The organism is Streptomyces xingningensis (assembly GCF_054957865.1).
Genome location: NZ_JBDJPF010000001.1, coordinates 1 through 56,270 on the forward strand (window position 1 = coordinate 1; position 56,270 = coordinate 56,270).

General features: G+C 70.4%; 52 protein-coding genes, 1 tRNA gene and 1 pseudogene (1 of these 54 running past the window's edge). 15 read left to right on the forward strand and 39 right to left on the reverse strand.

Features of this window, described 5'->3' with window-relative positions; translation table 11 throughout:
• Positions 1-248 precede the first annotated feature (248 nt).
• Both ABCR83_RS00005 and ABCR83_RS00010 read right to left on the reverse strand, forming a co-directional pair.
• The gene (locus ABCR83_RS00005; protein WP_462692031.1) at positions 249-461 is read right to left on the reverse strand and encodes a hypothetical protein; all 213 of its coding nucleotides are present in this window, start codon (positions 459-461) and stop codon (positions 249-251) included.
• Between the two features lie 296 nt (positions 462-757).
• Positions 758-970, reverse strand: a pseudogene (locus ABCR83_RS00010) (hypothetical protein); the annotation flags it as partial.
• Between the two features lie 195 nt (positions 971-1,165).
• On the opposite strand from ABCR83_RS00010, the gene ABCR83_RS00015 reads away from it, so the two are divergent.
• Entirely contained in the window at positions 1,166-2,407 is a 1,242-nt protein-coding gene (locus ABCR83_RS00015) for a serine/threonine-protein kinase (protein WP_462692032.1), read from the forward strand.
• Here ABCR83_RS00015 and ABCR83_RS00020 read toward each other — a convergent pair.
• The 9 genes from ABCR83_RS00020 to ABCR83_RS00060 form a co-directional block, all read right to left on the reverse strand.
• Complete coding sequence (locus tag ABCR83_RS00020; protein ID WP_462692033.1) at positions 2,374-3,192, reverse strand: TrmH family RNA methyltransferase; 819 nt, start codon at positions 3,190-3,192, stop codon at positions 2,374-2,376. The genes ABCR83_RS00015 and ABCR83_RS00020 overlap by 34 nt on opposite strands.
• 45 nt (positions 3,193-3,237) lie before the next feature.
• Positions 3,238-4,503: a uroporphyrinogen-III C-methyltransferase gene (cobA, locus tag ABCR83_RS00025; protein WP_462692034.1), complete on the reverse strand. Its 1,266-nt coding sequence runs from the start codon at positions 4,501-4,503 to the stop codon at positions 3,238-3,240.
• A gap of 205 nt (positions 4,504-4,708) precedes the next feature.
• Positions 4,709-8,074 (reverse strand): nicotinate-nucleotide--dimethylbenzimidazole phosphoribosyltransferase, encoded by a 3,366-nt coding sequence (gene cobT, locus ABCR83_RS00030; RefSeq protein WP_462692035.1) that lies wholly within the window; start codon positions 8,072-8,074, stop codon positions 4,709-4,711.
• 218 nt (positions 8,075-8,292) lie between these two features.
• Positions 8,293-9,528: a precorrin-6y C5,15-methyltransferase (decarboxylating) subunit CbiE gene (cbiE, locus tag ABCR83_RS00035; protein WP_462692036.1), complete on the reverse strand. Its 1,236-nt coding sequence runs from the start codon at positions 9,526-9,528 to the stop codon at positions 8,293-8,295.
• 118 nt (positions 9,529-9,646) lie between these two features.
• A complete protein-coding gene (locus ABCR83_RS00040) occupies positions 9,647-10,288 on the reverse strand; it encodes a GNAT family N-acetyltransferase (RefSeq protein WP_462692037.1) in 642 nt (213 codons plus the stop codon).
• Positions 10,289-10,578: 290 nt separating this feature from the next.
• A complete protein-coding gene (locus ABCR83_RS00045) occupies positions 10,579-11,454 on the reverse strand; it encodes a MetQ/NlpA family ABC transporter substrate-binding protein (RefSeq protein ID WP_462692038.1) in 876 nt (291 codons plus the stop codon).
• 87 nt (positions 11,455-11,541) lie between these two features.
• Entirely contained in the window at positions 11,542-12,303 is a 762-nt protein-coding gene (locus ABCR83_RS00050; protein WP_462692039.1) for a methionine ABC transporter permease, read from the reverse strand.
• Entirely contained in the window at positions 12,300-13,349 is a 1,050-nt protein-coding gene (locus tag ABCR83_RS00055; RefSeq protein WP_462692040.1) for a methionine ABC transporter ATP-binding protein, read from the reverse strand. The genes ABCR83_RS00050 and ABCR83_RS00055 overlap by 4 nt, the downstream gene beginning before the upstream one ends.
• 381 nt (positions 13,350-13,730) lie before the next feature.
• On the reverse strand, positions 13,731-14,378 hold the full coding sequence (locus ABCR83_RS00060) for an HAD family hydrolase (protein ID WP_462692041.1): 648 nt from the start codon (positions 14,376-14,378) through the stop codon (positions 13,731-13,733).
• Positions 14,379-14,483: 105 nt separating this feature from the next.
• On the opposite strand from ABCR83_RS00060, the gene ABCR83_RS00065 reads away from it, so the two are divergent.
• Positions 14,484-14,843 carry a hypothetical protein gene (locus ABCR83_RS00065; protein WP_462692042.1) on the forward strand — a complete coding sequence of 120 codons (360 nt, stop codon included), beginning with the start codon at positions 14,484-14,486 and terminating at the stop codon, positions 14,841-14,843.
• 2 nt (positions 14,844-14,845) lie between these two features.
• Complete coding sequence (locus ABCR83_RS00070; protein WP_462692043.1) at positions 14,846-15,271, forward strand: hypothetical protein; 426 nt, start codon at positions 14,846-14,848, stop codon at positions 15,269-15,271.
• On the opposite strand, the gene ABCR83_RS00075 is transcribed toward ABCR83_RS00070, so the two are convergent.
• The 3 genes from ABCR83_RS00075 to ABCR83_RS00085 form a co-directional block, all read right to left on the reverse strand.
• Complete coding sequence (locus ABCR83_RS00075; RefSeq protein ID WP_462692044.1) at positions 15,268-15,771, reverse strand: GNAT family N-acetyltransferase; 504 nt, start codon at positions 15,769-15,771, stop codon at positions 15,268-15,270. The two genes, ABCR83_RS00070 and ABCR83_RS00075, sit on opposite strands and share 4 nt — an antisense overlap.
• An 85-nt stretch (positions 15,772-15,856) precedes the next feature.
• Positions 15,857-16,396: an RNA polymerase sigma factor gene (locus tag ABCR83_RS00080; RefSeq protein ID WP_462692045.1), complete on the reverse strand. Its 540-nt coding sequence runs from the start codon at positions 16,394-16,396 to the stop codon at positions 15,857-15,859.
• 109 nt (positions 16,397-16,505) lie between these two features.
• Complete coding sequence (locus tag ABCR83_RS00085; RefSeq protein WP_462692046.1) at positions 16,506-17,672, reverse strand: glycerophosphodiester phosphodiesterase; 1,167 nt, start codon at positions 17,670-17,672, stop codon at positions 16,506-16,508.
• A gap of 229 nt (positions 17,673-17,901) precedes the next feature.
• Between ABCR83_RS00085 and ABCR83_RS00090 the strand changes: the two genes are divergently transcribed.
• Complete coding sequence (locus ABCR83_RS00090) at positions 17,902-18,579, forward strand: lysophospholipid acyltransferase family protein (protein WP_462692047.1); 678 nt, start codon at positions 17,902-17,904, stop codon at positions 18,577-18,579.
• Between the two features lie 73 nt (positions 18,580-18,652).
• Here the strand turns inward: ABCR83_RS00090 and ABCR83_RS00095 are convergent, their stop codons facing one another.
• From ABCR83_RS00095 to ABCR83_RS00120, 6 genes are all read right to left on the reverse strand, one after another.
• Complete coding sequence (locus tag ABCR83_RS00095; RefSeq protein ID WP_462692048.1) at positions 18,653-19,474, reverse strand: alpha/beta fold hydrolase; 822 nt, start codon at positions 19,472-19,474, stop codon at positions 18,653-18,655.
• 219 nt (positions 19,475-19,693) lie between these two features.
• Positions 19,694-21,241, reverse strand: coding sequence for an MFS transporter (locus tag ABCR83_RS00100; protein WP_462692304.1), 1,548 nt, complete (start codon positions 21,239-21,241; stop codon positions 19,694-19,696).
• An 11-nt stretch (positions 21,242-21,252) separates the two neighbouring features.
• Positions 21,253-21,801, reverse strand: coding sequence for a TetR/AcrR family transcriptional regulator (locus ABCR83_RS00105; RefSeq protein WP_462692049.1), 549 nt, complete (start codon positions 21,799-21,801; stop codon positions 21,253-21,255).
• Between the two features lie 63 nt (positions 21,802-21,864).
• Complete coding sequence (argH, locus tag ABCR83_RS00110) at positions 21,865-23,292, reverse strand: argininosuccinate lyase (RefSeq protein WP_462692050.1); 1,428 nt, start codon at positions 23,290-23,292, stop codon at positions 21,865-21,867.
• Positions 23,289-24,482, reverse strand: coding sequence for an argininosuccinate synthase (locus ABCR83_RS00115; protein ID WP_462692051.1), 1,194 nt, complete (start codon positions 24,480-24,482; stop codon positions 23,289-23,291). The genes argH and ABCR83_RS00115 overlap by 4 nt, the downstream gene beginning before the upstream one ends.
• A 99-nt stretch (positions 24,483-24,581) precedes the next feature.
• Complete coding sequence (locus tag ABCR83_RS00120) at positions 24,582-25,472, reverse strand: LysR family transcriptional regulator (protein ID WP_462692052.1); 891 nt, start codon at positions 25,470-25,472, stop codon at positions 24,582-24,584.
• A gap of 137 nt (positions 25,473-25,609) precedes the next feature.
• Between ABCR83_RS00120 and ABCR83_RS00125 the strand changes: the two genes are divergently transcribed.
• Both ABCR83_RS00125 and ABCR83_RS00130 read left to right on the forward strand, forming a co-directional pair.
• Positions 25,610-26,524, forward strand: a complete 915-nt coding sequence (locus ABCR83_RS00125) for a DMT family transporter (RefSeq protein WP_462692306.1) — start codon at positions 25,610-25,612, stop codon at positions 26,522-26,524.
• Positions 26,525-26,619: 95 nt separating this feature from the next.
• Positions 26,620-26,693, forward strand: a tRNA-Pro gene (locus ABCR83_RS00130).
• Between the two features lie 53 nt (positions 26,694-26,746).
• Here ABCR83_RS00130 and ABCR83_RS00135 read toward each other — a convergent pair.
• The 3 genes from ABCR83_RS00135 to wecB all read right to left on the reverse strand — a co-directional run bounded on the left by ABCR83_RS00135 (position 26,747) and on the right by wecB (position 31,384).
• Positions 26,747-27,793 carry an NHL repeat-containing protein gene (locus ABCR83_RS00135; protein WP_462692053.1) on the reverse strand — a complete coding sequence of 349 codons (1,047 nt, stop codon included), beginning with the start codon at positions 27,791-27,793 and terminating at the stop codon, positions 26,747-26,749.
• Between the two features lie 83 nt (positions 27,794-27,876).
• Entirely contained in the window at positions 27,877-30,183 is a 2,307-nt protein-coding gene (locus ABCR83_RS00140; protein WP_462692054.1) for an NHL repeat-containing protein, read from the reverse strand.
• Positions 30,184-30,205: 22 nt separating this feature from the next.
• A complete protein-coding gene (gene wecB, locus ABCR83_RS00145; RefSeq protein ID WP_462692055.1) occupies positions 30,206-31,384 on the reverse strand; it encodes a non-hydrolyzing UDP-N-acetylglucosamine 2-epimerase in 1,179 nt (392 codons plus the stop codon).
• 786 nt (positions 31,385-32,170) lie between these two features.
• On the opposite strand from wecB, the gene ABCR83_RS00150 reads away from it, so the two are divergent.
• Positions 32,171-33,532: a glycosyltransferase gene (locus tag ABCR83_RS00150; RefSeq protein WP_462692056.1), complete on the forward strand. Its 1,362-nt coding sequence runs from the start codon at positions 32,171-32,173 to the stop codon at positions 33,530-33,532.
• Between the two features lie 40 nt (positions 33,533-33,572).
• On the opposite strand, the gene ABCR83_RS00155 is transcribed toward ABCR83_RS00150, so the two are convergent.
• The 8 genes from ABCR83_RS00155 to ABCR83_RS00190 form a co-directional block, all read right to left on the reverse strand.
• A complete protein-coding gene (locus ABCR83_RS00155) occupies positions 33,573-34,115 on the reverse strand; it encodes an arginine repressor (RefSeq protein WP_462692057.1) in 543 nt (180 codons plus the stop codon).
• Positions 34,116-34,122: 7 nt separating this feature from the next.
• On the reverse strand, positions 34,123-35,352 hold the full coding sequence (locus tag ABCR83_RS00160; RefSeq protein WP_462692058.1) for an acetylornithine transaminase: 1,230 nt from the start codon (positions 35,350-35,352) through the stop codon (positions 34,123-34,125).
• Complete coding sequence (gene argB, locus ABCR83_RS00165; protein ID WP_462692059.1) at positions 35,349-36,275, reverse strand: acetylglutamate kinase; 927 nt, start codon at positions 36,273-36,275, stop codon at positions 35,349-35,351. Before argB ends, ABCR83_RS00160 begins: the two co-directional genes overlap by 4 nt.
• Before the next feature lie 161 nt (positions 36,276-36,436).
• Entirely contained in the window at positions 36,437-37,615 is a 1,179-nt protein-coding gene (argJ, locus tag ABCR83_RS00170) for a bifunctional glutamate N-acetyltransferase/amino-acid acetyltransferase ArgJ (RefSeq protein ID WP_462692060.1), read from the reverse strand.
• Positions 37,616-37,661: 46 nt separating this feature from the next.
• On the reverse strand, positions 37,662-38,690 hold the full coding sequence (gene argC / locus ABCR83_RS00175; RefSeq protein ID WP_462692061.1) for an N-acetyl-gamma-glutamyl-phosphate reductase: 1,029 nt from the start codon (positions 38,688-38,690) through the stop codon (positions 37,662-37,664).
• 138 nt (positions 38,691-38,828) lie between these two features.
• A complete protein-coding gene (locus ABCR83_RS00180) occupies positions 38,829-40,046 on the reverse strand; it encodes an MFS transporter (RefSeq protein ID WP_462692308.1) in 1,218 nt (405 codons plus the stop codon).
• 128 nt (positions 40,047-40,174) lie between these two features.
• Positions 40,175-40,753: a TetR/AcrR family transcriptional regulator gene (locus ABCR83_RS00185; RefSeq protein ID WP_462692062.1), complete on the reverse strand. Its 579-nt coding sequence runs from the start codon at positions 40,751-40,753 to the stop codon at positions 40,175-40,177.
• A 51-nt stretch (positions 40,754-40,804) separates the two neighbouring features.
• The gene (locus tag ABCR83_RS00190; RefSeq protein ID WP_462692063.1) at positions 40,805-42,358 is read right to left on the reverse strand and encodes an FAD-dependent monooxygenase; all 1,554 of its coding nucleotides are present in this window, start codon (positions 42,356-42,358) and stop codon (positions 40,805-40,807) included.
• A gap of 49 nt (positions 42,359-42,407) precedes the next feature.
• Between ABCR83_RS00190 and ABCR83_RS00195 the strand changes: the two genes are divergently transcribed.
• On the forward strand, positions 42,408-43,067 hold the full coding sequence (locus ABCR83_RS00195) for a TetR/AcrR family transcriptional regulator (RefSeq protein ID WP_462692064.1): 660 nt from the start codon (positions 42,408-42,410) through the stop codon (positions 43,065-43,067).
• Positions 43,068-43,113: 46 nt separating this feature from the next.
• Here ABCR83_RS00195 and ABCR83_RS00200 read toward each other — a convergent pair whose 3' ends face one another.
• Complete coding sequence (locus tag ABCR83_RS00200) at positions 43,114-44,550, reverse strand: aminotransferase-like domain-containing protein (protein ID WP_462692065.1); 1,437 nt, start codon at positions 44,548-44,550, stop codon at positions 43,114-43,116.
• On the opposite strand from ABCR83_RS00200, the gene ABCR83_RS00205 reads away from it, so the two are divergent.
• Together ABCR83_RS00205 and ABCR83_RS00210 are read left to right on the forward strand one after the other, a co-directional pair.
• Complete coding sequence (locus ABCR83_RS00205; protein WP_462692066.1) at positions 44,549-45,436, forward strand: DMT family transporter; 888 nt, start codon at positions 44,549-44,551, stop codon at positions 45,434-45,436. The two genes, ABCR83_RS00200 and ABCR83_RS00205, sit on opposite strands and share 2 nt — an antisense overlap.
• Before the next feature lie 118 nt (positions 45,437-45,554).
• On the forward strand, positions 45,555-45,755 hold the full coding sequence (locus ABCR83_RS00210) for a DUF1918 domain-containing protein (protein WP_462692067.1): 201 nt from the start codon (positions 45,555-45,557) through the stop codon (positions 45,753-45,755).
• A 7-nt stretch (positions 45,756-45,762) separates the two neighbouring features.
• Here ABCR83_RS00210 and ABCR83_RS00215 read toward each other — a convergent pair whose 3' ends face one another.
• Entirely contained in the window at positions 45,763-46,995 is a 1,233-nt protein-coding gene (locus ABCR83_RS00215) for a glycoside hydrolase family 10 protein (protein ID WP_462692068.1), read from the reverse strand.
• 153 nt (positions 46,996-47,148) lie between these two features.
• Between ABCR83_RS00215 and ABCR83_RS00220 the strand changes: the two genes are divergently transcribed.
• Complete coding sequence (locus tag ABCR83_RS00220; RefSeq protein WP_462692069.1) at positions 47,149-48,009, forward strand: 3-hydroxybutyryl-CoA dehydrogenase; 861 nt, start codon at positions 47,149-47,151, stop codon at positions 48,007-48,009.
• 613 nt (positions 48,010-48,622) lie between these two features.
• Here ABCR83_RS00220 and ABCR83_RS00225 read toward each other — a convergent pair.
• Positions 48,623-49,540: an RNA polymerase sigma-70 factor gene (locus ABCR83_RS00225; RefSeq protein WP_462692070.1), complete on the reverse strand. Its 918-nt coding sequence runs from the start codon at positions 49,538-49,540 to the stop codon at positions 48,623-48,625.
• A gap of 181 nt (positions 49,541-49,721) precedes the next feature.
• Here ABCR83_RS00225 and ABCR83_RS00230 point away from each other — a divergent pair, with 181 nt between their 5' ends.
• Positions 49,722-50,201, forward strand: coding sequence for a carboxymuconolactone decarboxylase family protein (locus ABCR83_RS00230; protein WP_462692071.1), 480 nt, complete (start codon positions 49,722-49,724; stop codon positions 50,199-50,201).
• A 93-nt stretch (positions 50,202-50,294) separates the two neighbouring features.
• Here the strand turns inward: ABCR83_RS00230 and ABCR83_RS00235 are convergent, their stop codons facing one another.
• The 3 genes from ABCR83_RS00235 to ABCR83_RS00245 form a co-directional block, all read right to left on the reverse strand.
• Positions 50,295-50,606: a winged helix-turn-helix domain-containing protein gene (locus tag ABCR83_RS00235; protein WP_462692072.1), complete on the reverse strand. Its 312-nt coding sequence runs from the start codon at positions 50,604-50,606 to the stop codon at positions 50,295-50,297.
• A complete protein-coding gene (locus ABCR83_RS00240) occupies positions 50,603-51,022 on the reverse strand; it encodes a hypothetical protein (protein WP_462692073.1) in 420 nt (139 codons plus the stop codon). Before ABCR83_RS00240 ends, ABCR83_RS00235 begins: the two co-directional genes overlap by 4 nt.
• Before the next feature lie 82 nt (positions 51,023-51,104).
• Positions 51,105-52,010, reverse strand: a complete 906-nt coding sequence (locus tag ABCR83_RS00245) for a LysR family transcriptional regulator (RefSeq protein WP_462692074.1) — start codon at positions 52,008-52,010, stop codon at positions 51,105-51,107.
• A 61-nt stretch (positions 52,011-52,071) separates the two neighbouring features.
• Here ABCR83_RS00245 and ABCR83_RS00250 point away from each other — a divergent pair, with 61 nt between their 5' ends.
• Positions 52,072-52,422 carry a DoxX family protein gene (locus ABCR83_RS00250; RefSeq protein ID WP_462692075.1) on the forward strand — a complete coding sequence of 117 codons (351 nt, stop codon included), beginning with the start codon at positions 52,072-52,074 and terminating at the stop codon, positions 52,420-52,422.
• A 25-nt stretch (positions 52,423-52,447) separates the two neighbouring features.
• On the opposite strand, the gene ABCR83_RS00255 is transcribed toward ABCR83_RS00250, so the two are convergent.
• Together ABCR83_RS00255 and ABCR83_RS00260 are read right to left on the reverse strand one after the other, a co-directional pair.
• The gene (locus ABCR83_RS00255; RefSeq protein ID WP_462692076.1) at positions 52,448-53,386 is read right to left on the reverse strand and encodes a hypothetical protein; all 939 of its coding nucleotides are present in this window, start codon (positions 53,384-53,386) and stop codon (positions 52,448-52,450) included.
• A 329-nt stretch (positions 53,387-53,715) separates the two neighbouring features.
• The gene (locus tag ABCR83_RS00260; RefSeq protein ID WP_462692077.1) at positions 53,716-54,933 is read right to left on the reverse strand and encodes a helix-turn-helix domain-containing protein; all 1,218 of its coding nucleotides are present in this window, start codon (positions 54,931-54,933) and stop codon (positions 53,716-53,718) included.
• A gap of 223 nt (positions 54,934-55,156) precedes the next feature.
• Here ABCR83_RS00260 and ABCR83_RS00265 point away from each other — a divergent pair, with 223 nt between their 5' ends.
• Both ABCR83_RS00265 and ABCR83_RS00270 read left to right on the forward strand, forming a co-directional pair.
• Entirely contained in the window at positions 55,157-55,513 is a 357-nt protein-coding gene (locus ABCR83_RS00265) for a hypothetical protein (protein ID WP_462692078.1), read from the forward strand.
• Between the two features lie 260 nt (positions 55,514-55,773).
• Positions 55,774-56,270, forward strand: the start of a protein-coding gene (locus ABCR83_RS00270; protein ID WP_462692079.1) for a radical SAM protein. The gene runs 634 nt beyond the window's last position; 497 of the gene's 1,131 nt are visible here — the first part of the coding sequence; it begins with the start codon at positions 55,774-55,776; its stop codon lies beyond the right edge, outside the window.

Below are 56,270 nucleotides of genomic sequence, written 5' to 3' on the forward strand. Positions count from 1 at the left end.
GAGAGCGCTTCCCTGACACGGAAGAGGTCACTGGTTCAATCCCAGTATCGCGCACATGATCGGCCGGGGGCCGGGGCGTTGAGCTCCGGCTCCCGGCCTTTTGCCGTCCGTGCCAAAGCGGGCACGCACGACCGGCCGGGCACCTCTTCAGGCGCCCGGCCGGTCGTGCCGTCCGCCGCACCCCCGTCCCCACGGGGTTAATGGCCGGTGTGTCCCCGACCCGGGCCGCTCTCCCGGGTCCGGAGCGCTCAGCGCCCCAGCATCCCGGCCACGGACGACGCTTGAATGACGACGGCGTCCCAGCCGCCGAAGGCCACGGCGAGGAAGACCGCGAAGGGCAGCACCATCGCCAGGGCGACCAGTGGGTGTCGCGTGCTCGACGGGTGGCCGAAGGCATCCGTGGCCTGGGATCCGCGCGCCCGGTGGAACGTGCGGACTGCCTGCGGTGCCTCCTGTGCCATCGTCCTTCTCCCGCCGTGCCCGGCCCTGTTGTGGGGGCCCCTGCCGTGTCCCGCTCGGTGGTGTCCGACAGCGGCGGGCGTCTGACCTCGGGGGACGAGTGATACGCCCGCCGCTTGGCATCAACACTAGGGGCCGTCGCTCGGACCGGCGTCATGCCCGCGTACCGCTTGTACGGCCTCCCGGAGGATGACGCCCGCCCGGGGCGACTACTCCCCTGGGTGGAGACAATGGCGTCACTTCCCGGGGACATCCCGGAGAGGGCAGGGGCCTTCCGGTGTTCGCCCCTTCGTGAGGCCCTGCCCACCGGGTGTTCCACCAGTGCCAGCACCCGGTGGGTCGCAAAGCACGCGGTACGCACGACGGATCCCGCTCTCGTGACTTCACTCACTTCGATCATGCCGCGGTGAACCGTCGTCTCCACCTTCCGGCCGACTTTGTCCGCCGTCACTTCAAACGTTCGAGTCGTGACTCCGACGGTCACGACGATCTCCACTCGGTCACCCTTCACTGCGTCAATCCCCCTCCCGCACCGGTCCCTTGGGTCCGGACGTCCTTGTCGGGGCGCTGGATTCCGTGCCCCGTATCCACTCTTCGAGGATCCCACCCGCCACTGACAATCCGGTCGCCGACGCATGCGCGGCCTATCGGCGCACTTGGCCGTCAGTCCGTAAGCTGTGGCACGTCAGACGGACCAGCAGCGGGGATGAAGATGACGATGATGCGGCTCCGGCGCGAGGACCCGCGTGTCGTCGGCTCGTTCCGGCTGCACCGCCGACTCGGCGCGGGCGGCATGGGCGTGGTGTACCTGGGCTCCGATCGGCGCGGGCAGCGGGTGGCGCTGAAGGTGATCCGGCCGGATCTGGCAGAGGACCAGGAGTTCCGTTCCCGCTTCGCGCGTGAGGTCTCGGCCGCGCGGCGCATCCGCGGCGGCTGTACGGCGCGGTTGGTGGCCGCCGATCTGGACGCGGACCGGCCGTGGTTTGCCACCCAATACGTGCCGGGGCCCTCGCTGCACGACAAGGTCAATGAGGAGGGTCCCCTGTCGGCGGCTCAGACCGCCTCCATCGGGGCGGCGTTGGCCGAGGGACTGCTGGCGGTGCACGACGCGGGGGTGGTGCACCGCGACCTCAAACCCTCGAATATCCTGCTCTCTCCCAAGGGCCCTCGCATCATCGACTTCGGCATCGCCTGGGCGACGGGGGCGAGCACACTGACGCACGTCGGCACGGCGGTCGGCTCCCCGGGGTTCCTCGCCCCCGAACAGGTACGCGGTGCGGCAGTGACACCCGCGACGGACGTCTTCGCGCTGGGCGCGACGCTCGCATACGCCTCGACCGCGGACTCCCCCTTCGGGCAGGGCAGTTCGGAGATCATGCTCTACCGCGTGGTGCACGAGGAGCCACAGCTCATGAGCGTGCCCGATGCGTTGACACCGCTGGTGCACGCATGTTTGGCCAAGGATCCCGAGGAGCGGCCCAGCACGCTCCAGCTGTCACTGCGCCTCAAGGAGATCGCGGCACGTGAGGCGCACGGACTGGCGGACGGCCGTCGGGCCCCGGTCCGCCGGGGGCCTGAGCGGCCGTCAGGTGAGCGGGCCGAGGAGTACGCCGAGCAGCGCACCGAACCGCGTCCCTCCGGCCCTTCCGCATCACGCCCGTCTGCACTCGCCGACGCTCAGGGGCAGAGACGGCCCACCGGACGGGGCGGTACGCGCCCGGGGGCACGTACCGGCTCCCGTGCGGGCGTGGCGCCTGGTGCCCGCCGCCCGGGACCCGACCGGCGGTTGCTGCGCCAGCGACTGATCGTGTTCGTCGTGGTGACCCTGCTGGTCGCGCTGGGCATCGCGGCCGCACAAGGATGCGAGGGTCCCAGGAAACAGGCGGGGTCGGCACCTTCCTGCCCCGCCACCGCTCAATCCTGCGGACGGCCTGGCGCCACCGCATAGAACGCCACGGCAGCCGCCGCGCCCACGTTGAGCGAGTCGATCCCGTGGGCCATGGGGATGCGAACCCATTCGTCGGCCGCTCGCAGGGCACGGGCCGACAGGCCCTCGCCCTCCGCGCCGAGCATGAGTGCGACGCGGTCCAGCCGGTGCGGAGCGGCTGCGTCCATGGGCACGGCCTTCTCGTCCGGGGTGAGGGCGAGTACTCGAAAGCCCGCCGCGCGTACGGTCTCCAGGTCGCGAGGCCAGGTTTCCAGACGTGCGTACGGCACGGAGAAGACGGCTCCCATGGAGACCTTCACGGAGCGCCGGTAGAGAGGGTCCGCGCAATCCGGGGAGAGCAGGACAGCATCCATGCCGAGTGCGGCGGCGCTGCGGAAGACCGCCCCGATGTTGGTGTGGTCGTTCACGGCCTCCATGACGGCGACGCGTCGTGCCATGCCCAGCAGTTCGGCGGGCTCCGGCAGCGGCTTGCGCTGCATGGAGGCCAGTGCACCGCGGTGCACGTGATAGCCCGTCACTCGCTCGGCGAGGTGCGGGCTCACGACATAGGCCGGGGCGGGGGCCTCCTCGACAACGCCACGCATCGCATCGACCCACTTGGCCGACAGCAGCATCGACCGCATCTCGTACCCGGCGTGCCGTGCTCGACGGATGACCTTCTCGCCCTCGGCGATGAAGAGCCCCTCGGCGGGCTCGCGGCGGCGCCGGAGCTCGACATCGGTGAGACCGGTGTAGTCGCGCAGGCGCGGGTCCTCGGGGTCGTCGATGGTGATGAGTTCGGCCACGGAGTCACTGCCTTGCCTTGAGGAGAAGGGTGCCAACTGAAGCTGCTAGCAGCCGGTTTCCGGTCCGACCGCGACCACGGCGCCGATCACGATGACGGCCGGTGGCCGTATGCCCTCGGTCCTGACCCGCTCTCCCACGGTCGCCAGGGTGGCGTCCACCCGACGCTGAGCCGCGGTGGTGCCCTCCTGGATCACCGCGACCGGAGTGCTGGCGGGACGCCCATGACGGACGAGGGCTTCGGCGATGGAGCCGATGTTCTCCACCGACATCAGCAGGACGAGCGTGCCCCGAAGCCCCGCGAGCGCCGCCCAGTCGACGAGCGAACGCGGATCGTCGGGGGCGACATGGCCGCTGACGACCGTGAACTCATGGGCCACACCACGGTGGGTGACGGGGATGCCGGCCGCACCGGGGACGCTGATGGAGCTCGAGATTCCGGGTACGACGGTGCAGGGAATGCCGTGCTCGGCCAGCGCCTGCGCCTCTTCCATGCCCCGGCCGAAGACATAGGGATCGCCGCCCTTGAGCCGGACGACGGCTTTTCCGGCCCTGGCGTGCTCGATAAGGGCGTTGTTGATGGCCTCCTGGGCCATGGACCGGCCATATGGGATCTTCGCGGCGTCGATCACCTCCACATGCGGCGGGAGTTCATCGAGCAGGTCACGCGGGCCGAGCCGGTCGGCGATGACCACATCGGCCTCGGCGAGGAGACGGCGGCCACGTACGGTGATCAGATCCGGGTCGCCGGGGCCGCCGCCGACGAGAGCGACTCGCCCTGCGGAAGCCTCCCGGGCCCGATGGTGTGGTGCCGGGAGCGAACCGTCGCGCAGCCCCTCGACGATGGCGTCCCGCACGGCGGCCGAGCGGCGCGGGTCCTGGCCGGTCAGGACGGCTACGGTCACGCCCTCGCTGCGGCCGGTGGCCGGGGTCCAGGCGGAGGCGGCCGCGGCGTCGTCACTGCGCACGGCCCACACCCGGCGGGCTTCGGCCTCGGCGGAGGCCGCCTCGTTGGCGGCGGGATCGTCGGTGGAGATCAGGGCGTACCAGGCGCCTTCCAGATCTCCGTCGCGGTAGCGGCGGCGCTCCCAGCGCAGTTCGCCGGAGGCCGCCATCGCCTCGACGGACGGGGTTGCGGACGGCGAGATCAACAGCACCTCGGCACCCGCCGCGAGCAGTGCGGGCAGGCGGCGCTGCGCAACCTGTCCCGCACCGAGGACGACGATGCGGCGCCCGGCGAGCCGCAGCCCGACGGGATAAGCCGGGCTCTGGGCGTGCGCAGCGTTGTCGGCGTGCTCGGCGTACTCGGCCATGGCGGTGCGGCTCTCCTCGTGCGATTGCGCTGCGCTTGCCGCTGCGGCGGTGGAGCGGCTGGTCGGGCGTGGGGCGCGGCCCCGGGGACACCCTATGGGGCGGTGCCGGCGGGATGGGAAGGGGACGGGGCGGGACGAACCCGCCAGGGCCCGTCCCGCCCCGTCCCCGGCCATCGGTTCAACGGTCGCAGACGTGCTGACGCCGTCAGCTCTTCTCGGTGACGCCCGCCGTGTCGAACGTCGCGACCTCGTGCATGGCGCGGGCCGCGCTCTGCACGACCGGCAGGGCCAGCAGGGCACCCGTGCCCTCTCCCAGCCGGAGGTCGAGGTCGACCAGTGGCCGGAGCCCCAGCTTGGTAAGTGCGGCGACATGGCCGGGCTCGGCGCTGCGGTGGCCCGCGATGCACGCGGCGAGCGCCTCGGGAGCGATGGCGCGGGCGACGAGCGCGGCGGCTCCGGCGCTCACGCCGTCGAGGATGACGGGCGTGCGCAGCGAGGCGCCACCCAGGATCAGCCCGACAAGCGCGGCGTGCTCCAGCCCGCCGACGGCGGCGAGCACGCCGATCGGGTCCTCAGGGTCCGGCCGGTGCAGTTCCAGGGCGCGGCGGACGACGTCGATCTTGCACGCGTGCATCTCGTCGTTGATACCGGTGCCACGGCCGGTGACCTCGGCGGGGTCGGCACCCGTGTAGACGGAGATGAGGGCGGCCGACACCGTGGTGTTGGCGATGCCCATCTCGCCCGTCAGGAGCGCCTTGTTGCCCGCCGTGACCAGGTCACGTGCCGTCTCGATGCCGACCTCGATGGCGCGCAGCGCCTCCTCGCGGGACATGGCGGGTCCGGCGGTGAAATCGCCGGTGCCGGGCCGGACCTTGCGTGGCAGCAGGCCGGGGGTGGCGGGAAGGTCGGCCGCGACGCCCACGTCCACGATGCAGACCTCGGCGCCGACCTGGTTGGCGAAGGCGTTGCACACCGCGCCGCCGCCCAGGAAGTTGGCCACCATCTGCGAGGTGACCTCCTGGGGCCAGGCCGTGACGCCCTGGGCGTGCACCCCGTGGTCGCCCGCGAAGATCGCGACCGCGGCGGGCTCCGGGATCGGCGGCGGGCACTTGCGGGACAGGCCGCACAGCTGGGCGGAGATGATCTCCAGCATGCCGAGCGCGCCCGACGGCTTGGTCATCCGCTTCTGCCGTTCCCAGGCCTCGCCGAGCGCCTTGGCGTCCAGCGGACGGATGCCTCGCAGGGTTTCGGCGAGCAGGTCGTGCGGGTCCTCGCCGGGCAGCGCGCGCCGCCCGTACGTCTCCTCGTGCACCACCCAGGACAGCGGCCGGCGCTTGGACCAGCCCGCCTGCATCAGCTCGGGTTCGTCGGGGAACTCGTCGACGTATCCGATGCACAGGTAGGCGACGATCTCGAGGTGCTCGGGCAGGTCGAGTTCGCGCACGAGCTCTCGCTCGTCGAAGAAGCTGACCCAGCCGACGCCGAGTCCTTCGGCCCGGGCGGCGAGCCAGAGGTTCTCGACGGCGAGCGCGGAGGAGTACGGCGCCATCTGCGGCTGGCTGTGCCGGCCGAGGGTGTGGCGGCCGCCCCGGGTGGGGTCGGCGGTGACCACGATGTTGACGGGCGTGTCGAGGATCGCCTCGATCTTCAGTTCCTTGAACTGTTTGGCCCGTGCCTTCGGCAGCGAGTCCGCATACGCCTGGCGCTGCCGCGCGGCCAGCCGGTGCACCGTCTGCCGGGTCTCGGCGGAGCGGATGACGACGAAGTCCCAGGGCTGTGAGTGCCCGACGCTGGGTGCGGTGTGCGCGGCCTCGAGGACGCGCAGCAGCACATCGTGCGGGATGGGGTCGGTGCGGAAGCCATTGCGGATATCGCGGCGCTCCCGCATCACCCGGTGCACGGCGGCCCGTTCGGCCTCGTCGTATCCGACGGCGGGCGGGCCGAGGGGCTCGAGGGATGCGGTGGGTGCGGTCGCCGGCACCGGGGCTTCGGACCGTGGTTCGTCCTGCCGGACGAACTCGAGGGCGGGGGCGGGCTCCTGCGGGGGTGCGGGGGTGGTGGTGTCCATGGCCGGAGCCGTGCCATCCGTGCCGGAGGCGGAGTCCGGTCGTACGGCGTCGGCGACTGCGGGCGGCACCGCCGGGGCCGGTGGCTCGACGGTTTCGGTGGGTGTGGTCCGGGTTTCCTGCTCGGCCGGGGCCGAGTGGGGGGCGGCGACCACTGGTGCGGCAGGCGGCGGCGCCTCGGGGAGCGAGGTCTCGGCCTGCTCCGGCACTGCCCGAGCGGCCGGTACGGACTCGACGAGCGGAACCACGTCGGGACCCTGCGGCTGGGACGCGACGGGCGCCGCCGGGGCGTCCGCGACCGCGGGGGCGGGGGCCGCCGGCTGGGTCAGGGGTCCGGGTTCGGTCCGCGCCGGTTCCGGGACGGCGGGCGCGGCGGGCTGTTCCTGCTGTGCGCTCCCGGGCACGGACACCGTGATCGGTTCGGGCGCGGGGGTCGCGGCCGCCCGCTCCTGCGGGGCGGGCTCGGGTGCGCTTGTGACAGCCGGGGCGGGGGGTGCCGCCGGGGTGAGGGCAGGGGCGACGGCCGGGGTCGTACCGCCGAGGGTTTCGGCCGGTTCCGCCGGTGCTTCGGCGTCGGCCGGGGACACGGTGCCGACGGCCGGCAGCCGGGCCGGGCCGGGTGCGGGGGCGCTCTCGGCGGTCGCCACGGCGACGGCCTGCGGCCGGGCCGCGGGCGCATCGGACACGATCTCGGCCGTGGCGTCCGCGGGCAAGCGCATCTGCGGCACCGACGACAGGGTTTCGTGTGGTGCGGGGCTCTGGGCCTCGGGCTCGGCCGTGCCCGGTGCCTGCGGGGCATCGCCGCTCGGCTCCTGGGCGACTATCGCGTGGTCCGCCGCGGGCTCGCCGGTCGCCGGAGCGCCGCCGGCGTTCTGTGCCGGGACGAACGCGACCGCGGGCCCTACGGCCGGTGTCTCGTCCACGGGGGCGTGTTCCCGGACAGGAGCCTCGGGCAGCGGCGCGGGCGCCTCGGCGAGCGGGGCCTGCTGCGGTTGGGCATCCCATATGTCCGGCTGCGGAGCCTCGGTGGTAACGGGCTCGGCCTCGGTGCGCGGCACGTCGAGGCTCTCGGGGGCCGGAGCCGCCACGGCCGGCTGTGGAACCGGGGAACCGACGGGCTGTGGCGAAGTCGCCGGGCCGCGGTCGGCGAGGGAACGCACCACCCCGTTCGAGTTGTCCGGCACGGGTGGCCCCATGTGCAGCGGGCGTCGGGGCGCCGAGGGCGGCGTCCGCAGCTCATCCGGACCGGCCGGTCCGGTGTCCCGGCCGCCCGGCTCGTGCGTGCCGCCCTGGGCCGGGGGCTGTTCCATCCATGCGCCCTGGGCGCCCGGCATCAGCAGCAGATCGTCCTCGTCCGCGGTGTCCCCGGGGTCGAGAAAGCTGTAGGTGGAAGGACGGGGGCCGGTGTCGGCAGGGGCCGCGACATCCGCGGGGAGCGGGTGCCCGGGCGTTGCGCCTGCGTTCTCCGGCTGTCCCTCACCCGGGAACCGGCCGGTGTCGGTCATGCGTACCCCTCACCCATCGGTAGTGCTCCTTCCAACCGCTCACGCCCATATGCAAGAACGAGCGTCGATGCCTCGCGGCACGTTGCGTGCCACCCGTGCCACCCTGCCGTGCGCTCCGTCAAAACGGAGGTGTGTTCGGGACATTGGTGACTGTGGTGTCGGACACCGGGCGGCTGCACAACGATCCGCCAGCCTACCCTCCGCCCGGCGGAGGGAGATCACGGGTGGGTGCGACGGCCACTCAGCAGGAAGGCTACGGCGCGCTCGCGCTCCGTCCACGTGCTTGTGTCCAACTCCACGGCCTGGAGCAGCGCGCACTCCACGGCGTACCCGCCCTCGGCCAGTGCCCTGCCGATGGCCTCCGCTTCGTCACGGTTGGCGGCGTGCGCGACGATCCGCTCGGGACGGCGGTCGGCACAGGCGGCGACGACCGGAGCCCCGCCGCCCCCGACGCGTACCACATCGGGTTCGGGCAGGTCCTCGAGGACCTGGGGCGCGGTGCCGTGGACGACCTGGAGTTGTACGCCGTAGTGGCGGGCGACGGCGACGGCGTGTCCGCAGGCGTCCGCGTCCCGGTCGACGGCGATGACGGCCGCGCCGAACCGGGCGGCCTCGACGGCGACGGCGGCGCTGCCCGAGCCGATGTCCCACACCAGGTCACCCACCCGGGGCCCCAGGCGGGCGAGTTGAGCGGCGCGCAACTCGGTGGTCTCGCCTGCGCCGAGCGCCGTGCCGTAGGCGTCGGCGGGCAGGGCCCAGCCGCGTACCGGGGGATGTCCGGGGTCATGGCCGGCGATCCAGCCACCCGTCGTCCGGTGCCCTGCTGCCGCTCCGTCGTCGACGCCGCCGCCGGAACCGCCGATGACGATGACGACGTTGGGGTCGCGCCAGGCGTGGTCGGCCACCTTGTCGGAGGTGAGCACCGTGACCCGTTCGCGGGCGGTGCCCAGCTCCTCGCAGATGACAAAGGTGCGGTGGACGGGGCCGAGGAGGAGGGCGAGTTCGGCGGGCCCGGCGCCGGGCGAGGTGAGGACGGCGACCTTGGGGTGCGCGCGGCAGACGTTGACGGCCCGCCGCAGTTCACGGCCGTGGGCGACCACGATCCGGGCGTCGTCCCAGGGCATCCCGACCCTGGCGAAGGCGGCCGCGACGGAGGAGACGGCGGGCACCACCTCGACCTCCAGGCCGTGTTCGGGTGCGCGCAGGGTGCGCACGACACCGAAGAAGCCCGGGTCGCCGTCGGCGAGGACGACGGCGGTGCCGCGGTGCCGGGCGATGCGGCGGGCGGCGAGGCCGACACTGCCGAGCCTGATGCGCTCGGCGGAGGGTGGTATCTCGGGCAGCGCGAGGTGGTGTGCGGCCCCGGCCACGAGGGTGGCGGCGCCCACCGCGGAGCGGGCCGCGTCCGTCAGCGGCGAGCCGTCCCACCCGATCACCGTGACCCGGTCGGCCATCGTCGTCTGTCTCCTGGGCTTGTCTTCGGGTCCGGGGGCCCGCGGTGTGCGCGGGCATGGTGAGGGTACCCCGGCAGGTCCGTACCACTGCCCGGGGTGAGGGGTGGGAGCCGCGGCGCTAGCGCCAGCCGGGGAAGGCGGGGGCGTAGTCGGTGCCGCCGGTGTGCTGCTCGCGGGCCTCTTCGAGGTCTTCGGGGAGCAGGCTCCAGACGATGAGGTCGGTGCGGATGTCGGTCCAGCCGCCGTCCTCGGTGCGGCTGCGTGCTATCCAGGCGTTGCGAAGGACACCCTCGCTGATGCAGCCGGTCTTCTGGGCGACCTGCTGGGAGGCGGTGTTGTCGGCGGCGGTCCGCAATTCGAGGCGCTCGAACTTCTGGTCGCGGAACAGCCATTCGGCGACGGCGAGGACGGATTCGCAGGCGTAGCCCTCGCCGCGGGCCCAGGGCGCGGTGAGATAGCCGACCTCGGTGGAGAGGGTGCGCCAGTCGGTGTGGTGGAGGTGCACGGTGCCGACGAGGCGGTGGGTGAGGAACTCGGTGACCGCAAAGACGATTCCGCGCCCGGAGGTGCGCTCCGCGGGCGCGAGGCGCAGGGCCCACTCCCGGGCATCGGCGGTGGTGTAGGGGTACGGGGCGGCGGTCCAGGCGACGATGAGCTCGTCGTTCATCATCTCGGCGAGCGCGGGTACGTCCGCGGCGTCGAACGGGCGCAGCACCAGCCGGTCCGTACTGATGGAGATGTCCGGAAAGGTGGAAGTCATGCGCTGCTCCAACGCCGGGGCGGGTGGGCTCGAGTCTGTCTCGGTGGTCCGGTCGGGTGTGGCCCGGGCGCACCAGCATGCAGTATCGGTACGCGAGTGTGCCAAGCGCGGCAGCCCCGCGCACGCGGTGCGTGTGCGGGGCCTGCGGCCGCCGAGACGGCTGAGATTACCGGCGTTTCCCTCGCGATGTCGGTCCGGGCGCCCCGATGGCCTGTCGTTTCGGCCGGGGTCCGGGGGCCGCGCGGCGTCGGCCGCCCGTGTCCGCGGCCCCGGAGACCGCAGCGCGTGTGTCAGCTCTTGACGGCGCCGAAGGCGGGAATGACGGCGCCGTTGCTGAACTTCTGCTCGATGAACTTCTTGACCTCGTCGGAGTTGAGGAGCCCGGCGAGCTTCACGATGCGCGGGTCCTTCTCGTTGCCCTTCTTGACGGCCAGGAAGTTGGCGTAGGGGTTGCCCTCGGCCTTCTCCAGGGCGAGGGAGTCCTTGGCCGGGTTGAGCTTGGCGCCGATGGCGAAGTTGCCGTTGATGACCGCGGCGTCGACGTCGGCCAGGCGGGCCGGGATCTGGGCCGCCTCGATCTCGGTGAACTTGAGGCCCTTCTTGTCCTTGATGTCGGCGAGGGTGGCGCTGCTGCCCACGCCGTCCTTGAGCTCGATGACCTTGTGGTCGGCGAGCAGTTTGAGGGCGCGGCCCTCGTTGGTGGCGTCGTTGGGGACGGCGACGGTGGAGCCGCTGGTGAGTTCGCTGAGCTTCTTGACCTTCTTGGAGTAGAGGCCGAGCGGCTCGATCTCGACGTTGACGACCGGCACGATGTCCGTCTTGTTCTTCTTGTTGAAGTCGTCGAGGTAGGGCTTGTGCTGGAAGAAGTTGCCGTCGACGTCGCCGCTCTGGGTGGCGGTGTTGGGCACGTTGTAGTCGTTGAGCTCCTTCACCTCCAGCTTCAGGCCGGCCTTCTCCGCCAGGTGGTCCCGGACGTAGTTGAGGATGTCGCCATGCGGGGTGGGACTGGCGGCGATGACCAGCGCGGCCTTGGGGTCGGCGTCCTTGCCCTTCTTCTCCGATCTGCCGGAGGACGAGGAGTCGGACGGGGCGCTGCAGGCGCTGAGGCCGAGGGTGAGTGCGGCGGCTGCCGCGACGGCGGCGGTGAGCTTGACGGTGGTACGCACGAAGAGTGCCTCTTTCCTGTTCACGAGGTGTTGCCGCCCGGCAAAGGGTCCGGGCTCGTGGGGGTGGGGCCGATGGGCCCCTGGGGGTCAGGAAGCTTCGGTGACCTCGACGGGGTCGGATTTGGCCGGCAGTTGCTTGCGGACGGGTTTGTTCCACAGCACCCGGAGGCCGCCGGGTGCCGCCTGGCGGCCGTTCCGCCGGGCGAGGCGGCGCACGACCAGGTCGCCGACGAGCTGGACGACCGTCACGATGACGACCAGCAGCACGATGGTGATGTTCATCAGGCCGTGTTCCTGGCGCTGGTAGCCGTAGTTGATGGCGACCTGGCCCAGCCCGCCGCCGCCCACCGCACCGGCCATCGCGGAGTAGCCGATGAGGGCGATCACGGTGGTGGTCAGGCCCGCGACGAGGGAGGCCAGGGCCTGCGGGAGCAGCACTTTGAAGATCACGGTCCAGGTGCCGCCGCCCATCGACTGCACCGCTTCGATCAGGCCGTGGTCGACCTCGCGCAGCGAGGTCTCCACCAGCCGGGCGAAGAACGGCACGGCGCCGACGGTGAGGGCCACCATGGCCGCGCTCGGGCCGATGGAGGTGTGGATCACCAGGCGGGTGAAGGGGATCAGCCAGACGATCAGGATGATGAAGGGCACGGAGCGGCCGATGTTGACGACCGCGCCGATGATCTTGTTGACGACGATGTTCTGGAGCAGTCCGCCGCGATCGGTGAGGTAGAGCAGGATGCCCAGCGGCAGTCCGGCGAGCACGGTGTAGACCGCGGACCACCACACCATGAAGAGGGTGTCCAGACAGGCGTCACGCAGCAGGGGCTGCATTTCGGACCAGGTCACTTGGCACCTTCCTGGAGGATCGCGGCGGCCGGGGCCGGGCTGTGGACGGGGGCCACCTCGACCTGCAGCCCCTGCTCGCGCAGGAACCCGATCGGGACGACGTTCTCCTCGAAGCGGCCGGGCAGTTCGATGCGCATCCGGCCGACCTGCCGGCCGGCGACGGTGTCCATCGCGGCGCCCAGGATCGAGATGTCGATGTTGTAGGTGCGGGACAGCTGCGAGATCACGGGCTGGGTGGCCGCTTCTCCGTGGAAGGTGACGTCCACCACCGTGCGGTCGGGGCCGGACGGCTCGCCGCCCACCGGGAAGAGCTCGGCCGCCAGCTCGGAACCGGGGATGGCGAGCAGTTCGGCGACGGTGCCGGACTCCACGACGCGGCCGCCCTTCATCAGGGCCGCGGAGTCGCAGATGGTCTTGACGACGTCCATCTCGTGGGTGATGAGGAGGACGGTCAGGCCGAGCTGCTGGTTGAGGTCGCGCAGCAGTTGGAGGATCGAGCGGGTGGTCTCCGGGTCGAGCGCGGAGGTCGACTCGTCGGAGAGCAGCACCTTGGGGTCGCCGGCGAGGGCGCGGGCGATGCCGACGCGCTGCTTCTGGCCGCCGGAGAGCTGGGCGGGGTAGGCCTTGGCCTTGTCGGCCAGGCCGACGAGGTCGAGGAGTTCAAGGGCCTTGCGGCCGCGTTCCTTGCCGGAGAGGCGGAGGATCTCGAGCGGCAGCTCGACATTGGCCTGTACGGTGCGCGAGGAGAGCAGGTTGAAGTGCTGGAAGACCATGCCGATGTGGCTGCGTGCCCGGCGCAGCGCGGCGTTGGCGCGCTGGCCCCGCCCGGCGAGGGCGGTGAGGTCCTGGCCGGCCACGGTCACCGTGCCGGCGGTGGGGCGCTCGAGGAGGTTGACGCAGCGGATGAGGGTCGATTTGCCGGCGCCGCTCTGGCCGATGACGCCGTACACCTCGCCTTCGCGCACATGCAGGTCGACGCCGTCGAGGGCGGTGACCTCGCGGCCGCGTGAGCGGTAGACCTTTGTCAGGCCCGTAGTGGTGATCACAAGGTGTCCGTCACTGTCGAGTGCGCGGCAGTGGGGTGCCGTCGCACGGGCATTCATTGCGGAACGCGGCATGGAGAATCCCGGCGGGGCGCGCGGGCGCGGCTTCGGGGCTTCTCGTGACGCGGGGCGGAGCGGTCCGGTCCGTCGGGACTCGGGCTCTACGGGTCTCGCTTCGGGGCGCGAGGCTCAGAACAGGGGCCCTCAGCGGTCACACATTCGACACATGCAACGAGCACCGGGCGTCATCATCGCCTCGGTCGCAAGGGTGCGGCTGCTCGTCGTGGTCATGCGGGCCAGTAAAACAGACACCTGCGCGAATAAGCCAAACCTGTCCGAATAGCGGACGGTTTTGATCATTACGTGGACCGGGTCCGGATCTGCTCAGCCATGCGCGGTGATCTCCAGGGACTCGCCGACGGGCTGTACGGACACGGCCGAGAGGTCCGGCACGAGCACATCGGCGGCCAGTTCGGCGGGGGCGTGCGTAGTGGTCAGCCCCACGGTGCGCATCCCCGCGGCACGGCCCGCGAGCAGGCCGACCGGAGCGTCCTCGAAGACCACGCACCGGCCGGGGGCGATGCCCAGGGCGCGGGCCGCGAGCAGGTAGGGCTCGGGGTCGGGCTTGCCCCGGGTGATGTCGTCGGCGGCGATCACCGTTTTGGGGCGGATCCCCACTGCGGCCAGACGTGCTTCGGCGAGCCGCCGGGTGGCGGAGGTGACCACGGCCCAGCGGTGGGCGGGCAGTCCCGCCAGCAGGATGGCGGTGCCGGGCAGCAGGGTCACACCGCCCTCGACGTCCTCGACCTCCAGCTGTTCGATCCGGGCCACGGCCCCGGGAAGCCGGTCGGCCGGCAGCAGGTCGGCGAGGATCTCCACGGCCGGGCGGCCGTGCAGCGCGGCCTTCGCGAATTCCTCCACCGGTATGCCGTACTCCTGGACCAACCGGCTCCAGCAGCGGCGGACCGACTCCATGGTGGAGACCAGCGTCCCGTCGTTGTCGAACAGCAGCGCATCAGCAGTGATCTTCATACCGCCCCAGCGTAGGGGCGCGTGCGGTGCGACGGGGACGGCCCCTTAGAGTCGTCCCATGCCTGTCACGCCCCAACCGCACGCCTGTGCCGCCCGGGGGCCCCGGTGATCGACGCCCTGACGCTCGCGGTCGGCGTGGCCGCCCTGGTGCTTGCCACCTGGTGCGGATTCGCCTTCGCCCGTGACCAGTCCACCAAGGACTGGCACTTCATCGGCATGGCCGTGGTCTCCGTGCTCGCGCTCGTCCAGCTCGTCGTCGGCGTGCTGAGGCTGACCGGCGGCGACAAGCCCGCACAGGGCACGACGATCTTCGTGGCCTACCTGCTCGGCGCCGCGGCCGCCATCCCGGCCGCGGGCTTCATGTCCCTTGCCGAGCGCACCCGTTGGGGCTCGGCCACGGTGTCGGCGGGCGCCGTTATCCTCGCCGTGCTCGAAGTACGGCTGTACGACATCTGGGGAGGCTGACGATGGCGCAGTCCACGAACACCGACCGCACGGCGAAGTCCGGTTTCGACCTCGGGCAGGGCCCCGGCCGTCTGCTGGTCTGGCTGTACGGGGTGTTCACCGTCGCGGCGGCGTCCCGCTCGATCGTCCAGATGATCCTGCACTTCGGCCGGGCACCGCTCGCCTATGTCCTGTCGGCGGCCGCCGCGGTGGTGTACGCCTTCATCACGTACTCCCTGGTCCGCGGCGGCGCGACGGCCCGCAGGGCGGCACTGGTGTGCTGTGCCGCGGAGCTGGTCGGTGTCCTCACCGTGGGCACCTGGACGCTTGCCGAGCCGTCCGCCTTCCCCGACGCGACGGTCTGGTCCGACTACGGCATGGGGTACCTCTTCATCCCCGTGATCCTGCCGGTGACCGCGATGCTCTGGCTGCGGAAGGCCGAGCGCTAGCGGCTCGCCGCGAAGGCGGGCACCGCGGCCGCGGTCTTCTCCAGGGTCACCAGGGTGAGCGCGCGGGTGATCTGCTCGGTGCCGCCGGTCGGGACGTACCCCCGCTCGCGGCACAGGCGCAGGCTTCCCTCGCTGCGCCGGCCGACGGAGAGCCGGTAGCGCTCGGCGGACTCCGCCAGCTGCTCCTCGATCGCGGTCAGCAACCGCCCGCCCAGGCCGTGCCGTTGCAGGCGCGGGTGGACGATGAGCCCCGTGATGGTGGCCGTGCCGTCGGTGTCGACCGCGCCACGCACCGAGCCGACCACCTCGGCGCCGAGCCGGGCCACCAGCACCCGGCCGCCGTCGAGTTCGGCACGGAGCGCGGCGAGGCTCTGGGTCAGCGGCTCGATGGAGTAATCGCCGTAGAGCTCGGCCTCACCCTGATAGCAGAGGTACTGGAGTTTGAGGATCTGTTCGGCATCGTCCTCGCCTGCCGCCGCGATGGTCACACTCATGCCCATGTGCGCATGCCTCCCCTGTTCGGCCCGTTCGGTCCACCCTGGCAGGAGCCGCCGCGGTGTACGTCGTCTCCATGGCGCCAGTCGCCTAACGCTCCTTTCCCCCAAGGCCAGGAGCCGCAATCGCCGCCGTGAGCATTCTGCGCAGGCATCCCAGGCAACGGGAACGGACCGGCCCCAAAGATCCTTGTGAGATACCCAACTCTCCTGCGATTTCTCGGTAGGTCGGGTCACCGGCGGAGAGCAGTGCGCTCAGCAGCCCGGGACATCTGCCGGGCAGCCTGCGAACGGCCGCGCGCAGCTCCCGGCCCGACTCCGCCGCCAGCACCGCCGGTTCCACTCCCGAGTCCTGGCCGTCGGACGGGTCGGCGGCGGTCGGGTCGTATGGCACCTCGCGCCGGGCGTGGCGGCGCGCGGCGCGTGCCTCGGCCCGTACCGCGGCGCGCAGCCGCAGCGCGGGCTCCGCCGTGCGGTGCCGCGAGCCATGGCAGGCACTGCCCTCGCTCAGCAGTCGCACCCAGACGGCCTGTTCGAGGTCGGCGGCGTCGACACCCGCCGCCGGGGCCTCGGCCGCGCACTCCGCGGCCAGCAGCGGGCGCAGTGAGGTGAGGAGATCGTTCGGTGTCATGCCCGGCGGGACGTGGCCGCGCGTCCCGCCGGTTGCCGACCCGGCCGGCAGTCACCCTTCCGTGTCGGCCGCGGGGAGACGATCACCCCTGGTGTCCCTTCAGGCCCCGCTACCCCTTGAGGAAGGCCGCTCGCGCCAGCACCGCCGTGTCGCAATTGTCGGAGAAGATGCCGTCGATGCCGGTGGCGTAGTAGGCCTTGAACGCGCCGAAGGCGTCGCCATAGGCGTTGGGGTCGGTGCCGCGCCGGAAGTCCGCGGGCAGGAAGCTGTTCTCGTTGCGCATGGTGTACGGGTGCAGGACCAGGCCGGCGGCGTGGGCGTCACGGACGAGCGTGGTGGGCTTGGTGAGCTTGCCACTGGCATCGCGCGGGATGATCAACTGGAGCGTGGGGCCGATGCCTTGGGCAAAGGTCGCGGTCCAGGTGAGCCCCTCGGGGGTGATGAGATCGGCGACCGTGCGCGGGTCCTTGGCCTCGACGAAGTCCCAGGGTTTGGTGCCCAGGGCATCCATCAGGAAGATCTTCGGAGCGCGCATACCCAGCCGGCCCAGTCGTTGGAGGCTGCCGGGCTCGAACGACTCCAGGAACTGTGCGGAGTCGGCGCGGTGACGGCCGTGGCGGCGCAGCAGTCGGGCGAGGGGCTCCTCGAGGCCGAGGCCGAGCTTGCGGAAGTAGGTGGGGTGCTTGGTCTCCGAGTGCAGCCAAACGCGGCGGCCGCGCTTGCGGCCCTGTTCGTCGGCCCAGGTGAGGACCTCTTCGAAGGTGGGCACGGTCCAGTGGCCGTCGTAGAGGGTGTTGTGCTGGCGGACGGCGGGCAGCCGTTCCTTGGCGCGCAGGGTCTTGAGCTCGGCGAGGGTGAAGTCCTCGGTGAACCAGCCGGTGACGGCGGTGCCGTCGATGGTCTTCGTGGTCCTGCGGCGGGTGAACTCCGGGTGTGCGGCGACATCGGTGGTCTGGCCGATGTCGTTCTCGTGGCGGCAGACGAGGTGGCCGTCCCTGGTGGGGACGAGGTCCTGCTCGATGACGTCCGCGCCGTTGTCCAGGGCGAACTGGTAGGAGCCGAGCGTGTGCTCGGGCCGGTAGCCGCTGGCGCCACGGTGTCCGATGACGGTCGGCACCGGCAGGTCCCGGTACGGGCCCCGGCCGTGCTCCCGGCCGGTGCCCTGCTGCCGCGCGGCGGCCGCCGTTCCGGCGCCGCCGAGGACGACCGTCCCCGCGCCGAGGGCCGCGGCGGCCCCCAACACCGTACGTCTGCCCGGCCGCTGCTCCTGCTGCATGTACGCTCCTTCGCTCCGCGCGCCGGTGTCCGTCCGGCACCTGTCGGACGCGCAGATCGTAGGCTCGTGCGACTTTCGTGCAGAAGGACACCGTCGAAACGGAGCGAAAACTCACGTCAACACTGCGTATCGGCTCGATGAACCCGGTGTGCGCACCGGCTCTACCCGCGAGTATCGTCCTCATCTGCGCAGGCATGCGCCGCCGACCATCCCGACCGGAGGACCCGTTTTGTCCCGCATCTTGCTCAAGGCGTTCCTCGGATTGCTCATGCGCGTCCTGTACCGCCCGAAGGTGGAAGGTGCCGAGCACATCGCCGAGGCAGGCCCGGTGATCCTCGCCGGAAACCATGTCACGTTCATCGACTCGCTGTTCCTCGCGCTGATCCTCAAGCGCCAGGTGTTCTTCATCGGCAAGGACGAGTACGTCACGGGCAAGGGGGTCAAGGGGCGGCTGATGGCCTGGTTCTTCGGTGCGTCCGGGATGATCCCGGTGGACCGCGACGGCGGCCACGGCGGTGTCGCGGCGCTGATGACCGGCCGCCGGGTGCTGGAGGAGGGCAAGGTCTTCGCCATCTACCCGGAGGGCACCCGCTCCCCCGACGGCCGCCTGTACCGCGGCCGTACGGGCATCGCACGGCTGGCGCTGATGACGGACGCGCCGGTGGTGCCGTTCGCGATGATCGGCACCGACAAGGTCCAGCCGAGCGGCAAGGGCCGGCCGCACATCAGCCCGGTGACGGTGCGCTTCGGTGAGCCGCTGGACTTCTCCCGTTACGACGGCATGGACCGCGACCGCTATGTGCTGCGGGCCGTCACCGACGAGGTGATGAGCGAGGTCATGCGCCTGTCGGGCCAGGAGTATGTGGACGTCTACGCCACCAAGGCCCGCCGGGCCGAGGCCGCCTGACGCGGCTCGACACGGCGAAGCGCCCCCGGGCCGATGGGCCGGGGGCGCTTCTGTTCTCGGGTTCAGCCGGGTGTCAGCCGAGGCAGCTCGGCTTGAACGCCGGGTCGGCGGGACCCTTGCGGCCCAGGGCGTTGAGCACCCACTGGGCGACGACCGGGTCCTTGGTCGCCTGGTCGTGCATGAAGGGGTCGAGCGGGCACTTGTCCTGGAGCACCACATTGGTGAGGTGCTCGGCGGGGCCGGTCAGCAGGGCGCTGGTGTACGGGATCACGACCTCGTCGTGCTTGGTGGTGATGACCGTGTAGTCCGGGCCGGCCGGGGTCTCGGTGCCGTCGTTGAGCTTCTTCAGCAGGTCGGAGCCCCAGCGCTGGTCGAGGCAGGACGGGCAGACGGTGTAACCGGCGGGTATGGCCAGCGGGTTCTTGGTGCCGTGGTTGGACGGCACGATACCGACGAGGTCGTCGACCTTGTCCGCGCCGCCGTCGAACTTGACGTAGTAGCGCGCCAGCATGCCGCCCTGGCTGTGGCCGATGAGGTCGACCTTGGACGCTCCGGTCGCGCTGAGCACCTTGTCGACGAAGGCGCTGACCTCCTTGGACGAGTCCGGAATCGGGGCGGTCTCCATCTTCCCGTAGTTGAAGGCGAAGACGCAGTAGCCCGCGTCCTTGAGCTTGGGGGAGAGCGCGGCCCAGTTCTCCCCCATCAGCTTGAACGTGCCGTTGACCAGCACGACCGGCTCGGGGTGGGCCGAACTCGGCTTGCAGGTCCAGTCATTGGCACCCTTGGGCGGGGTGTCCAGGACGGAGGCGGAGGCCGGCGCGGACATCCCCGTGAAGGCGATGGCGGCAGTGGCAGCGGCGGCCAGTAGAACTCTGACTTTGGTGCGCAGACGCATGGGGGGCTCCTTGATCACAGGGGCACTTCGTCCGAACCGCATCGTCCGAACCGGGTTCGACAATGTCGACCAGTGGTCGTGATGTTCTCCGGAACATAAGATTCGTGTCAAGAGAAAATTTTTGTGGCATATGCCGCATGGGCCGGGACGCGCCGTCCCGGCCCATGTGACTTTGTGCAGGCCCCGTTCTGCCGCGCCCCGTTCCGCCGGGCGCCGGGGTCAGCCTTCGCCGCTCGTCCCGCCTGCTTCCAGCCGCTGTCCCCGCAGCAGGAACCAGGCCGCCACCGCCGTCGCCAGCAGGACCACGGCCGCCACGCCCGCGGCGATCCGCAGACCCTCCACAAAGGCGTCCTGCGCGGCGGACAGCAGCGCAGTCCCCCGGTCCGCCGGAAGGGCGACGGCCGCCTTGACCGCCCCGCCCAGGGACTCATGGGCGCCGTTCGCCACCTCGCCCGCGACCCCGGCCGGGGTGACGAAGCCCCGGTACACACCGGTCACGATCGAGCCGAGGAGCGCGATGCCGAGCGCCGCCCCGAGCTCGTACGCCGTCTCGGAGACCGCCGAGGCGGCGCCCGCCTGCTCCTTGGGCACGCTGGAGAGGATCACATCGGCGGTGACGGTGAACGACAGGCCCGCCCCGACCCCGACCACCAGCAGTACCGCGCCGAGGACCGGATAGGCGGTGTCCGTCCCGAGCCAGACCAGCGTCCCGAGGGCCACGCCGATCGCCCCGAGCCCACCGGCCACCACCGACCGCACCGACCAGCGCCGCGCCGCCTGTCCGGCGAGCAGACCCGCCGTCACCGCGCCGACGGCGGAGGGAAGTTCGGCCAGTCCGGCCTCCAGTGGGTCGCGGTTCTGCACCAGTTGCAGGAACTGCGACAGGAAGAACACCAGCCCGGACAGGCCCAGCACGGTCAGCAGGTCCGCCAGGACCGCGCCCGAGAAGCCCCGGTTGCGGAACAGCCGCACATTCAACAGCGGTGCGGGCAGCGTCAGCTGACGCCGTACGAACCACACCAGCGCCGACACCCCCACGGCGGCCGCCACCGCGACCGGCACCCCGAAGCCGTGCGTCGCCCCCTCCTTGACGGCGTAGACGACCGCCACGATGCCCACCATCGACAGGACCACACTGAGCAGGTCCCAGGGCCCGGGCGAGGGATCGCGCGACTCGGGCAGCAACCTGACACCGACGAGGACCAGCACGGCCATCACCGGCAGATTGATCAGGAAGACCGAGCCCCACCAGAAGTTCTCCAGCAGAAAGCCGCCGACCACCGGGCCCACCGCCGCACCCGCCGAAGCCATCGCGCCCCAGATTCCGATGGCGAGGCTGCGCTCCCGGGGATCGTGGAAAAGGTTGCGGATCAGCGCCAGGGTGGACGGCATCAGCGTCGCACCGGCCACGCCCAGCAGCGCCCGGGCCGCGATCATCAGCCCCGGGCTGCTCGCATAGGCGTTGAGCACCGAGACGGCACCGAACGCCAGCGCCCCGATCAGCAGCAGCTTCTTGCGGCCGATGCGGTCGCCGAGACTGCCCATGGAGACCAGGAGCCCGGCGATGGCGAAGGAGTAGGCATCGCCGATCCACAGCAGCTGGGTGCCGGAGGGGCGCAGGTCCTCGCTGAGGAAGGGCGTCGCCAGACCCAGCACGGTCGCATCGACCGCGACCAGCAGGACGGCCAGCACCAGGACCGCCAGCGCCAGCCAGCGTCCGCGGCGCGGCGCCCGTACTTCTTCCGGCACACCGGGCCGCGGGGTGATGGTGTCGCCGCTCACCGCTCCATCCTCCGCTGCGCACCGCCGAGCAGCAGCTCGGAGACCATGCGGGTGTGATCCTTGGCCGCCACCCGTCCGTCGTGCACGGCCCAGGCGCCGGTGCCGATCAGCCCGTACAACGCCTCGGTGAGCCAGGCGGGCGACAGGTCGAGGCGGAACACGCCCTCCTCCTGGCCCCGGCGGAAGAGCGCATGGACCCGGGCGTCGAGCCGGTGCCAGCCTTTGTGCATCCCGCCTTCGTAGAGCTGGTTCTCGGTGAAGAGGAAGGCCAGGATCCCGGCGACCGGCTCGGAGTTGGCGATCAGCCGTCGCACGGCCGCCGCCGCGTCCCCCTCCTCCGGCCGGGCGTCGTCCAGAGCACGCTCGAACTGCTGGATGCCCAGGTCCTCCAGGGCACGCACCAGCGCGTCGCGACCGGTGAAGTGCCGGTGGAGCGTGGCACGGCTGATGCCGGCGGCCTTGGCGATCTCGTCCATGGAAGCGGTCGCCTTGCGGGTGAGCAGGGTCGCCGCTGCTCTCAATACCTGTTCACGGTCCAGACTCATGAGACAACGGTAACCCGAATGAGACATTGGCGTCTCATTCGGGTACCTCTGTGGCAGGGGAGGTCAGCCGCGCTTGGCGCCCGCCCACTCCCGCTGGACGGCGAGGTCCGCCTTCACCTCGGCGAGCTGCACGGCGATCGCCGAGGGCGCCGTGCCGCCCCGCCCGCTGCGGGAGGCGAGCGCACCGGGCACATCGAGGACCGTACGGACCTCGGGGGTGAGGTGCGGCGAGATCGCCGCGAACTGCTCATCGGTCAGCTCGTCCAGCTCGATGCCGTACTTCTCGCACTCCTTGACGCACTCCCCCGCGATCTCGTGCGCCACCCGGAACGGCACGCCCCGGCGGACCAGCCACTCGGCGACATCGGTGGCCAGCGAGAATCCGGCGGGGGCCAGCTCCGCCATCCGGTCGCGGTTGACGGTGAGGGTCGCCATCATCCCGGTGAAGGCGGGGAGCAGGACCTCCAGCTGGTCGCAGGAGTCGAAGACCGGCTCCTTGTCCTCCTGGAGGTCGCGGTTGTAGGCGAGCGGCAGCGCCTTGAGCGTCGCCAGCAGCCCGGTCAGATTGCCGATCAGCCGCCCCGACTTGCCACGGGCCAGCTCGGCGATGTCGGGGTTCTTCTTCTGCGGCATGATCGACGAGCCGGTGGAGAAGGCATCGTGGAGGGTCACAAAGGAGAACTCCTTGGTGTTCCAGATGATGACCTCCTCGGCGATCCGCGACAGGTCGATGCCGGTCATCGCCGTGATGAAGGCGAACTCGGCGACGAAGTCCCGGGAGGCCGTGCCGTCGATGGAGTTCCCCGCCGAGCCGCGCTCGAAGCCGAGGTCGGCGGCGACCGCCTCCGGATCGAGACCGAGCGAGGACCCGGCCAGCGCCCCCGAGCCGTACGGGGACACCGCCGTGCGCTCGTCCCACTGCCGCAGCCGCTCCGCATCCCGGGAAAGGGCCTGCACATGGGCGAGCACATGGTGCGCGAAGAGCACCGGCTGGGCGTGCTGAAGGTGCGTACGGCCGGGCATGGCGACATCGGCGTGCGCCTCCGCCAGCCCCACCAGCGCCTCCTGCAACTCGGCGAGCAGGCCACCGATGATCCGCGCATGGTCGCGCAGATACATCCGGAACAGCGTGGCGACCTGGTCGTTGCGGGACCGGCCGGCCCGCAGCTTGCCGCCGAGCTCGGGGCCGAGCCGCTCCAGCAGCCCGCGTTCCAGGGCGGTGTGCACATCCTCGTCCGCGATGGTGCCGGTGAAGGTGCCCGCCGCGACATCGGCCTCGAGCAGGCCGAGGCCGTCGATCATCCGCTGGAGCTCGTCACCCGTCAGCAGCCCGGCCTTGTGCAGTACGCGTGCATGGGCGCGGGAGCCGGCGATGTCGTAGGGGGCGAGCCGCCAGTCGAAGTGAACGGAGGCGGAGAGCCGGGCGAGGGCCTCGGCCGGTCCGTCGGCGAACCGGCCGCCCCAGAGGCGTACGTCCTGCCGGCCGGTCACGTCAGGTCCCGCTGTGCCGCGATCTTGGAGGAGAGACCGAAGATCTCGATGAAGCCCTTGGACATCGACTGGTCGAAGGTGTCGCCGGTGTCATAGGTGGCGAGGTTGAAGTCATAGAGCGACTGCGCGGACTTCCGCCCGGTGACCACGGCCCGGCCACCGTGCAGCGTCATCCGGATGTCACCGCTGACCTGCCGGTTGGCCTCGGCGACAAAGCCGTCCAGCGCCCGCTTGAGGGGCGAGAACCACAGGCCGTCGTAGACCAGTTCGCTCCACCGCTGCTCGACCTGCCGCTTGTAACGGGCCAGTTCACGCTCGACGGTGACGTTCTCCAGCTCCTGGTGGGCGGTGATCAGCGCGATCGCGCCCGGCGCCTCGTAGACCTCCCGGGACTTGATGCCGACCAGCCGGTCCTCGACCATGTCGATCCGCCCGACGCCCTGGGCGCCGGCCCGCTCATTGAGCTGCTGGATCGCCTGGAGCACGGTGACGGGCTTGCCGTCGAGCGCCACCGGGACGCCCTGCTCGAAGGTGATGACCACCTCGTCGGCCTCCCGCGGGGTGGCCGGGTTGGCGGTGTAGTCGTAGACATCCTCGGTCGGGGCGTTCCAGATGTCCTCCAGGAAGCCCGTCTCCACGGCCCGGCCGAAGACATTCTGGTCGATGGAGTACGGGGACTTCTTGGTGGTGGCGATCGGCAGGCCCTTGGCCTCGCAGAAGGCGATGGCCTTGTCCCGGGTCATCGCATAGTCCCGCACCGGTGCGATGCACTTGAGCTGCGGGGCGAGTGAGGAGATCCCCGCCTCGAACCGCACCTGGTCGTTGCCCTTGCCGGTGCAGCCGTGGGCGACGGTGGTCGCCCCGTGCTTGCTGGCGGCGGCCACCAGGTGCTTGACGATCGTCGGCCGGGAGAGCGCCGAGACCAGCGGATAGCGGTCCATGTACAGGGCGTTGGCCTTGATCGCCGGGAGGCAGTACTCCTCGGCGAACTCGTCCTTGGCGTCCGCGACCTCCGCCTCGACGGCACCGCAGGCGAGCGCGCGCTTGCGGATGACGTCCAGGTCCTCGCCGCCCTGGCCGACATCCACGGCGACGGCGATGACCTCGGCGCCCGTCTCCTCGGCGATCCAGCCGATGGCGACGGAGGTGTCCAGGCCGCCCGAATAGGCGAGTACGACGCGCTCGGTCACGGGATTCTCCTTACGGTGCATACACTGATGGGTATAACTATGCAGCACTCCGTATGGTTCGTCAAATGCCTGGCTCCGGACGGGCCAGTCGGGTGTCCGCTACCGCCCCGCCTCCTCGCGCAGCAGCTCGAGCAGCCCGCGCAGCGCGGGCTGGTCCAGCGACGCCTCGCGCACCGCCGCATGGACCGCTCGGACCGGCTCGGGATTGCGCACCTCGCGCACGACGACTCCGGGATGCCGGACCCCCAGCCCCAGCCCCGGCATCAGGGCGATCCCGAGACCACCGGCGACCAGCCCCTGCGCCGTGGCGTAATCCCCGCTCTCCACCACGAAGTTCGGGCTGAAGCCCGCCGCGGCACAGGCGTCGAGCACCGGCTCGAGACAGGGGCCCGGTGTCTCGCTGGCGACCCACGGCTCATCGGCGAGCCCGGCCAGGTCGAGCACCGGCTCGGCGGCGAGCCGGTGGCCCGCCGGCAGCACGGCACGGAACGGGTCGTCGAGCAGGCGCACCAGCCGGACGCCGGCCCGGAGCCGGTCCCGCACCCCGACCACGAGGGCCAGATCGGCCCGGCCCTGCTCCACCTCCGGCAGCGGATCCTCGGGGTCGATCAGCTTGAGATCGATCTGCACCCGGGGGTGCTCCTGGCGGAGCCGGGCCAGTGCGGGGGCCATCAGGGGCGCGCCCGCCGTGGCGAAGTAGCGGATCGCGAGCCGCCCCGTGCGCCCGGCCCGCAGGTCGGCCAGCGCCGTCTCCGCCTCGGCGACATGCCGGCCGATGACGGCCGCGTGCTCGGTGAGCAGCCGCCCCGCCGCCGTCGGACGTACTCCCCTGCCCACCCGCTCGAGCAGCGCCACCCCGGCTTCCTTCTCCAGCACCGCCACCTGCTGGCTGACGGCCGACGGCGTGTACCCGAGATTCGCTGCCGCCGCCGTCACCGACCCGCTGGTGACCACCGCTCGCAGGACCTGCATGCGTCTCACATCAAGCATGTAGGAGAGCTTAATGAATGAGACAGAACTTTTCGCTTGTCCTGTCAGGTTGTTCAGGACACCGTGGTGCTCGGACAGGCCGGGCAAGGAGAAGAAGAGTGAGCGGCGACAGAAGCGGCATGGTGGCGCTGGCGCGCATGGGCGTCCTTGCCCTGCTGTGGGGATCGACCTTCCTGTGGATCAAGCTGGCCCTGAACGGCTTCTCGCCCGTCCAGGTCACCCTCATCCGCTGCGCCCTGGGGTCGGCCGTGCTGATCGTGCTGTGCCGCTCGGCGCGCCGGGGCCTCCCGCGTGACCGCGCGACCTGGGGCCATCTGGTGGTGGCCGCCTTCTTCTGCAACGCGCTGCCGTTCGCCCTGTTCAGCATCGGCGAGCAGACCGTCGACTCCGGGCTGGCCGGTGTGCTGAACGCGACGACTCCGCTGTGGTCCTTGCTGATCGGGGTCGCCATCGGCACCGAACGCGGGCTTCGCCCGGTGCGGCTGGCCGGTCTGCTGCTCGGGTTCGGGGGAACAGTGCTGATCTTCGCCCCCTGGCGGCAGACCGGCCCGGTGGGCTGGGGCGCCCTCGCCATCCTCGCGGCGGCGGCGAGTTATGCCATCGCCTTCGCCTATATGGGGCGCAAGCTGGTCGGAACCGGCGCTCCCACCATCTCCCTGTCCACGGCCCAGCTCATCACCGCGACGGGGCTCACCGCACTGACCCTGCCGGCGGGCGGCCTGGATGCGGTGCGGGTCGGCCCGGCGTCCCTGACCGCCGTGGCCATTCTGGGGATCTTCGCCACCGGGATCACCTTCCATCTCACCTTCCGGATCATCGCGGACGAGGGCGCCACCAATGCCGCCACGGTCGGCTATCTGCTGCCGGTGGTCTCGGTGGTGCTGGGGGCGATCGTGCTCGGCGAGGAACTCGGTCTCCGGATCATTGCGGGGATGGTGGTGGTGCTGGTGGGCGTGGGCATGACGCGGCGAAAGCAGCGGACGCCGTTGGCGGCGGGTACCGGGGAAACGGCGAGCCCTGTGGCGGAGGAGGCGTACCGTCCCGCGCGCTGAGCCGCCCGGCCCCGCCCCCGATTTTGGATCACGCGCCGGGACAGGCTATTTTCTTCTTGCGCGCCCCGCCGGGAACATCCGGAGGGAACGGGCATCGGGACGTGGCGCAGCTTGGTAGCGCACTTGACTGGGGGTCAAGGGGTCGTGGGTTCGAATCCCGCCGTCCCGACTCGTGTTTTTCGCAGGTCGGAGGCCGTTTCCTCGCCTTGAGGGGGCGGCCTTTCACGCATACCGCAGTGTCCCGCCGCTCACCTTCCGCACCCGGTGGTTGCCGTAGTCGCCGATGCACAGCTCGCCGACGTGATCAACGGCGATGCCAAGAGGCTGATCGAGCCTGGCCAGCGGGGCGGGGCCGCCGTCACCGCCGTATCCCTTGGTCCCACCGCCGGCCACGGTGGTGATGATCCCGTCCGGACCGATCCTCCGCACCCGCTCATTGCCGTAGTCGCTGATGTAGAGGTTGCCGTCGTTGCCGGCCACTGCACACTGCGGCAGGTTGAGGGCGGCTGTGGTGGCGGGCCCGCCGTCACCGCCGAACCCGGCGGTGCCGTTTCCGGCCGCGGTGGTGATGATCCCGTCCGGATCCACCTTCCGCACCCGGTGGTTGTACCGGTCCGCGATATAGAGGTTGCCGGTGCCGTCGACTGTCACGGCGTGGGGGAAGTTCAGCGAAGCGGCCGTGGCGGGGCCGCCGTCACCGCCGAAACCGTCGGCGCCGTTTCCGGCCACCGTGGTGATGATGCCGTCCGGACCCACCTTCCGTACGCGGTGGTTGTAGTCATCGGCGATATGGAGGTTGCCGGCCCTGTCGGCCACCAGGGCGTGGGGAAAGTTCAGCGAGGCAGCGGTGGCGGGGCCGCCGTCACCATCGAAACCGGCGGTGCCGTTTCCGGCCACGGTGGCGATGATCCCGTCCGGACCCACCTTCCGCACCCGCTGATTGGAGCGGTCGGCGATGTAGAGGTTGCCCTGGCCGTCCAGTGCCACACCGGCGGGGTCCTTGAGTCCGGCCGCGGTGGCGGGGCCGCCGTCACCGCCGTATCCCTTGGTCCCGTTTCCGGCCACCGTGGTGATGATGCCGCCCGGACCCACCTTCCGTATGCGGTGGTTCTGGTAGTCGGCGATGTAAAGACAACCGGCGGCATCGAGCGCCACGCCGTAGGGACACCGCAGACTGGCCGCCGTGGCGGGGCCGCCGTCGCCGCCGAACCCGGCGGTCCCGTTGCCCGCCACGGTGGTGATGATGGTGACTTCCTTCGTCGTTGTCACGTCCCTGCAGCACCTCTTCGCTGGGTGGTGGATGCGCGGGGGCCGGACCGCCGTTGAGGCGATCCGGCCCCTTGGCACATGGGTCAGAGGACGCGGGCGGTCAGTGGTACGGGGGTGAGGCGGCCGATGGCGGCGCGGCCGTTGGTGGGCTGTGTGCCCGGCTGTGCGTCGGGCAGGGCCCTGATCGCGAGGGTGTGGATCAGGGCGATCTTGTCGGTGGTCCCGGTGTTGAGGTGCGGGTTGGAGCGGATGACGAGCGTCCTGCCGCCGTCCTCGAGCCGGGTGTCGAGGTTGCCGGTGACATACGGCTTGGTGTTGTAGTAGCCGTACGAGGCGCCGCCGGTGAACTCGAAGCCGGTCGGGGCGGTGATGCGCTGCTCGATGGTGCCGGGGTTGACCGGCTGGTTGTTGAGCGAGCGGATCTCCAGGTTGAAGGTGGTGCTCTTGCCCGGGGCGGCCGCGGGTACCGATGCCTGGACCACGCGCAGTGCGGTCTCGTCCTGGGCGGTGCCGGTGACCTTGCCGGAGAGCTGGACCGGCGTGTGACGGCCGATGCTGGCCGAGCCGTTGTCGTACTGGCCGGGTACGGCGTCGAGGCGGGCCTGGACCGGGATGGTGTAGATCACCGAACCGGAGTCGCTGGTCGTGGTGTTGACGTGCGGGTTGGCGACGATGGTCAGGATTCGGCCGTTGTCCTCGATCCGGTGGTCGAGGTTGCCGGTGACCACGCCGTCGATGGCCTCGTAGTACGCGTAGGTGGGCTGCCCGGCGAAGACGAAGCCCGAAGGCGCGGTGAAGCGCTGAACGATGGTGCCGGGGTTGACCGGTTGTCCGGTGGGCGAGGTGTAGCGCATGTTGAAGACGGTCCGCTGGCCGGGAGCGACTTCAGGGACCGTGTCCTGATAGATCGTCAGCTCTGTCTCGTCCGCCGCGGGTGCGGGTACGACGACCGTGACGGGGAGGGTGAAGGTGTTGTCCTTGAGATTGAGGTCGCCGCTGTACTGGATCTCCAGCGTGGACTCATAGGTGCCGGGCGGTGTGGTGTCGGGCGCGGTGACTCGGAACACCCCGTCCAGAGACCCCTGGTAGGGGACGAGTTCCTGCCCGGCGAAGGTGCGGGTGAGCCGTCGTCCGGTGGTGCCGGGGCCGCCGGCCAGGCCGTCGGCCAGGGTCAGGACCACGGTCACATACTGGCCGTCGGCCGTATTCGGGCCCCGGTTCTTGACCCGTGCCCCAAGGTCGAACTCCTGGCCACGCTGCACCCGGTAGGGGCTAACGACCTCTCCGTACAGGTCGGCGGCCGGCGGACGCGGCGGAGTCATCTGCGCGACGCGCGTGACACCGCGGACGCGGTGGTTGTTGTAGTCCGCGATGTACAGGTTGCCGGCCCGGTCCAGGGCCACCCCGGCGGGGTTGTAGAGCCGAGCGCCGGCTGCGGGCCCGCCATCGTCCACATATCCGGCGGTGCCGTTGCCCGCGACGGTGGTGATGATGCCGTCCGAGGTGACCTTGCGGATCCGGTGGTTGTTGAAATCCCCGATGTACAGACTGCCCGCCTCGTCCAACGCCACGCCCCAGGGGAAGTTGAGCCGGGTGGCGAGGGCGGGTCCGCCGTCGGAGACGTACCCGGCGGTGCCATTGCCCGCGACCGTGGTGATGATGCCGTTGGGAGAGACCTTGCGGACGCGGTGGTTGTTGCTGTCCGAGATGTACAGATTTCCTTCGGCGTCCACGGCCACGCCGAGGGGGCCGTTGAGCCGGGTGGCGATCGCCGGTCCGCCGTCGGAGACGTACCCGGCGGTGCCATTGCCCGCGACCGTGGTGATGTTGCCATTCGGTGTGACCTTGCGGACACGGTGGTTTGCGTAGTCGGCGATGTACAGATTTCCGTTGAGGTCCACGGCCAGGCCGTATGGCTGGTTGAGCGGGGTGGCGATGGCGGGTCCGCCGTCGGAGACATATCCGGCATTGCCGTTGCCCGCGACCGTGGTGATGATGCCGTTCAGAGACACTTTGCGCACCCGGTTGTTGCCCCGGTCGCCGATGTACAGGTTGCCGTTCTTGTCGACGGCAACGCCATCAGGACCGTTGAGCGGGGTGGCGATGGCGGGTCCGCCGTCGGAGACATATCCGGCGGTGCCGTTGCCCGCGACGGTGGTGATGTTGCCGTTCGGGGACACCTTGCGCACCCGGTTGTTCGACCGGCAGCCGATGTACAGGTTGCCGTCCTTGTCCACGGCCACCCCAATGGGGTAGTAGAGCCTGGTCAGCGCTCCCGGCCCGCCGTCGGAGATATATCCGGCCGCGCCGTTGCCCGCCACCGTGGCGATGGCGCCTTCGGCCAGACCCGCGGGCTGCGGGCCGGTTCCGGTGCTGGATGTGGTTGCCATCTTCCGCACTCCTGTCGGTTGTTCAGAGGATTGGGCCGGTCAGAGAGATGTCGGACGGCCTGGGCGCCAGGCCGAGAAGCCAGCCGCAGGCGGCTGCGCACCGCTGGGCCGCCCGGCCATCGCCATAGGGATTGCGCAACGGGAACGGCTCATTCACGCGGCCCGACAGCGCGCCCTCGCACGCCAATTCCTTTTCCGCCGCCGCCACGATCTCCGATTCCTGGGTGCCGACGAGCCGGGCCAGACCGGAATCGATCCCTTCGGTCCGTTCGGTGTTGTCACGGGTCACCAGGACCGGTACGCCGAAGGCGGCGGCCTCTTCCTGAATTCCACCCGAGTCCGTAATGGCCAGAACGGAGCGGGCGAGCAGCCGGGCGAAGGTGTCGTACGGAATGGGGCCCGGCAGGTGCACATTGGGGCGACCGTGCAGGGACTCCTCGATTCCGGTACGGACCAATGGATTCATGTGTGCCGCCACCACAAAGGTGACGTCCGGGTATTGATGGCTGAGAGTCGCCACCGCCCGGCCGATGCGGCGGATCGGAGCACCCCAGCTTTCCCGTCGGTGCGCGGTCACCAGAACCAGCGGAGCGGAATCTCCTTCGAGCTCTCGCAGGGCCGGATCGCCGGCGGCGGGCGGGCGGCGGCTCGCGGTGACGACCGCATCGATCACGGTGTTGCCGGTCACCAGGATGCGTTCGGCCGCCACCCCCTCGGCGACCAGATTCCGTTGTGCGGCGTGGGTGGGCGCCAGATGGAGATCGCTCACCTCGGCGATCATGCGGCGGTGCGCCTCCTCGGGGAACGGGCTGCGCAGGTCCCCGGAGCGCAGCCCCGCCTCCACGTGCACCACGGGTATCGAGGAGAAGAACCCGGCCATGGCCCCGGCCAGGGCCGAGGAGGTGTCCCCCTGGACCACGACCGCGTGGGTCGCGGGCGCGTGCAGCGCCCTGCCCAGCCGGCTCAGCAGGCCGGCCGTCAGCTCGGTGACCGACTCCGCGCCGGGCGGTGCGGCCAGCTCGACCCGGGCACCGAGTCCGAAGCGGGAGAGGGTGTCCCGGACCACCTTCCCGTGCTGGCCGGTGGTGACGAGAACCGGTTCCGCCCAGCTCAGTTGGTTCAACTCCACGACGACCGGGGCGAGTTTGACGGCTTCCGGGCGGGTGCCCACGACGATGGCGATGCGCTGTCGGCTGTTCAACGCCCCATGGTCCCCGTCCGTTGCACGGAAACGGCCTCATAAAAGGAAATTTGGCGCACGGAATCCCCCCATCACATAGCGGTGCAGAAGATCGCACAGAAGATCGCACAAAGCGCGGAAGTTGAAAGGGGAACCTGCCCTCAAATCTTGGGGGGCGGCCCGCCGATGAAGCTAACTCCCTTTTCGCGCACCGCGCAATGGCTCCGGCCAGGCCGGAATGGCCGGAACCGGGCAGCGTTTGCCTTTTCCCGGACGGAAATCCCCTGGTGTGCCGGAAGAACGGGGAAGCCGTATACACCCGGGGTCGGCCCGAAACCACCTCCCGCCGCCGCCATCGCGCCCGGCGGGGTCTGGCCGACGGCCGATTCCTGAGCGAGAGTGGTCGGGTTCTCACCCTCGCCCCTCCCTCTCGCCCCTCCTTCTCGTCTCTCCCCCTCATCTCCCCCTTCGCGTCCGGAACTCGCCGCCCCTTGCTGCCCGGAGGTGCCGCCGCACTATGTACACGGGATTCACCTGGCCGCTGGTGGGCGGCATGGCGGCGGCCCGTGTCGGAGGTGGCGCGGCACCCGGACGTGCCGCGCTGATGGCGTTGTTCGGTGCTGTGGCGTTGCCGGTGGGTTTCGCCCTGGGGCGGGAGTTGCAGCATCGGCTGGCCGGAAAGGAGCGGACCCCACCGGCCCCGCCTCCCGCTCCGGTGCCGCCGGGCCGCCGGTGTCCGGACCCCGCCCTTCCCATGGGTCCGCCGGGTCCGCGCTCAGGGAGACATCAGAGGTGGGAGGTCCGCCCGTGAGGCGCAAGCTGCTGAAGGCCGTTGACACGATCGGCTATGCCGTCATCGGCATGTCCGCGGGCTACCTCGCCCTCGCCATGGGCGCCGGTCTGCTCGAACTGCGCCGCCAGCGGGCCGCGTTACATATCCAGGGCGATACCGGGTACGGCAGCCCGCACCTCGGCCGCCGTGACCACCGCCAGCTGTACGCCCTCGTCCCCTGCCTCAACGAGGAGTCCGTGATAGGCGCGACGGTCACCGGGCTGCTCGGGCCGCGTACCTCGGTCGTGGTCATCGACGACGGCTCGGACGACGCCACCGGGCGGGAGGCCGAGCGGGCGGGCGAGGAGGCGCGGGCGGCGGGACGGCCGGGCGAGGTGGTCGTGCTGCGCCGGGAGCCGCCGCATGCCCGGCAGGGCAAGGGCGAGGCCCTCAACCATGGAATCCGGCTGATCCGGGAGAGTGTCGCGGCGCGTGGCCAGGACCCCGCCGAAGCGATCGTGTGTGTGATGGACGCGGACGGCCGGCTCTCGGACCGGGCGCTGAGCCATGTCCTGCGGCTCTTCGACGACCCCCGTGTCGGCGGTGTGCAACTCGGCGTTCGCATCCGTAACCGTCGCGGAAACTTCCTGACCTGGTTCCAGGACTATCAGTTCTGGGCGATGGCCGCGGTCACCCAGTTCGGCCGCAATCTCACCTCGACCGTCAGCCTGGGCGGCAATGGGCAGTTCACCCGGCTCTGTGCCCTGGACGGCCTGGGCGAACGCCCCTGGTCGCGGTCGCTGACCGAGGATCTCGACCTCGCCATCAGTCTCGCCGTGCGCGGCTGGCGGCTGCGCACCACCGCCCACGCCTCCGTGGACCAGCAGGGTGTCAGCGATCTGCGGCGGCTCATCCGGCAGCGGACCCGCTGGTACCAGGGCCATATGACGGCGATCCGGCGGATGGGCGAGATATGGCGGGCGCCCCGGATGCGGCACCTCGCCGCCCTGGAGATGTTCGCCTACCTGCTGGTGCCCTGGGTGCTGGATCTGCCCTGGTCGATCCTCTTCCAGTACTGCCTGGTCTGGTTCGTCCGCAGCCCCAACGTCCTGGTGCTGCACGGCCGGCGCGCCGGCGCCGTCAACACCACCTGGCTGAAGTGGCCGGTCAACCTGGCGGCCTGGTACCTGCTCGCCTTCGCGCCCGCGCTCGCCACGTCCTGGGCGTATCTGCGCCGGGACAGAGCGGTCGGTGTGGCGCGGGCCCTGATGCTCGGGCACTCCTTCGTCGTCATGAACTACCTGTCGTTCCTCTGCGCCTGGAGCGCCCTGTTCCGCATGGTGCGCGGGCAGACGGGCTGGACCAAGACCACCCGGGAGGCGGAGGCCGCCCGCTGAGCACCGGCTCGCCGGGAGCGGCCACCGTGCGCCGCCGCGCTCAGCGCTCCTTTTGCGCCAGCCGCAGCAGATGGTCCGCGAGCGCCTGGCCGCCCAGCGGATCCCGGCTGATGAGCAGCACCGTGTCATCGCCCGCGATGGTGCCGATGATCTCGTGCACCCCCGCCTGGTCGATCGCCGAGGCGAAGAACTGGGCGGCGCCCGGCGGGGTGCGCAGCACCACCAGGTTGGCCGAGGCCTCCGCCGAGATCAGGAGTTCGGCGGCGAGCCGGCCCATGCGGGCCTCGGTTGCCGACTCGCCGAGCGGAGCCCTCGGGGTGCGGTCGCCGCCCTCGGAGGGCACCGCGTAGATCAGCTCGCCGCCGGTGTTGCGGATCTTCACGGCGCCCAGTTCGTCGAGGTCGCGGGAGAGTGTGGCCTGGGTGACCGAGAGGCCGTCGTCGGCGAGCAGCCGGGCGAGCTGGCTCTGGGACCGGACGGGGTGCCGGCCGAGGATGTCCACGATCCGTCGGTGGCGTGCGGTGCGGGTCTGCGGCACGGCCTGCCCGCCGTGCAGCGGTTCGGTCTCCTGCGCCTCGGTCATCGTCTCGTCAATCTCCGGATCGTCGTACCCCATTGGCCTGGTCGGCCGGCTGCGCCCCTGGCCCGGCGGCCGCGGCGTCAAGAACGCCGGGGAGTGCCCGGAGGAACGTCTCCACCTCATCTTCCGTGATGATCAGCGGAGGGGCCAGCCGCACCACATCGGGAGCGACCGCGTTCACCAGGAGGCCGGCTTCCTGTGCTGCCTGCTGCACCTTTGGCGCGAGGGGCTCGGCAAGGACAATACCCAGCAGCAGGCCGGCGCCACGGATGTGGTCCACGAGGGGGTGCCCGAGCGCAGCGATCCCGTCACGCAGTCGCGCGCCCGTGTGCGTGACCCGGCCCAGGGCGTCGTCGGCGGCGAGGGTGTCCAGTACGGCGAGCGCGGCCGCGCAGGCGACCGGGTTGCCGCCGAAGGTGGACCCGTGCTGACCTGGTGTCAATAGGTCGGCGGCGGCCCCGAAGGCCAGGGTCGCGCCGATCGGCAGCCCGCCGCCGAGCCCCTTGGCGAGGGTGACGACATCGGGTTCGACCCCTTGGGCCTGGTGCTCGAACCAGTGCCCGGTGCGGCCGATACCTGTCTGGATCTCGTCCAGGACGAGAAGCGTTCCGGTGGCCTTGGTGATCTCCCGGGCGGCGGCCAGATAGCCCGCCGGTGGCACCACCACTCCGTTCTCGCCCTGCACCGGCTCCAGGACGACCAGTGCGGTGTCGGTGGTGACCGCCGCGCGGAGCGCTTCGGCGTCCCCGTACGGGACATGGGTGACCTCGCCGGGCAGGGGCCGGAAGGGGTCCTGTTTGGCGGGCTGTCCGGTGAGGGCCAGGGCGCCCATGGTGCGGCCGTGGAAGCCGCCGGTGGCGGCGACCAGGTGCCCGCGCCCGGTACGCCGTCCGATCTTGAAAGCTGCTTCGATGGCCTCCGCGCCGGAGTTGCCGAAGTAGACCCGTCCGGGGCGGCCGGCCAGCCGCAGCAGCCGTTCGGCGAGCGCGACGGTGGGTTCCGCGGTGAACAGGTTGGAGACATGGCCGAGCGTGCCGATCTGTTCCGACACCGCCCGTACCACCGCGGGGTGGGCGTGGCCGAGGGCGTTCACCGCGATGCCGCCGACGAAGTCGAGGTAGGCCGTGCCGTCCGCGTCCCAGACCGTGCTGCCCGCGCCGCGCACCAGCGGGATGCGGGGGGTGCCGTAGTTGTCCATCAGCGCGCTCTGCCAGCGCCGGGTCAGTTCCGCGTTGGTCATGACTCCCCCTGATCGTCCGGCAGGACCATGGTGCCGATTCCCTCGTCGGTGAAGATCTCCAGCAGGATCGAGTGCTGTACCCGGCCGTCGATCACGCGGGCGGTGGCGACCCCGTTGCGCACGGCATGCAGGCACCCTTCCATCTTGGGGACCATGCCGCTGGCCAGTTCGGGCAGCAGTGCCTCGAGTTGGCTCGCGGTGAGCCGGCTGATGACGTCGTCGCTGTTGGGCCAGTCCGCGTAGAGGCCCTCGACATCGGTGAGGACCATCAGGGTCTCCGCGCGGAGGGCCGCCGCGAGCGCGGCCGCCGCGGTGTCGGCGTTGACGTTGTAGATGTGTCCGTCGTCCGCACTGCGGGCGATGGAGGAGACGACCGGGATGCGGCCGTTGTCGAGGAGCGCCCGGAGGGCGCCGGTGTCGGTCGCGGTGATCTCGCCGACCCGGCCGATGTCGACCCGTTCGCCGTCGAGGTCGGCATAGTGCTTGACGGCGGTCATGGTGTGCGCGTCCTCGCCCGTCATGCCGACGGCGAGCGGGCCGTGCTGGTTGAGCAGGCCGACCAGTTCGCGCTGCACCTGTCCGGCCAGGACCATCCGGACGGCGTCCATCACCTCCGGGGAGGTGACCCGCAGCCCGGCCTTGAATTCCGATTCCAGTCCCAGCCGGTCCAGGTGCGCGCTGATCTGCGGTCCGCCGCCGTGCACCACCACGGGGCGCAGCCCGGCGTGGTGCAGGAAGACGACGTCCTGGGCGAAGGCGGCCTTGAGTTCCTCGTCGACCATGGCGTTGCCGCCGAACTTGATGACGACGGTCTTGCCGTGGTGGCGGGTCAGCCAGGGCAGTGCCTCGACGAGGGTACGGGCCTTGGGCAGGGCGGTGTGTTTGCGGGTGGGAGTGCACCCCTGTGAGTGATTGACCTTCATGACCGACTTTCGGAAGACTTTCGGATCAGCCGCCGGGCGGGTGGTGTTGGCCTGTGGAGGCGGTGTAAGACCTGTCTCGGACACGTCCGAGCGGGCTGTCGCCGGTGAAGCAGGAACCCTCGTCGGCGACGGCGGGGACCTGTGACAACCAAGCGGGCACGTCAAGACGAGTAGGCGCTGTTTTCGTGGACATAGTCGGCCGTCAGGTCGTTCGCCCAGATCACCGCAGACTCAATGCCTGCCGCGAGGTCAGCCGTAATCCTGACCTCGCGGTAGCGCATGTCCACCAACTCCCGGTCCTCGCCGACCGAGCCGTTCTTGCAGACCCAGACGTCGTTGATGGCCACATTGATCTTGTCCGGGTCGAAGGCGGCGGAGGTGGTGCCGATGGCGGCGAGCACCCGGCCCCAGTTGGGGTCCTCGCCGTGGATGGCGCATTTGAGCAGGTTGTTGCGGGCGATGGACCGGCCCACCTCGACGGCGTCGTCCTCGGTGGCTGCGCTCAGGACCTCGATGCGGATGTCCTTGCTGGCGCCCTCGGCGTCGCCGATGAGCTGGTGGGCGAGGTCCTCGCAGACGGTCCGTACGGCCTCGGCGAAGTCGGCCGGGGCGGGTGTGCTGCCGCTGGCGCCGGAGGCGAGGAGCAGCACGGTGTCATTGGTGGACATGCAGCCGTCGGAGTCGACCCGGTCGAAGGTGGTGCGGGTGGCGGCGCGCAGTGCGTCGTCGAGTCCCGCGGCGTCGACGTCGGCGTCGGTGGTGAGGACGACCAGCATGGTGGCGAGGCCGGGGGCGAGCATGCCGGCGCCCTTGGCCATGCCGCCGACGGTCCAGCCTCCCCCGGACTCCGTCCGGGGGGACCCCCCGCCCTGTGCGATGGCGGTTTTGTGCACGGTGTCGGTGGTCTTGATGGCGATGGCGGCCTTCTCGCCGCCGTGTGCGGAGAGTTGGGCGGTGGCCTGCCCGATGCCGGGCAGCAGCTTGTCCATCGGCAGCCGGACTCCGATGAGGCCGGTCGAGGCGACGGCGATCTCAGCGGCGTTGGCCCCGAGTGCCTCGGCGGCCTTCTCGGCCGTGGCGTGGGTGTCCTGGAAGCCGAGCGGTCCGGTGCAGGCGTTGGCGCCACCGGAGTTGAGGACAACGGCGGAGACCCTGCCTCCCTTGAGGACCTGCTCGGACCACAGGACGGGGGCCGCCTTGACGCGGTTGGAGGTGAAGACTCCGGCGGCCGCCAGCCGGGGGCCCTGGTTGACGACGAGCGCGAGGTCGGGGTTGCCGTTCTCCTTGATCCCGGCGGCGACTCCGGCTGCGGTGAATCCCTTTGCTGCGGTGACGCTCACGCTGTCCGCTCCTTGGTGACGGTGGGTACGGCCGGGTGCCGGGAGTTCACGGCGCGATCCCGGTGGCGGGGAGTCCGAGTTCTTCAGGGAGCCCGAGGGCGAGGTTCATGCTCTGCACGGCGCCTCCGGCGGTGCCCTTGGTGAGGTTGTCGAGGGCGCTGATGGCGATGATGCGGTGGGCCGTCTCGTCCAGGGCGATCTGGATCAGCGCGGTGTTGGAGCCGTACACGGATCCGGTGGCCGGCCACTGCCCTTCCGGCAGCAGCCGGGCGAACGGCTCCTCGCGGAGGGCTTGTTCATAGGCGGCCCGTACGGCCTCGGCGGTGACGCCCGGCCGGGCCTTGGCTCCGCAGGTGGCGAGGATGCCGCGCGGCATGGGTGCCAGGGTGGGGGTGAAGGAGACGGTGACCGGTTCCCCGGCGGCCGCGGAGAGGTTCTGTGCCATCTCCGGAGTGTGCCGGTGGCCGCCCCCGACCCCGTAGGGGCTCATCGATCCCATGACTTCGCTGCCGAGCAGGTGCGGCTTGGCCGCCTTGCCCGCGCCCGAGGTCCCCGACGCGGCGACGATCACCGCCTCCGGTTCGGCGAGCCCGGCCGCGTATGCCGGGAAGAGCGCGAGCGAGACGGCCGTCGGGTAGCAGCCGGGCACGGCGATCCGCCTGCTGCCGCGCAACACCCCCCGTCCGCCGGGCAGTTCGGGCAGTCCATAGGGCCAGGTCCCGGCGTGCGGCGAGCCGTAGAACCGCTGCCACTGAGCGGCATCGCGCAGCCGGAAGTCGGCACCGCAGTCGATGACCAGCACCTCCTCGCCCAGCTGCGCGGCGACCGCGGCGGACTGCCCGTGCGGCAGGGCGAGGAAGACGACGTCATGCCCGGCCAGCGCCTCGGCCGTGGTCGGCTCCAGCACCCGCCCGGCCAGCGCGGGCAGGTGCGGCTGCAGCGCCCCGAGCCGCTGCCCGGCGCTGGAGTTGCCGGTCAGGGCACCGATGTGGATCTCGGGGTGGCCCAGCAGCAGGCGGAGCACTTCCCCGCCCGCGTATCCACTCGCTCCGGCGACTGCCGCACGTATTGCCATCGGCCCTCCTCGATGATGGCATGACTATACGAATAATTGCAGCTTTATGCAATCCCCGGGCCTCGGACCAGCATGGACGTCTTCACCCGGAGGCCGACGGCATTGTGCCGGGCGGCACCAACGGGGCGCCGGGCGCCTTCATTTGGCGCAGGCGCTGAGCTCAGGGGTGCGCTCCCGCTCCACCGGCGCGGACGGGTGTTCCGGCAGCGCCTCCGGTGCGGTGCGACGGGCGATGAGGTCGGGGACGAGCGTAAGGATTCCGGCCACGGCCATGATGGCGCCCAGCCACAACGGGGCCCGCAGGCCGAAGTCGTCGATCATCGCTCCGCCGACCGAGGAGCCGATGATGATGCCGAGGGTGATGAACGAGGTGTGGACGCTGTTGACCAGCGGCCGGGCATTGCCGGTGCGCTGGACCCGGGTGATCATCGCGGGGTTCATGGTGACGCCCACCAGTCCGATGCCCAGCATGCACACCACGGCCGGAACGCTGAGGTGGGCCAGCAGTGCAAAACCGGCCAGGAAGACCGTGTTCAGGGCCAGGCCGCAGAGCAGCACGGAGATCGTGTGCCGGTCGGCCAGCCGTCCGACGACCGTATTGCCGATCACCGTGGCGGCGCCATAGGCGATGAGCAGCAGCGGGACGCTTCCGGTGCTGAAGCCGGTGACCTCGGTGAGGATGGGGTTGAAATAACTGAAGGCGGAGAAGGTCGCGCCGATGATGAGAGTGCTGGTGGACAGGACCAGCCACAGCTTGGGGTTCCGGAAGGCGCCCAGTTCCTGCCGGAAGCTTCCGCCGTCGTCGGCGCGCTCCAGCCGCGGCACACCGACGATCACAGCCAGGGCGGCGAGCACGGCCAGGACGGTGATCGCCCAGAACGCCGCGCGCCAGCCGAGGTGTTCGCCGATCAGCGTGGACAACGGGAGCCCCAGCAGCGTGCCGAGCATCAGGCCGTTCATGATCACGCCTATCGCGCGTCCTCGGATCTCGGGGCTCGCGAGGTGGGCGCCAAGGGAGATGGAGATGCCGAGGAAGGCCTGTGAGGCGATGCCGGTGATGATCCGGGCCACCAGCATGACCCCATAGCCGGGCGCGGTGGCGGCCAGGACGTTCCCCGCCAGGAAGACCGCGAACAGCACCAGCAGCGCCGTCTTCGGGGGCACCCGCAGCAGGGCCGCGGTCAGGAACGGCCCCCCGATGGCCATCGCCGCGGCGAAGGCGGTGATGAGATAGCCGATCTGCGAGAGGCTGGTGCCCAGCCCGTCGGCCATCTGCGGCATCAGTCCGGCTACCACGAACTCGCTGGTCACCATGGCGAAGATCCCCAGGGACAGGACATATACGGCGCGCGGCACCGTTGCTCGCTTCATGTCAGCACTCACCTTTCACAACCGATCGTTCAAGAAAATGGGCAGAAAAATCCCCCGGCTCAGCCGGAGGCGACGCAATGATGCCGGGGGCGACGCAATGATCCGGCGCGGATTCAGCGCAGCAGGGTCAGTGCCTGCTCCATGGCGTCGTCCAGGCACCGGCGCCCGTCGGCCAACTTGCCGATGACGCGCATCCCTTGGATGAAGGTGACCAGGAAGCGGGCCAGGACGCGCGGATCCGTGTCCCGGCTCAGCTCTCCCTGGTGCCGGGCCCGCATCAGTGCGCCGGTGATGGCCGATTCCAGCTCGCCGATGCCCGCCTCGACCCGCCGCTCCGTCTTGGTGTCACCGGGCAGCCGCTCCACGGCGGCATTGGTCACCAGGCAGCCCTTGCGGTCCGGGTCCTGCGACTCCGCCGCAAAGAGATCCAGGAGTTCACGCACCGCGGGCAGCGCGGGGCCGGGCCGGCTGAGCAGCCCCAGCACGGTGTTCCCGCGCAGCTCGCAGTACCGGTCGAGGGCGCGCAGATACAGCTCGTGCTTGCTGCCGTAGGTCGCGTAGATGCTGCCCCGGTTGATGCCGAGGTGCTCGACCAAGTCCTGCATCGAGGTGGCCTCGTACCCATGGCGCCAGAACAGCTCGAGGGCTGCCTGCAGTGCCGCTTCCGGGTCGAACTCCTTGCTTCTGCCCATGCCCGGCACCGTACCCTAAAACTAACTGAACGTTCAAGAAAAGCTGTGGTGCTACGCGGGCGCCCCGAACCACCTCAGCAACGCCTCGTCCAGCCCCGCCACATCGCCGGCGGCATCCGCCGCCCAGGCCGTCACCCCGTCCGGCCGGACCAGCAGCGCCGACAGTTCCGGGCGGGCCGGGCAGGCCACCGTGCGGATGTCCACCCGCCCGTCGTAACCCTTGGCACCCGCCCGCACCTCGCTCGCGTCCCGGAGGTCGAAGAGCACCGCACGCCCGGCGTGCAGCCGGTCGCCCAGCCGGGTGCCGTCGGCGAGTTCGAGGTCCGGGGCGCTGCGGCCGGTCAGGGGGTGGCCGCCGGGCAGGTCGTACTGCTGCCAGACGCCGGATATCTTCTTGACGAAGAAGGTCGTGCCCGTGACGGTCTCCATCAGTTCGGAGACGACTCCCCGCAGGGCGCGCGCCTGTGGCTCCGGGCGCATCAGCGCCACCTGGGCCCGGGTCCACTCCAGCACCCAGGCGCCGATGGGGTGCCGCTCGGTGGTGTAGGTGTCCAGCAGCCCCTCGGGCGCCCACCCCCGGATGGTGGCGGCCAGCTTCCAGCCCAGGTTCATCGCATCGCCGATGCCGAGGTTCAGCCCCTGGCCGCCGAACGGCGAGTGCACATGGGCCGCGTCACCGGCCAGCAGCACCCGGCCCTGCCGATAGGTGGTGGCCTGGCGGGCGTTGTCGGTGAAGCGGGTGGCGGTGTGCACCTTGGTGAGGGTGACGTCCTGCACACCGGAGACCTTGCGCAGGCTCTTCTGCAACTCCTCGAGGGTGATGGGGGCTTCACGGTCGGCGGGCGGCCCGTCGAACTCCACGATCAGGATGCGGCCGGGCATCGGGCCATGGGCGTACTGGCCGTTGTCCGTGCAGACCCATCCGGCCCCCAGCCGCTGCGAACCCTCCATCTCGACCATCGCCTGATATGCGGTGATCTCCGCGTCGGTGCCGGGGAAGGCGAAGCCCGCGAGCTTGCGGACCGTGCTGCGCCCGCCGTCACATCCGACCAGCCAGCCCGCCCGGACCGGCCCGGTGCCGGTGTGCACCGTCACCCCGTCGTCGTCCGCGTCGAAGCCGGTGAGTTCCACTCCCCGGCGCAGCTCGACGCCGAGCCGCGCCGCACGCTCGACGAGCAGGTGCTCGAGGTCCTGCTGCGGGATGAGCCCGACCTCATCCGCGGGGCCCAGGTCGGCGAAGCCGGGGTCGGACTCGTCCAGGAGGTCGCCGCGCAGCATGATGCCCGCGAAGTGGCCGGCGAACTTCGGTGCCGGCTTGACTCCTTGCGCCCCCGCAGCCTGGCGCCGACGCTGGAAGGTGCTGAAGTTTCCCATGGCCCGTGCGTTCACCTCCTCGAGGGCGGGCAGCATCCCCCGGCGGTAAAGGGCCATGGCGCTGGGCGAGTTGATGGCCCCCGCCTTGATGGTCGTATCCACCTCGGTGAGGCGCTCGAGGACGAGCACCTCCGTCCCGGCCAGTCGGAGTTCACAGGCGAGCAGCAGCCCGACGGGCCCGCCGCCCGCCACCACCACGTCATAGTCGTTGCGTTCATCACGAAGACTCATGATTTCACTGTAGCGACTAAAATTTTATGGTGGGTATAACCTTAGTCACATGAGTGAGGAACAGAGCGAGGAACAAGAGGCACGCGAACTGCCGCTGCGCCAGCGGAAGAAGCTGCGGACCCGCCAGCGCATCTCCGATGTGGCGTCGATGCTGTTCATCAGACACGGCTTTGAGCAAGTGACGGTCGCCGAGATCGCCAAGGCCGCCGAGGTCTCCACGATGACGGTCTTCAACCACTTCCCGCGCAAGGAGGACCTCTTCCTGGACCGCATCCCCGAGGCCATCGTCCTGTTCACGGGCGCCGTACGGGACCGCCCGGCCGGTGAGACCCCGCTTGCCGCCCTGCACCGGGTGGTCCTCGAACTCTTCGACCAGGGGCACCCCTTGGTGGGAGTGACGGACGGCTTTACGCACTTCTGGAGCGTCGTGCGGGACTCACCCGCACTGCGGGCCCGGGCCCGCGAGGGTCTGGAGGAGCTGGAGTTCGCGCTCGCCCGGGCCATCACCGAGACCACCGGCACCGATGCCCAGGACCCGCAGCCCCGGCTGACCGCCGCGCTCGCCGTCGCGGCCTACCGCGCCATCTGCACCGCCTCCATCGCCAGGATCCTCGCCGGGGAACGGGCCGGGCAGGTCTCCGACGACCACCGGGCGCTGGTGAACCGCACCTTCGAGGGGCTGCGCCGGGCCCTGCCGGAAGGGTCCTGAACCGGACGGCGGTGGCACGCATCGCGGGCGGGACGGGAGTCTGCGGTCAGGACTCCCAGGCCGCCCGCAGCCGCCCGACCCCCTCGCCGAGTTCGGCCACGCCCGCGGCCGCCGCGAAGCTCAGCCGCAGCTGCCCGGCCGGCGGCTCGGCCGCGTAGGACGGGCGGCCGGGCGCGACGGCGACACCGGCGCGGAGCGCGGCGGCGCACAGGGCGCCCTCGTCGCTGCCGTCCGGCAGGCGCAGCCACACATGGAAGCCGCCGGACGGCGCGGCCTCCACGGTGAACAGCGGCAGTTCGGTGCGCAGCGCGGTGAGCAGCGCCTCCCGCCGGGTGCGCAGCTCGGCGGCGACCGTGCGCCGGTGGCGGGCCCAGGCGGGCGAGCCGACGAGTTCCAGCGCGGCCTCCTGTATCGGACGGGGCACAAAGAAGCTGTCCACGACCTGGATGGCGCGCAGCCGGTCGAGGACCGGGCCCCGGGCGGCGAGCGCGCCCACCCGCAGGCTGGGCGAGGTGAACTTGGTCAGCGAGCAGACATGGACGACGATGCCGTCCGGGTCGTCGGCGGCCAGCGTGGGCGGCAGCGGCGGAGCGTCCTCGTGGGCGAGGCGGCGTGCGAAGTCGTCCTCGACGACGAACGCTCCGGCGTCCCGGGCGATGCGCAGGACCTCGCGCCGCCGCTCGCCATCCAGGACCGCCCCGGTGGGGTTCTGGTGGATCGGCTGGCAGACGAAGACCCGGGCGCGGCTGGCCCGGAAGGCCTCGGCGAGCAGGTCGGTCCGTACGCCGCGGGCGTCCACCGGTACGGGCACCGGCCGCAGCCCGGAGGCCCGGGCGGCGGCGAGCATGCCGGGGTAGGTGGGAGATTCGACGAGTACCGGCGCGCCGGGTGTGGCGAGGGCGCGCAGTGCGGTGCTGAGCGCGCTCTGGCCGCCTGCGGTGATGAGGACGTCGGAGGGGGCGACCGTGGCGGCCGGGCCGCCGATCTCGCGGGCGAACCAGGCCCGTAGTTCGCCGACGCCCTCGATCGGCGGCCGTCCCCAGGCGCCGGGGCGGCGGCCGGCGCGGCCGAGGGCGGCGGCGAGGGCGCGCTCGGGCTGGAGGGTGGGGTGCAGGTAGCCGCCGCTGAGTTCGATGACGCCGGCCGGTGGTTCGGCGAGGGTGCCGAGCACACCCTGGGCGTCCACCGACCGGGGCACGACCTCTTCGCCTGCCTCCGCGCTGAGCGCGATCTGCTGCCAGGAGGTGTCGCCCGGCCGGGTCCGTGCGCCGTGCGGCTGGGCGCGGAAGGCTCCGGCACCGGGCCGGGTGACGACCAGGCCCTGTGCGGCGAGCGTGGCCAGGGCCCGGGAGACGGTGACGGGGCTGACACGGAAGCGGTCCACGAGAGCCCGGCTGGATGGCAGCTTCTCGCCCGGAGAGTAGCGGTTGAGCTCCCCCTTCAACACACTTGCCAGTTCAGCAACGCTGTTACGCTCATGCATGACAGCACAAGATAGCGCTACTCGTACTCCTTCGATAGCAGTGGGCAGGGGCACGCTGCTCGCCGGACTCGGTGTGCTGATGTTCTCGCTGACGTTCCCGGCGACCGCCTGGGCCCTGGACGGGCTCGGCCCCTGGTCGGTGGTCGCCCTCCGGACCGCGCTGGCGGCACTGATCGCGGGCGGCTGTCTGCTCGCCCGGCGGGTGGTGCTGCCCGCGCGTCGGCACTGGGGTGGGCTGCTGGCGGTGTCCATCGGCTGCGTCTTCGGCTTTCCGCTGCTCACCACGCTCGCTCTGCAGACCTCGTCGACCTCGCACGCGGCCGTGGTCGTCGGGCTGCTGCCGGTGACCACCGCCGCGTACTCGTCCTGGCGCACCGGGGCCCGGCACTCCCGGACGTTCTGGGCGGCGGCGCTGACCGGGGCCGCCGTGGTGATCGCGTTCGCCGTGCAGCAGAGCGGCGGCAGGCCGACGACCGGTGACCTGTATCTGTTCCTCGCCCTGCTGGTGTGCGCGGCCGGTTACGGCGAGGGCGGCAGGCTGGCGCGCGAGCTGCCGGGATGGCAGGTCATCGGCTGGGCTCTCGTCCTGTCCCTGCCGCCGGCGGCGGCCGGGGCGGCCGTGGCCCTGTGGGCCGAGCCGGTCCAGCTCGGCGGCAAGGCGGTCACCGGGCTTGCGTGGCTGGCGATTTCGACGTTTGTGAGCCTTTGGGTGTGGTACCGGGGCATGGGTGTGATCGGGGTGGCCCGGGCCAGCCAGCTTCAACTCGCCCAGCCGCTGCTCACCCTGGTCTGGTCGGTGGCCCTGCTCGGCGAGCACCTGACGCCCGCCGCGCCGGTGGCCGCCGTCGCCGTACTGGTGTGCATCGCGGTGACCCAGCGGTCCTGAGCGAGTGCGCCCGTTTGGCCGTAGCCCGGGCCGGATCGGTTCCCGAACCCTAGACTTGAGGCATCCACACAGCACATGTCCAGCCTCGAACGCAACGCGAACGAAAGGGGCTCCGTCGATGCATGCGAGCAAGGGCGACCGGTTGATCGTGCACGGCAGGGTGGTCGGGAAGCAGGACCATGTCGTGGAGATCGTGGAGGTGCTGGGCCCCAACGGCACGCCGCCGTACCGCGTCCGCGCCGAGAACGGGCACGAGACCATCATGTCGCCGGGACCCGACTCGGTCGTCGACCACCGCAAGGGCGCCGACCAGGTGTAGCACCGGCTCAGTGCGGCGGGCGCGCGCGGTGCGGGTAGTGATCCCTGACCACGCGCGCCATCGCCCCGATCGGGTCGCTCACCACCTGCTTGGCGGAGAAGTAGGCGTTGCCGCGCACCTCGTGGTAGCGATGGCAGAGGGTGAGGTGCCGGGAGAGCTCGGCCGGATCCTGCCAGGGCGCGGGCTGAGCGGGGTCGCCCTGGCGGTAGAGGGCCTCGCCGATGTAGAGGCGCACGCGCGTACCGCTCACGGTCCGCGCCCACCAGGGCAGCAGCTTGGCGTAGTCGGCCGCGGGGTTGCCCAGGTGCCAGTAGATCTGCGGGACGACATAGTCGATCCACCCCTTGCGGACCCAGCCGCGGGTGTCGGCATGGAGGTCGTCATAGGTCTGCACACCGGCCCGGGTGTCCGAGCCGCGCGGGTCCGTCGTCCGGTTGCGCCAGACCGCGAACGGGCTGATGCCGAACTGCACATGGGGCTTGCGCCTCTTGATGCGCTCCGCCATCTCCCGTACCAGACGGTCGATGTTGTCGCGCCGCCAGGACGCCCGGTCGGGGAAGCCCTTGCCATGGCGTCGGTAGGCGGCGGCGTCGTCAAACTCCTGCCCGGCCACCGGGTAGGGGTAGAAGTAGTCGTCAAAGTGCACGCCGTCCAGGTCATAGCGCCAGACCGCGTCCAGCATCGCGTCCCGTACGAACCGCCGTACCTCGGGGAGACCGGGGTTGTAGTAGAGCTGCCCGCCGTACGCCCGAGCCCAGTTGGGGTGCACCCGGGCCGGGTGGTACGGGACGAGCCGGTTGAGGTCGGTGTGTCTGGCGACCCGGTAGGGGTTGAACCAGCCGTGCAGTTCCAGGCCGCGCCGGTGGGCCTCGCGCACCGCGAAGCCCAGCGGGTCCCAGCCCGGGTCCTTGCCCTGGGTGCCGGTCAGATACTCCGACCAGGGTTCATGGCGGGACGGCCAGAACGCGTCGGCGGTGGGGCGGATCTGGAGGAGGATGACATTCAGCCGCCGCGCCAGGGCGGCGTCATACAGGGCCAGCAGTTCGGACTTCTGCCGGTCCGGGGCGAGACCGGGCTTGGACGGCCAGTCGACATTGGCCACGGTCGCCGTCCACATGCCCCGGAATTCCGTCTTCCGGCCCCCGGTGGCGTCCGCCTGAGCCGCCGTTCCCTCCAGCGTCATCGCCGTCATCGCCCCCGCGGCGGCCACCGCGAACCCTCTACGTGTCATACGTCCCATATGCCGCTCACTCCTTGTTGGATGCATCACACCGGATGCGCTCAGCATGCCCTCCCCGGCCCCGTCGGCACCGGATGTCGCGGAGTACCGTTTCCACCGAGGCGGGCAGCCCCCGGCGCCCGCCGGTCGACGAAGATCAGCGAAAGGCACGTTGTGAGCGACATCGAACGCGTCGGAGTGGTCGGCTGTGGCCAGATGGGCGCGGGCATCGCGGAGGTATGTGCCAGGGCCGGCCTGGACGTCCGGGTCGCCGAGACCACCGGCGAGGCCCTGGAGCTGGGCCGCACCCGGCTCACCAACTCCCTGGGCAAGGCCGCCGAACGCGGCAAGATCACCGAGGAGGAGCGGGACGCGACCCTGGCGCGGATCGGCTTCACCACGGACCTGGGCGAGTTCGCCGACCGCGACCTGGTCATCGAGGCCGTCGTCGAGAACGAGCAGGTGAAGACGGAGATCTTCCGGGTGCTCGATCAGGTCGTCACCCGCCCCGACGCCATCCTCGCGTCCAACACCTCCTCCATCCCCCTGGTCAAGCTGGCCGTGGCCACCTCACGCCCCGACCAGGTCATCGGCATCCACTTCTTCAACCCGGCGCCGGTACAGCAGCTCGTCGAGCTGATCCCGGCCCTCACCACGAGCGAAGAGACCATCAAGCGCTCCGACGCGCTCGTCGCCGACGTCCTGGGCAAGCACGGCATCCGCGCCCAGGACCGCTCCGGCTTTGTCGTCAACGCCCTGCTGATCCCCTATCTGCTGTCCGCCATCCGCATGTTCGAGTCCGGCATCGCCAGCCGCGAGGACATCGACAACGGCATGGAACTCGGCTGCGCCCACCCCATGGGCCCGCTCAAGCTCTCCGACCTCATCGGCCTGGACACCGTGGCCTCGGTGGCGGACAGCATGTACGCCGAGTACAAGGAACCGCTGTACGCCGCCCCGCCGTTGCTGCAGCGCATGGTCGACGCGGGGCGCCTCGGACGCAAGTCGGGCGCCGGGTTCTACTCGTACGCCTGAGCCCGGCCGCGCACTCTTCACGCCCTCGCCCCCGGATGCACGCCGGGGGCGAGGGCGTATCGTTTTGGCAGGCAACGCAGACAAGCGCAGGCAGCTGGGAGTAACCGACCGCATTCGCAGCGGAGTTGGGTGCGGTAGAGTCTGTCACGGCGCGCCGAGCGCGCCCCCCTTCAAGAAGAGCCGACGCTGTCGGGCTCTCGGCGAGGGAGTCCGAACCTGGGCTTCTTCCGGAGCGGTCACCGGCTATGGCCGCGACGTATGAAGGGGGGCGCCGTGGGGCGTCACCGAAAGATCCGCCTGTCGATCTGGAAGCGTTTCACGCAGAAGGTGAAGGGGTGGTTCAAGGGTTGACCGGCGGCTCCTAGAACCATTAGGAGCCGACGGTCTTAAGCCCTTCGGTAGGGCCCTCGTCGCGGAATTGCCTCCGTGACGGGGGTCTTCTTGCGTCGTCATCTTCACGCCTGGCTGGCGTGTCAGCCCGATCACGACGCTGTTCACACGGTAGCCGTTCGCGTGGCCAATTTCGAGCCCGCACCGTCAACCGCGCTGCCGGGCGTTCACGTCCGTCCGGGCGCCGAGGCAGCAGATCGCCGATCTCGTCCGGGGCTCGGACTCAGCGGCGCAGGGCGGTCTCCCGCTCCAGATGCGACAGCTTCTCGGGGTTGCGCACGGCGTAGAGCCCGGTGATGAGGCCGTCGTCGATGTGCACCGCCAGGACGGTGTCGATCTCGCCGCTGCGCCGGAGAATCAGCGCCGGATAGCCATTGACCTGTGTCGGCTGCAGCGATGCCGCGGCGTCGATCCTGCCCAGCACGTCGGCCACCGGGCCGGCCCCCACGATGGGTACCAGCGCGGCCTGCACGACTCCGCCACCGTCGGTCAGGAGGACGATGTCCGGCGCGAGGATGTCCAGTAGGCGTTGCAGGTCGCCCGTTTCGATCGCCCGCTGGAACGCCTCGACCGCGTGGCGGGTTTCGGCGGCGGAAACGACCCCGCGCGGTCGGCGCGCGGCGACATGCGCCCGTGCCCGGTGGGCGATCTGGCGGACCGCGGCCGGGCTCTTGTCGACGGCTTCGGCGATCTCGTCGTACTCCAGACCGAACACCTCGCGCAGCACGAACACCGCCCGTTCGGTCGGGGTGAGAGTCTCCAGCACCAGCAGCATCGCCATCGAGACGCTGTCGGCCAGCTCCACATCCTCGGCCACGTCGGGCGTGGTCAGCAGCGGCTCGGGCAACCAGGGGCCGACGTAGGACTCCTTGCGCCGGCCGAGCGTGCGCAGCTGGCTCAGCGCCTGGCGGGTGGTGATCCGTACCAGGTACGCACGCTGATCCCGCACGGTGTCGAGATCGACGCCCACCCACCGCAGCCAGGTCTCCTGGAGGACGTCCTCGGCATCGGCGGCCGAGCCGAGCATCTCGTAGGCAACGGTGAAGAGCAGGTTGCGGTGGGCGACGAACGCCTCGGTGACGCGGTCCATGCGGCGGACACGAGCAACCGGCTCGGGTGTGTTCCCTGTTCGCTCGTCCATGTCCTGTTCCTGCCCGTTCGCTCTCGATTGCGCCACACACAAGACGCCGGTCCCGACCGCTTTGTGACACCCGCGACCGGTGGCGCAGGTCACATCAGCGCGGCGTCACAGGGATCGGGTCGTCGGCATCTTGTGTTCGTTCAGTACAGCAGCACGCAACACCCTGAGTGAGGACCACGTCATGGAACCCCGTTTCAACCTGTTCACCAGCCCGACCGCCGCGAAGGTCGCCAAGCGGTTCTACAACGCCTCGTTGCCCCTGGAGCAGTCGACGCTGCCGAAGACCCTGCGGGAACTGGTGGAGCTGCGGGTCGGCCAGATCAACGGCTGCGGTTTCTGTGTCGACGTCCACACCAAGGAGGCCGCGGCCGCCGGTGAGACCGCGCTGCGGCTCAACCTGGTAGCCGCCTGGCGCCACAGCACCGTGTTCACCGAGGCCGAGCGGGCCGCGCTGGCGCTCGCCGAGGAGGGCACCCGGCTCGACCACCACGGCGTGTCCGACGAGACCTGGGCCGAGGTGCGCAAGCACTACGACGACGACCAGGTCGGCGCGTTGGTCTGCCTGGTCGCCCTGATCAACGCGGCCACCCGGATGAACGTGATCGTGCACAACCCGGGGGGTTCGTACGAGCCCGGCATGTTCGCCGGCATGTCGAGCTGATCGGCAGGCGAGCAGGCGAACTGCGGCCCGGCCCAGGATCGTTCGATCCGGGCCGGGCCCGCGCATTCCACACACAACCACCCCCAGGCCCGCTCAGCGCAGCGGACCCGCGATCGCCCTGAGCGCGGCCAAGTGCCGCCGATAGACCGCCAGTCCATCCTCGGTCAGCCGCAGCCACGTCCGGTATCGCCGCCCGGCCTGCGCCTTCTCGACGGCGACCCAGCCCGCTTCCTCCAGCGCCGACACCTGTTTCGACAGAACGGAGTCGCTGACCTCCACCAGGTCGCGCACAAAGGCGAACTCCGCCTTGTCCACGGCGGCGAGAGCCGCCACGATCGACAGCCGCACCGGCGAGGTGAGAAGCGGCGCCAGCTCATGGCGCGGATGGGCTCCGGCGCGCGTCATGCCGAGCGCCTCCGCTGCACCCGCCAGGCACCCACGGCCAGTGGCAGGGCACATCCCAGTGCGGCGATGGCCGCGAACGGAACGCTGCCCTCGAAGACCCTGGACAGCGCGACCGTCAGGGCATAGAGGGCGCTCCAAGTCCCGATCACTCTCAGGTGTCTGCCGCCGAAGCCCCGCGGGACCACGGGCTGCCGCAGCACCTGCATGGACAGCCCCGTGACCAGCACGGCGTTCGCCAAGCAGATGCCGATCGCCGAAGCCGGGCCGGGCCAGAGGACGACCACCGGCACCACTATCAGCTGCCAGGCGGCGAACACCCATAGATAACCGGCATACCAGCCGCTCCGCGCCCGTACGGCCCCTTCGATCCGCGCGACACCGTCCAACGACGCGATGGCATCGGCATGTTCCGCCATGACAAACCCCCCCTTGTCGCTCCCGCCAGACTCACTTCCTTGCCAGGATGGCATGCAGTTTCCAGTTTGGAAAGTAACGTCCTCAACTGCGTTGTCCAGACGGCCTGCTGTCCAGGCAGCAGCGGACGAAGTCCTGGACGACCGGGTTGGTGTCGTCGACGGGTGCCCAGGCGACACCGGCCCTGCTGGGGCTGACGCCGCTGACCGGCCGGTAGACGACGCCGGGGCGCGCATAGAAGCGGGCGGAGGATTCGGGGGTCAGGGCGATGCCGTATCCATTGGCGATCGCACTGAGCCACTCATCGGGTTGGTCGGTGACGGCTCCGATCCGGACCGGGTGGCCGTCCCGCTCGTCCGCGGCCAGCCAGTACTCCCGCCACCCGCCCGATTCGGGCGGGGCAGCGACGAACGGCTCATCCCACAGATCCCGGAAGGGGATCAGGTCACGGATGGCGAACGGGTGCGCCGCGGGCAGCGCGACCCAGCGGGCCTCGGTGAACAGCTCCTCCACCCGCAGGGCGTCCTGGCCGGGGAAGGGCAGCCGCAGCAGGGCGACATCGACGTCTCCGGCGGCGAGCCCGGCGGTCGGGTCCGACCAGGCGGCCTGCCGCATCTCGGCCCGCCATCCCGGCCGACGGCGGGCGAAGGCCGCGATCAGGTGCTGGGTGGCCTCATTGGCGCCGCTGGCCACAAAGCCGACGCGCAGCACCCGGGCCGCCCGGCCGGCCGCGCTCTTGGTGTCCCGCAGCACCCGATCCCAGTCGGCCAGCAGGCCGGGCACCCGCTCCGCCAGCGTCCGGCCCGGTTCGGTGAGCACCATACCGGCCCGGGATCGCGTGAACAGCTGCACGCCAAGCCGGTTCTCCAGCTGCCTGATCTGTTTGGTCAGCGCGGGCTGGGAAACGAACAGCCGCTCCGCGGCGCGGGTGAGGCTCCCCTCCTCCGCCACGGCGACGAAGTAGCGCAACAGCCGGGTGTCGAGATCCATGCCAACAGGTTATGGATGCGGGTATTGGACGCCGGACCGGGGCCCGATGAGGCTTGACCGCATGTTCACCGCTTACGCAGTCGTCACCGTCATCACGATCGCGATCAATGCCGGGATGGCCATCGCCGACTACGCGAGGGCCAAGTTCGTCCTCGCCAATATGACCGAAGTGCGCCTTCGCCAGTCCTGGCTCCCGTCGCTTGCCACGCTGAAGATCGCCGGAGCGGGCGGGCTCCTCCTCGGGCTGCTGGGCGTTCGGTACATCGGCATCGCCGCCGCGATCGGGCTTGTGCTGTTCTACGCCGGCGCCATCATCGCCCACTTCCGCGCCCGCGTGCTCTACAACCTCGCCTTTCCCGGTGCCTACTTCGCACTGGCCATCGCGTCCCTCGTTCTCGACACCGCACGGTGACCGGCGGCCGCAGAGCGCCTTCATCTCAGATTTGGAGATGGTCTCCGACTCCCCGCAGCGCGGCCCGTACCGCGGACGCTCCGCGCCTGGCGGCGTCGACCGCACCGACGGGGGTGTCGTACGCCGCCTCGGCTTCCGCCGAGCGGCAGTCACGACAGCGGGTTTCGTCCGCGACCGGACGGATCATCCGGCCACAGCCGCCCGCGCACGAGCGCAGTGGTTGCGGGAGGGGCGGCGGCGTGGCGGCGATCTGCTGCTGGACCGTGGGGACTTCGGGCATCTTCCGGGTGAGCCGGTCGCGGATGAGCCCGGCCGCCGAGTGGACGGGCTGCGGCAGCCCGAGCGTCAGCGCATCACGCAGGTCGCGTACCGAGGCGCCGCGCAGCAGCCATTCACCCGCGAGCGGCGCGAGGTCCTGCACCTCGCGCCCGGTCAGCCGCAGTTGCCGCTCGGCGTGGGTGACGGCGGCCAGGGCCAGAGCCCCTCGCTCGGCCAACGGATGGGGCGCGGGCGCCGGTTGGGAGGGCCGGGAGGGCGGGAGGTCAATTTTCTCCTCAGTGTTGTCTTGGTGACGGCCGACCGACCGGCCCCTCGGTTCACCGACCGCCGGTTTCACGGCAGTCGGCGGAGTGGGCTTGAATCCGTCGCGGATCGCCGCAGCCTCCGCGGGTTCCAGGGGTACGTTCGAGATCAGCTGGGTGGTCGTCCACTGGCCGCGCGGCCCCTGGCGGCGCCACTCGTGCGCGAATCCCTCGGCCGTCAACTCCCGCTTGGCGCGCTGGAATGCGGCATGCTTCATCCCGGCCCGCTCCGCGGCCGCCGAGAGGGAGAGGTCCGTGCCGTCCGGCAGGGACAGCAGCCAGAGCAGCAGGCGCACGGCATCCGAGCCGAGGCGGGGGTGCCGGATGATCTCATTCGGTACTTGCGTGAAACGGCTGGTGGGTGGGATAACGTGACGCAGCATCGCGGGAGCTCTTCTCTCCTGGTGGTGTCAGACCCCCTTCGCTGGGTTGCAGGCCGGCGCTGGGGGTCGCTTCGTTTCGGTACGAATCGACGAATTTCGTCGAACGTACCGTGTGATATATCGAAGTCACCGTAAAAGAAGGCTAGTTCACTCGATCGTGAGTCTCGCAGACCTGTGCCATAGCGATGGAACCCGCCAGAAGAGCTGACGCTCAGCCGTCAAGTCCGGGCCGCCTGTGGTAGTCGGCCCGGATTTACTCCAGCTATTCGGAGTCTGCGTGGCTACTGTTGTGATGCAGCAATCAACTGCTCTACATCTATTTCTAGCGGCTACAGCTCCGGGGTTAACCCCGACCGCTTGGCCAGGGCCATCAGTCCGGGCTTGCTGCGCTGGTGCATGATGACAAGCACTCGCAGAACCTCACGGGCCATGGGGTGTATCTCGGTCATCTGCGGTGCGATGTCGAATGACCTCCGCAGCGCATTCTCGGCGCCTTCAAGGTCGTTGATCGCCAGGCGGGCACGGGCAGTGTCGATGCACAGTCGGCTCACTCGCGAGGGCCGGAGACCCTTCGGCGGGGTCTCGATGAGGGGCTGCGCCATTTCGGACGCCAAACCCGGTTCATCTAGCTCGATGTTGGCCCCTACCTCGTACAACGCGAGATTCCCGCGGCCGAAGGTCAAGTTGTGGGCGATCAGGTCACCGTCTCCGGCCGGCACGCGGGCGGCCAGCTCCCGTGCCTTGGCAGTGTGTGCCGTCGTGGCGGCCTCGTCCCTGGCTCGTGACGCCAGGACGACCCCTCGCAGATGCAGCGATCCCAAGGCCAGGACCGAGCCGGGCCCGCCGTCACCGAGGCGGGCACTTCGTTCGTACTTGGTGATAGCGCGGTCGATGATGGTCAGGCCGTCAAGATAGTGGCCGGCGCTCTGGTACGTGCCCGCCTCTGTCCATGCGGCGATGGCCTCCGACTCGGGGTTCCATGTCTGCTGCGCAGCCCAGGTCTGCCGGGCAACGACCATATCGGCAAGATCGGGCTGCATCAGCCTATGCGCGATGGTGTACGCGCAGCCGTAGACATCGGCCAAGCGGGACCACGCGCCCGCCTCACCGGGACTGCTCAGAGCGGTAGAAGTTGCCTGCCCGAGCAGCGCGGGGAGCATCCGTAGCAGTTCGAGGTACTCACTGCCAGCGCGCAACAGCATGGCCTTCTTGATGTCCGTTTCGAGCTGGGTCGGATCAGGCGCATCCTCCCGGGGAATGGTATATCGGCGCAGCGCTCCGCGGAGGTCGTCGAGGAGATCACTCTGCTCGGACGGCTCCAGGAAGGGTTGGCCGTTGATCCTCGCCGTGGTCACATGCAGTGCTTTAGCAATTGCGGCAACTGTAGATGGCGTAGCGGCGCGGGTACCCGCTTCAACCTTCCTCAACAGCGATACCGAGATGACGGCATCGCGGGCAAGCTTCGTCTGACTGATCCCCCTGGCCTTGCGTAGGACCTGGATGTTCTCGCCAGCGGCAGGGGTGCGTTCCTTCGATGCGCTCTCCATGCAACCACTCTTCCACTCCGATTGAGCCACCCTGTGACTGGAGTCTGCCCGAACCGGCGCTGTGTCACCTTTGTGTCAACTGATCTTGAGCACAAGGAGTTTCCTTCATGTACGCCACCGTCAGGCAGGGAGGGCAGCCGTGCACGACAGAACAGGTACGCAAGGGCAGGCCGACAAGCGGGGATTACCCCAGTCTGCTGGCCAGGGACCTGGAGTCACAGGTGTGGACGAGTTGCGGATCGACTTGGAAAGGATTGATAGCCACGTCAACCGCGCGCTCTCCCTGACTCTCTGCGTGCCACCCCCCGAAGCCAGCCTGCAGGCAATCGATGAGCTCCGCGCGGACCTCCAGGCCATCTTGGGTGAGGTCGAGACCAGCGACGAGCAGGCGCCCAGCTGTCTACAGATGTTCCGTGAGGCGTACAAGCTCTTGGAGCTCACTGGCCGACCTGACCCGTTGGCGACGCCGTATCACCTCTGGGAGCGGAGAAAGGGGCTTGCTGCTGTGACGCGCAAGTTCGCCACCTTGTACCGGCTACGGCTTCAACGGTCCGACGTCAGCGTGACTTCAAAACCATGAGTGCATTGGGGCCCGTCAGCCGTTGCCGTCATCCGCCGGAGCAGTGCGTGACCGCGGAGGGGATCACCATGTGTTGTTGCGGTGCACGGTTCTTCCTGTCGTACCGCGCCCTTGGGAGTGCGGCTCTGGAGGTCGCGGAGCGTCCCCCGCCCGGTGGCCCCACGGTCAGCTGCACAGGCGCCATGTCTCTGCCCGGCCAAGCCCTGGACCCCGTGACCGGGTTGATCACGGAACCCTTGAACACCCGAGAGAGGTGAAGGATGCACGATCTCATCGTGAGCCCGTTCCTCGATGGCTACCTGGCTGTGCGGCCCGGGAGCCAGTCCGGCGTGCGACTGCCCGAGGGGAACTACCAGGAGCTGCGTTCCGCGGCTGGCTCGGAGGCCACGGTCCCGGGCTGGTTCGCCGAGACGGTTCGGGTGAACTGGGGCCTCGACCTCAGCAACCGGCAGGCCAAGGACGCTCTCCTTGTGCGCGTGCCGTCTGATTACGGCTACAGCCGCGCGAGCTGGGAGATCAACTTAGGCTGCAACTTCGCCTGCAAGCACTGCTACCTCGGCCTCAAGGAGTTCTCCGGCCTGGCGTGGAACGAGAAAGTCCGGCTTCTGGAGATCATGCGGGACGCGGGCGTGCTGTGGCTCCAGATCACGGGTGGCGAGCCGACGATCGACAAGCACTTCAAGGACGCGTACCGGTACGCGTACTCGCTGGGGATGATGCTGACGATCTCCACCAACGCCTCGCGCCTCTGGGAGAA

Excerpts from the sequence above, each read along its gene's own strand:
- ABCR83_RS00005 (WP_462692031.1), bottom strand. The coding sequence starts at position 461 with ATGGCACAGGAGGCACCGCAGGCAGTCCGCACGTTCCACCGGGCGCGC.
- ABCR83_RS00015 (WP_462692032.1), top strand. The coding sequence starts at position 1,166 with ATGAAGATGACGATGATGCGGCTCCGGCGCGAGGACCCGCGTGTCGTC.
- cobA (WP_462692034.1), bottom strand. The coding sequence starts at position 4,503 with ATGGCCGAGTACGCCGAGCACGCCGACAACGCTGCGCACGCCCAGAGC.
- cobT (WP_462692035.1), bottom strand. The coding sequence starts at position 8,074 with ATGACCGACACCGGCCGGTTCCCGGGTGAGGGACAGCCGGAGAACGCA.
- cbiE (WP_462692036.1), bottom strand. The coding sequence starts at position 9,528 with ATGGCCGACCGGGTCACGGTGATCGGGTGGGACGGCTCGCCGCTGACG.
- ABCR83_RS00040 (WP_462692037.1), bottom strand. The coding sequence starts at position 10,288 with ATGACTTCCACCTTTCCGGACATCTCCATCAGTACGGACCGGCTGGTG.
- ABCR83_RS00060 (WP_462692041.1), bottom strand. The coding sequence starts at position 14,378 with ATGAAGATCACTGCTGATGCGCTGCTGTTCGACAACGACGGGACGCTG.
- ABCR83_RS00070 (WP_462692043.1), top strand. The coding sequence starts at position 14,846 with ATGGCGCAGTCCACGAACACCGACCGCACGGCGAAGTCCGGTTTCGAC.
- ABCR83_RS00075 (WP_462692044.1), bottom strand. The coding sequence starts at position 15,771 with ATGGGCATGAGTGTGACCATCGCGGCGGCAGGCGAGGACGATGCCGAA.
- ABCR83_RS00080 (WP_462692045.1), bottom strand. The coding sequence starts at position 16,396 with ATGACACCGAACGATCTCCTCACCTCACTGCGCCCGCTGCTGGCCGCG.
- ABCR83_RS00085 (WP_462692046.1), bottom strand. The coding sequence starts at position 17,672 with ATGCAGCAGGAGCAGCGGCCGGGCAGACGTACGGTGTTGGGGGCCGCC.
- ABCR83_RS00095 (WP_462692048.1), bottom strand. The coding sequence starts at position 19,474 with ATGCGTCTGCGCACCAAAGTCAGAGTTCTACTGGCCGCCGCTGCCACT.
- ABCR83_RS00105 (WP_462692049.1), bottom strand. The coding sequence starts at position 21,801 with ATGAGTCTGGACCGTGAACAGGTATTGAGAGCAGCGGCGACCCTGCTC.
- ABCR83_RS00120 (WP_462692052.1), bottom strand. The coding sequence starts at position 25,472 with ATGCTTGATGTGAGACGCATGCAGGTCCTGCGAGCGGTGGTCACCAGC.
- ABCR83_RS00125 (WP_462692306.1), top strand. The coding sequence starts at position 25,610 with ATGGGCGTCCTTGCCCTGCTGTGGGGATCGACCTTCCTGTGGATCAAG.
- ABCR83_RS00140 (WP_462692054.1), bottom strand. The coding sequence starts at position 30,183 with ATGGCAACCACATCCAGCACCGGAACCGGCCCGCAGCCCGCGGGTCTG.
- ABCR83_RS00155 (WP_462692057.1), bottom strand. The coding sequence starts at position 34,115 with ATGACCGAGGCGCAGGAGACCGAACCGCTGCACGGCGGGCAGGCCGTG.
- ABCR83_RS00160 (WP_462692058.1), bottom strand. The coding sequence starts at position 35,352 with ATGACCAACGCGGAACTGACCCGGCGCTGGCAGAGCGCGCTGATGGAC.
- argB (WP_462692059.1), bottom strand. The coding sequence starts at position 36,275 with ATGAAGGTCAATCACTCACAGGGGTGCACTCCCACCCGCAAACACACC.
- argC (WP_462692061.1), bottom strand. The coding sequence starts at position 38,690 with ATGGCAATACGTGCGGCAGTCGCCGGAGCGAGTGGATACGCGGGCGGG.
- ABCR83_RS00185 (WP_462692062.1), bottom strand. The coding sequence starts at position 40,753 with ATGGGCAGAAGCAAGGAGTTCGACCCGGAAGCGGCACTGCAGGCAGCC.
- ABCR83_RS00190 (WP_462692063.1), bottom strand. The coding sequence starts at position 42,358 with ATGAGTCTTCGTGATGAACGCAACGACTATGACGTGGTGGTGGCGGGC.
- ABCR83_RS00195 (WP_462692064.1), top strand. The coding sequence starts at position 42,408 with ATGAGTGAGGAACAGAGCGAGGAACAAGAGGCACGCGAACTGCCGCTG.
- ABCR83_RS00205 (WP_462692066.1), top strand. The coding sequence starts at position 44,549 with ATGACAGCACAAGATAGCGCTACTCGTACTCCTTCGATAGCAGTGGGC.
- ABCR83_RS00200 (WP_462692065.1), bottom strand. The coding sequence starts at position 44,550 with ATGCATGAGCGTAACAGCGTTGCTGAACTGGCAAGTGTGTTGAAGGGG.
- ABCR83_RS00210 (WP_462692067.1), top strand. The coding sequence starts at position 45,555 with ATGCATGCGAGCAAGGGCGACCGGTTGATCGTGCACGGCAGGGTGGTC.
- ABCR83_RS00215 (WP_462692068.1), bottom strand. The coding sequence starts at position 46,995 with ATGGGACGTATGACACGTAGAGGGTTCGCGGTGGCCGCCGCGGGGGCG.
- ABCR83_RS00225 (WP_462692070.1), bottom strand. The coding sequence starts at position 49,540 with ATGGACGAGCGAACAGGGAACACACCCGAGCCGGTTGCTCGTGTCCGC.
- ABCR83_RS00230 (WP_462692071.1), top strand. The coding sequence starts at position 49,722 with ATGGAACCCCGTTTCAACCTGTTCACCAGCCCGACCGCCGCGAAGGTC.
- ABCR83_RS00235 (WP_462692072.1), bottom strand. The coding sequence starts at position 50,606 with ATGACGCGCGCCGGAGCCCATCCGCGCCATGAGCTGGCGCCGCTTCTC.
- ABCR83_RS00240 (WP_462692073.1), bottom strand. The coding sequence starts at position 51,022 with ATGGCGGAACATGCCGATGCCATCGCGTCGTTGGACGGTGTCGCGCGG.
- ABCR83_RS00245 (WP_462692074.1), bottom strand. The coding sequence starts at position 52,010 with ATGGATCTCGACACCCGGCTGTTGCGCTACTTCGTCGCCGTGGCGGAG.
- ABCR83_RS00250 (WP_462692075.1), top strand. The coding sequence starts at position 52,072 with ATGTTCACCGCTTACGCAGTCGTCACCGTCATCACGATCGCGATCAAT.
- ABCR83_RS00255 (WP_462692076.1), bottom strand. The coding sequence starts at position 53,386 with ATGCTGCGTCACGTTATCCCACCCACCAGCCGTTTCACGCAAGTACCG.
- ABCR83_RS00260 (WP_462692077.1), bottom strand. The coding sequence starts at position 54,933 with ATGGAGAGCGCATCGAAGGAACGCACCCCTGCCGCTGGCGAGAACATC.